At 35.7% G+C, this 56,005-nt stretch carries 71 protein-coding genes, 1 tRNA gene and 3 pseudogenes (1 of these 75 running past the window's edge); 62 read left to right on the top strand and 13 right to left on the bottom strand.

The annotated features are described in order from the left end of the window. Window positions 1-12 precede the first annotated feature (12 nt). Window positions 13-85: transfer RNA gene (locus ASG46_RS14640), tRNA-Val, on the top strand. A gap of 168 nt (window positions 86-253) precedes the next feature. On the opposite strand, the gene ASG46_RS14635 is transcribed toward ASG46_RS14640, so the two are convergent. Further along, the gene (locus ASG46_RS14635) at window positions 254-1,384 is read right to left on the bottom strand and encodes a site-specific integrase (protein ID WP_056705031.1); all 1,131 of its coding nucleotides are present in this window, start codon (window positions 1,382-1,384) and stop codon (window positions 254-256) included. After that, on the bottom strand, window positions 1,371-1,916 hold the full coding sequence (locus ASG46_RS14630; protein WP_056705029.1) for a helix-turn-helix transcriptional regulator: 546 nt from the start codon (window positions 1,914-1,916) through the stop codon (window positions 1,371-1,373). The genes ASG46_RS14635 and ASG46_RS14630 overlap by 14 nt, the downstream gene beginning before the upstream one ends. Window positions 1,917-2,078: 162 nt before the next feature. Here ASG46_RS14630 and ASG46_RS14625 point away from each other — a divergent pair, with 162 nt between their 5' ends. From ASG46_RS14625 to ASG46_RS14440, 38 genes are all read left to right on the top strand, one after another. Then, window positions 2,079-2,285, top strand: coding sequence for a helix-turn-helix domain-containing protein (locus ASG46_RS14625; protein WP_235562245.1), 207 nt, complete (start codon window positions 2,079-2,081; stop codon window positions 2,283-2,285). 268 nt (window positions 2,286-2,553) lie between these two features. Further along, window positions 2,554-3,255, top strand: coding sequence for a Rha family transcriptional regulator (locus tag ASG46_RS14620; protein ID WP_235562244.1), 702 nt, complete (start codon window positions 2,554-2,556; stop codon window positions 3,253-3,255). A gap of 35 nt (window positions 3,256-3,290) precedes the next feature. Further along, complete coding sequence (locus ASG46_RS14615; RefSeq protein WP_056705024.1) at window positions 3,291-3,518, top strand: hypothetical protein; 228 nt, start codon at window positions 3,291-3,293, stop codon at window positions 3,516-3,518. 22 nt (window positions 3,519-3,540) lie between these two features. Next, on the top strand, window positions 3,541-4,701 hold the full coding sequence (locus tag ASG46_RS14610; protein WP_056705023.1) for an AimR family lysis-lysogeny pheromone receptor: 1,161 nt from the start codon (window positions 3,541-3,543) through the stop codon (window positions 4,699-4,701). Window positions 4,702-4,736: 35 nt separating this feature from the next. Further along, window positions 4,737-4,859 (top strand): hypothetical protein, encoded by a 123-nt coding sequence (locus tag ASG46_RS21485; RefSeq protein WP_262982457.1) that lies wholly within the window; start codon window positions 4,737-4,739, stop codon window positions 4,857-4,859. Between the two features lie 163 nt (window positions 4,860-5,022). Next, complete coding sequence (locus tag ASG46_RS21175; protein WP_200939628.1) at window positions 5,023-5,175, top strand: hypothetical protein; 153 nt, start codon at window positions 5,023-5,025, stop codon at window positions 5,173-5,175. A 251-nt stretch (window positions 5,176-5,426) separates the two neighbouring features. Continuing rightward, entirely contained in the window at window positions 5,427-6,113 is a 687-nt protein-coding gene (locus tag ASG46_RS14600; protein ID WP_056705018.1) for a hypothetical protein, read from the top strand. A gap of 214 nt (window positions 6,114-6,327) precedes the next feature. Further along, window positions 6,328-8,961, top strand: coding sequence for a hypothetical protein (locus ASG46_RS14595; protein WP_056705016.1), 2,634 nt, complete (start codon window positions 6,328-6,330; stop codon window positions 8,959-8,961). Between the two features lie 442 nt (window positions 8,962-9,403). Beyond that, complete coding sequence (locus tag ASG46_RS14590; protein ID WP_056705014.1) at window positions 9,404-10,114, top strand: Rha family transcriptional regulator; 711 nt, start codon at window positions 9,404-9,406, stop codon at window positions 10,112-10,114. 147 nt (window positions 10,115-10,261) lie between these two features. After that, complete coding sequence (locus ASG46_RS14585; protein WP_056705012.1) at window positions 10,262-10,636, top strand: hypothetical protein; 375 nt, start codon at window positions 10,262-10,264, stop codon at window positions 10,634-10,636. Further along, a complete protein-coding gene (locus ASG46_RS14580) occupies window positions 10,633-10,896 on the top strand; it encodes a hypothetical protein (protein ID WP_056705010.1) in 264 nt (87 codons plus the stop codon). Before ASG46_RS14585 ends, ASG46_RS14580 begins: the two co-directional genes overlap by 4 nt. Before the next feature lie 28 nt (window positions 10,897-10,924). Next, window positions 10,925-11,377 carry a hypothetical protein gene (locus ASG46_RS14575; RefSeq protein ID WP_056705008.1) on the top strand — a complete coding sequence of 151 codons (453 nt, stop codon included), beginning with the start codon at window positions 10,925-10,927 and terminating at the stop codon, window positions 11,375-11,377. A gap of 45 nt (window positions 11,378-11,422) precedes the next feature. After that, window positions 11,423-11,686, top strand: coding sequence for a hypothetical protein (locus ASG46_RS14570; protein WP_056705006.1), 264 nt, complete (start codon window positions 11,423-11,425; stop codon window positions 11,684-11,686). 2 nt (window positions 11,687-11,688) lie between these two features. After that, window positions 11,689-12,072 carry an HNH endonuclease gene (locus ASG46_RS14565; protein ID WP_056705003.1) on the top strand — a complete coding sequence of 128 codons (384 nt, stop codon included), beginning with the start codon at window positions 11,689-11,691 and terminating at the stop codon, window positions 12,070-12,072. Further along, window positions 12,062-12,466, top strand: coding sequence for a hypothetical protein (locus ASG46_RS14560; RefSeq protein WP_056705002.1), 405 nt, complete (start codon window positions 12,062-12,064; stop codon window positions 12,464-12,466). The genes ASG46_RS14565 and ASG46_RS14560 overlap by 11 nt, the downstream gene beginning before the upstream one ends. 89 nt (window positions 12,467-12,555) lie before the next feature. Continuing rightward, window positions 12,556-13,041, top strand: a complete 486-nt coding sequence (locus tag ASG46_RS14555) for a phage terminase small subunit P27 family (protein ID WP_056705000.1) — start codon at window positions 12,556-12,558, stop codon at window positions 13,039-13,041. A gap of 1 nt (window position 13,042) precedes the next feature. Further along, a complete protein-coding gene (locus tag ASG46_RS14550) occupies window positions 13,043-14,740 on the top strand; it encodes a terminase large subunit (protein WP_056704998.1) in 1,698 nt (565 codons plus the stop codon). 213 nt (window positions 14,741-14,953) lie between these two features. Beyond that, window positions 14,954-16,189, top strand: a complete 1,236-nt coding sequence (locus ASG46_RS14540) for a phage portal protein (protein ID WP_082515500.1) — start codon at window positions 14,954-14,956, stop codon at window positions 16,187-16,189. Then, window positions 16,173-16,892, top strand: coding sequence for a head maturation protease, ClpP-related (locus ASG46_RS14535; protein ID WP_442854137.1), 720 nt, complete (start codon window positions 16,173-16,175; stop codon window positions 16,890-16,892). The genes ASG46_RS14540 and ASG46_RS14535 overlap by 17 nt, the downstream gene beginning before the upstream one ends. A gap of 23 nt (window positions 16,893-16,915) precedes the next feature. Further along, on the top strand, window positions 16,916-18,067 hold the full coding sequence (locus ASG46_RS14530; protein WP_056704992.1) for a phage major capsid protein: 1,152 nt from the start codon (window positions 16,916-16,918) through the stop codon (window positions 18,065-18,067). 14 nt (window positions 18,068-18,081) lie between these two features. Next, entirely contained in the window at window positions 18,082-18,348 is a 267-nt protein-coding gene (locus ASG46_RS14525; RefSeq protein ID WP_056704990.1) for a head-tail connector protein, read from the top strand. Between the two features lie 15 nt (window positions 18,349-18,363). Then, entirely contained in the window at window positions 18,364-18,732 is a 369-nt protein-coding gene (locus ASG46_RS14520) for a phage head closure protein (protein ID WP_056704988.1), read from the top strand. Next, window positions 18,725-19,108 carry an HK97-gp10 family putative phage morphogenesis protein gene (locus ASG46_RS14515; RefSeq protein WP_082515498.1) on the top strand — a complete coding sequence of 128 codons (384 nt, stop codon included), beginning with the start codon at window positions 18,725-18,727 and terminating at the stop codon, window positions 19,106-19,108. Before ASG46_RS14520 ends, ASG46_RS14515 begins: the two co-directional genes overlap by 8 nt. Continuing rightward, window positions 19,105-19,476 (top strand): tail completion protein gp17, encoded by a 372-nt coding sequence (gp17, locus tag ASG46_RS14510; protein WP_056704984.1) that lies wholly within the window; start codon window positions 19,105-19,107, stop codon window positions 19,474-19,476. Before ASG46_RS14515 ends, gp17 begins: the two co-directional genes overlap by 4 nt. 11 nt (window positions 19,477-19,487) lie before the next feature. After that, window positions 19,488-20,093: a major tail protein gene (locus ASG46_RS14505; RefSeq protein ID WP_056704982.1), complete on the top strand. Its 606-nt coding sequence runs from the start codon at window positions 19,488-19,490 to the stop codon at window positions 20,091-20,093. 45 nt (window positions 20,094-20,138) lie between these two features. After that, a complete protein-coding gene (gpG, locus tag ASG46_RS14500) occupies window positions 20,139-20,474 on the top strand; it encodes a phage tail assembly chaperone G (RefSeq protein WP_056704980.1) in 336 nt (111 codons plus the stop codon). Window positions 20,475-20,680: 206 nt separating this feature from the next. After that, window positions 20,681-24,592: a phage tail tape measure protein gene (locus ASG46_RS14495; protein WP_056704978.1), complete on the top strand. Its 3,912-nt coding sequence runs from the start codon at window positions 20,681-20,683 to the stop codon at window positions 24,590-24,592. Further along, complete coding sequence (locus ASG46_RS14490; RefSeq protein WP_056704976.1) at window positions 24,589-25,431, top strand: phage tail domain-containing protein; 843 nt, start codon at window positions 24,589-24,591, stop codon at window positions 25,429-25,431. The genes ASG46_RS14495 and ASG46_RS14490 overlap by 4 nt, the downstream gene beginning before the upstream one ends. A 9-nt stretch (window positions 25,432-25,440) precedes the next feature. Continuing rightward, on the top strand, window positions 25,441-27,177 hold the full coding sequence (locus ASG46_RS14485) for a phage tail spike protein (RefSeq protein ID WP_056704974.1): 1,737 nt from the start codon (window positions 25,441-25,443) through the stop codon (window positions 27,175-27,177). A 12-nt stretch (window positions 27,178-27,189) separates the two neighbouring features. Then, window positions 27,190-29,085 (top strand): right-handed parallel beta-helix repeat-containing protein, encoded by a 1,896-nt coding sequence (locus ASG46_RS14480; protein WP_056704971.1) that lies wholly within the window; start codon window positions 27,190-27,192, stop codon window positions 29,083-29,085. A gap of 12 nt (window positions 29,086-29,097) precedes the next feature. Further along, window positions 29,098-30,477, top strand: a complete 1,380-nt coding sequence (locus tag ASG46_RS14475) for a BppU family phage baseplate upper protein (protein WP_056704969.1) — start codon at window positions 29,098-29,100, stop codon at window positions 30,475-30,477. Between the two features lie 11 nt (window positions 30,478-30,488). Further along, window positions 30,489-30,767, top strand: coding sequence for a hypothetical protein (locus ASG46_RS14470; protein WP_056704967.1), 279 nt, complete (start codon window positions 30,489-30,491; stop codon window positions 30,765-30,767). Next, on the top strand, window positions 30,764-30,904 hold the full coding sequence (locus tag ASG46_RS14465; protein WP_200939627.1) for an XkdX family protein: 141 nt from the start codon (window positions 30,764-30,766) through the stop codon (window positions 30,902-30,904). Before ASG46_RS14470 ends, ASG46_RS14465 begins: the two co-directional genes overlap by 4 nt. A gap of 38 nt (window positions 30,905-30,942) precedes the next feature. Further along, complete coding sequence (locus tag ASG46_RS14460; RefSeq protein ID WP_056704963.1) at window positions 30,943-31,155, top strand: BhlA/UviB family holin-like peptide; 213 nt, start codon at window positions 30,943-30,945, stop codon at window positions 31,153-31,155. A 17-nt stretch (window positions 31,156-31,172) separates the two neighbouring features. Beyond that, on the top strand, window positions 31,173-31,436 hold the full coding sequence (locus tag ASG46_RS14455; protein ID WP_056704961.1) for a phage holin: 264 nt from the start codon (window positions 31,173-31,175) through the stop codon (window positions 31,434-31,436). A 13-nt stretch (window positions 31,437-31,449) separates the two neighbouring features. Continuing rightward, on the top strand, window positions 31,450-32,277 hold the full coding sequence (locus ASG46_RS14450) for a peptidoglycan recognition protein family protein (RefSeq protein ID WP_056704959.1): 828 nt from the start codon (window positions 31,450-31,452) through the stop codon (window positions 32,275-32,277). A 68-nt stretch (window positions 32,278-32,345) separates the two neighbouring features. Beyond that, window positions 32,346-32,489 carry a hypothetical protein gene (locus ASG46_RS21170; RefSeq protein WP_200939626.1) on the top strand — a complete coding sequence of 48 codons (144 nt, stop codon included), beginning with the start codon at window positions 32,346-32,348 and terminating at the stop codon, window positions 32,487-32,489. 283 nt (window positions 32,490-32,772) lie between these two features. After that, window positions 32,773-33,000 carry a helix-turn-helix domain-containing protein gene (locus ASG46_RS14440; protein WP_056704954.1) on the top strand — a complete coding sequence of 76 codons (228 nt, stop codon included), beginning with the start codon at window positions 32,773-32,775 and terminating at the stop codon, window positions 32,998-33,000. 113 nt (window positions 33,001-33,113) lie between these two features. Here the strand turns inward: ASG46_RS14440 and ASG46_RS21165 are convergent, their stop codons facing one another. Both ASG46_RS21165 and ASG46_RS14435 read right to left on the bottom strand, forming a co-directional pair. Next, the gene (locus ASG46_RS21165) at window positions 33,114-33,266 is read right to left on the bottom strand and encodes a hypothetical protein (RefSeq protein WP_189282567.1); all 153 of its coding nucleotides are present in this window, start codon (window positions 33,264-33,266) and stop codon (window positions 33,114-33,116) included. A gap of 42 nt (window positions 33,267-33,308) precedes the next feature. Next, window positions 33,309-33,518 (bottom strand): helix-turn-helix domain-containing protein, encoded by a 210-nt coding sequence (locus tag ASG46_RS14435; RefSeq protein ID WP_056704953.1) that lies wholly within the window; start codon window positions 33,516-33,518, stop codon window positions 33,309-33,311. A 153-nt stretch (window positions 33,519-33,671) separates the two neighbouring features. Here ASG46_RS14435 and ASG46_RS14430 point away from each other — a divergent pair, with 153 nt between their 5' ends. From ASG46_RS14430 to ASG46_RS14415, 4 genes are all read left to right on the top strand, one after another. Continuing rightward, window positions 33,672-34,028, top strand: coding sequence for a hypothetical protein (locus ASG46_RS14430; RefSeq protein WP_056704952.1), 357 nt, complete (start codon window positions 33,672-33,674; stop codon window positions 34,026-34,028). Window positions 34,029-34,030: 2 nt separating this feature from the next. Next, window positions 34,031-34,210, top strand: coding sequence for a hypothetical protein (locus tag ASG46_RS14425; RefSeq protein WP_056704950.1), 180 nt, complete (start codon window positions 34,031-34,033; stop codon window positions 34,208-34,210). An 839-nt stretch (window positions 34,211-35,049) separates the two neighbouring features. Next, complete coding sequence (locus tag ASG46_RS14420; protein ID WP_056704948.1) at window positions 35,050-35,364, top strand: hypothetical protein; 315 nt, start codon at window positions 35,050-35,052, stop codon at window positions 35,362-35,364. Between the two features lie 55 nt (window positions 35,365-35,419). Then, on the top strand, window positions 35,420-35,923 hold the full coding sequence (locus tag ASG46_RS14415) for a DUF3102 domain-containing protein (protein ID WP_082515497.1): 504 nt from the start codon (window positions 35,420-35,422) through the stop codon (window positions 35,921-35,923). A 364-nt stretch (window positions 35,924-36,287) separates the two neighbouring features. On the opposite strand, the gene ASG46_RS21375 is transcribed toward ASG46_RS14415, so the two are convergent. Genes ASG46_RS21375 through ASG46_RS14405 form a run of 3 tightly spaced genes read right to left on the bottom strand, consistent with a single transcriptional unit; the run spans window position 36,288 to window position 37,835 of the window. Then, window positions 36,288-36,935 carry a site-specific integrase gene (locus tag ASG46_RS21375; protein WP_080964951.1) on the bottom strand — a complete coding sequence of 216 codons (648 nt, stop codon included), beginning with the start codon at window positions 36,933-36,935 and terminating at the stop codon, window positions 36,288-36,290. Beyond that, window positions 36,878-37,495 (bottom strand): N-terminal phage integrase SAM-like domain-containing protein, encoded by a 618-nt coding sequence (locus ASG46_RS21370; RefSeq protein ID WP_235562243.1) that lies wholly within the window; start codon window positions 37,493-37,495, stop codon window positions 36,878-36,880. The genes ASG46_RS21375 and ASG46_RS21370 overlap by 58 nt, the downstream gene beginning before the upstream one ends. Before the next feature lie 10 nt (window positions 37,496-37,505). Beyond that, a complete protein-coding gene (locus ASG46_RS14405; protein ID WP_056704946.1) occupies window positions 37,506-37,835 on the bottom strand; it encodes an ImmA/IrrE family metallo-endopeptidase in 330 nt (109 codons plus the stop codon). An 879-nt stretch (window positions 37,836-38,714) separates the two neighbouring features. Here ASG46_RS14405 and ASG46_RS14400 point away from each other — a divergent pair. The 3 genes and pseudogenes from ASG46_RS14400 to ASG46_RS14395 form a co-directional block, all read left to right on the top strand. Beyond that, the gene (locus ASG46_RS14400) at window positions 38,715-39,149 is read left to right on the top strand and encodes a RusA family crossover junction endodeoxyribonuclease (RefSeq protein WP_056704944.1); all 435 of its coding nucleotides are present in this window, start codon (window positions 38,715-38,717) and stop codon (window positions 39,147-39,149) included. 21 nt (window positions 39,150-39,170) lie between these two features. After that, window positions 39,171-39,326 carry a hypothetical protein gene (locus tag ASG46_RS21160; RefSeq protein ID WP_200939625.1) on the top strand — a complete coding sequence of 52 codons (156 nt, stop codon included), beginning with the start codon at window positions 39,171-39,173 and terminating at the stop codon, window positions 39,324-39,326. Window positions 39,327-39,452: 126 nt separating this feature from the next. Further along, a pseudogene (locus ASG46_RS14395) lies at window positions 39,453-39,605 on the top strand (XtrA/YqaO family protein); the annotation flags it as partial. A gap of 136 nt (window positions 39,606-39,741) precedes the next feature. Here ASG46_RS14395 and ASG46_RS14390 read toward each other — a convergent pair. Both ASG46_RS14390 and ASG46_RS14385 read right to left on the bottom strand, forming a co-directional pair. Continuing rightward, the gene (locus ASG46_RS14390) at window positions 39,742-40,470 is read right to left on the bottom strand and encodes an MAE_28990/MAE_18760 family HEPN-like nuclease (RefSeq protein WP_056704943.1); all 729 of its coding nucleotides are present in this window, start codon (window positions 40,468-40,470) and stop codon (window positions 39,742-39,744) included. A 4-nt stretch (window positions 40,471-40,474) separates the two neighbouring features. Further along, window positions 40,475-41,458, bottom strand: coding sequence for a DUF262 domain-containing protein (locus tag ASG46_RS14385; protein ID WP_056704941.1), 984 nt, complete (start codon window positions 41,456-41,458; stop codon window positions 40,475-40,477). Between the two features lie 393 nt (window positions 41,459-41,851). On the opposite strand from ASG46_RS14385, the gene ASG46_RS21480 reads away from it, so the two are divergent. From ASG46_RS21480 to ASG46_RS14360, 6 genes and pseudogenes are all read left to right on the top strand, one after another. Continuing rightward, window positions 41,852-41,974, top strand: a complete 123-nt coding sequence (locus ASG46_RS21480; protein ID WP_268414375.1) for a hypothetical protein — start codon at window positions 41,852-41,854, stop codon at window positions 41,972-41,974. Window positions 41,975-41,990: 16 nt separating this feature from the next. Continuing rightward, window positions 41,991-42,447: pseudogene (locus ASG46_RS21550) on the top strand (sigma-70 family RNA polymerase sigma factor). Between the two features lie 109 nt (window positions 42,448-42,556). Continuing rightward, window positions 42,557-43,075, top strand: a complete 519-nt coding sequence (locus tag ASG46_RS14375) for a hypothetical protein (RefSeq protein WP_056704939.1) — start codon at window positions 42,557-42,559, stop codon at window positions 43,073-43,075. A 73-nt stretch (window positions 43,076-43,148) separates the two neighbouring features. Next, window positions 43,149-43,748, top strand: coding sequence for a hypothetical protein (locus tag ASG46_RS14370; RefSeq protein WP_056704936.1), 600 nt, complete (start codon window positions 43,149-43,151; stop codon window positions 43,746-43,748). 143 nt (window positions 43,749-43,891) lie between these two features. After that, the gene (locus ASG46_RS14365) at window positions 43,892-44,329 is read left to right on the top strand and encodes a terminase small subunit (protein WP_056704935.1); all 438 of its coding nucleotides are present in this window, start codon (window positions 43,892-43,894) and stop codon (window positions 44,327-44,329) included. Next, window positions 44,322-44,858, top strand: a complete 537-nt coding sequence (locus tag ASG46_RS14360; RefSeq protein ID WP_235562241.1) for a phage terminase large subunit — start codon at window positions 44,322-44,324, stop codon at window positions 44,856-44,858. The genes ASG46_RS14365 and ASG46_RS14360 overlap by 8 nt, the downstream gene beginning before the upstream one ends. A gap of 36 nt (window positions 44,859-44,894) precedes the next feature. Here the strand turns inward: ASG46_RS14360 and ASG46_RS14355 are convergent, their stop codons facing one another. Continuing rightward, window positions 44,895-45,218, bottom strand: a complete 324-nt coding sequence (locus ASG46_RS14355) for a hypothetical protein (RefSeq protein WP_056704933.1) — start codon at window positions 45,216-45,218, stop codon at window positions 44,895-44,897. A 21-nt stretch (window positions 45,219-45,239) separates the two neighbouring features. Continuing rightward, window positions 45,240-45,785 carry a hypothetical protein gene (locus tag ASG46_RS14350; RefSeq protein WP_056704930.1) on the bottom strand — a complete coding sequence of 182 codons (546 nt, stop codon included), beginning with the start codon at window positions 45,783-45,785 and terminating at the stop codon, window positions 45,240-45,242. 984 nt (window positions 45,786-46,769) lie between these two features. Here ASG46_RS14350 and ASG46_RS14345 point away from each other — a divergent pair. Continuing rightward, window positions 46,770-46,991, top strand: a complete 222-nt coding sequence (locus tag ASG46_RS14345) for a hypothetical protein (protein WP_056704928.1) — start codon at window positions 46,770-46,772, stop codon at window positions 46,989-46,991. Window positions 46,992-47,127: 136 nt separating this feature from the next. Continuing rightward, the gene (locus tag ASG46_RS14340) at window positions 47,128-47,352 is read left to right on the top strand and encodes a hypothetical protein (protein WP_047945565.1); all 225 of its coding nucleotides are present in this window, start codon (window positions 47,128-47,130) and stop codon (window positions 47,350-47,352) included. Between the two features lie 401 nt (window positions 47,353-47,753). On the opposite strand, the gene ASG46_RS14330 is transcribed toward ASG46_RS14340, so the two are convergent. Together ASG46_RS14330 and ASG46_RS14325 are read right to left on the bottom strand one after the other, a co-directional pair. Continuing rightward, window positions 47,754-48,698: an acetyl-CoA carboxylase carboxyltransferase subunit alpha gene (locus tag ASG46_RS14330; RefSeq protein ID WP_056704923.1), complete on the bottom strand. Its 945-nt coding sequence runs from the start codon at window positions 48,696-48,698 to the stop codon at window positions 47,754-47,756. A 32-nt stretch (window positions 48,699-48,730) separates the two neighbouring features. Beyond that, the gene (locus ASG46_RS14325) at window positions 48,731-49,177 is read right to left on the bottom strand and encodes a MarR family winged helix-turn-helix transcriptional regulator (protein WP_056704920.1); all 447 of its coding nucleotides are present in this window, start codon (window positions 49,175-49,177) and stop codon (window positions 48,731-48,733) included. Between the two features lie 250 nt (window positions 49,178-49,427). Between ASG46_RS14325 and ASG46_RS14320 the strand changes: the two genes are divergently transcribed. From ASG46_RS14320 to ASG46_RS14290, 8 genes and pseudogenes are all read left to right on the top strand, one after another. Next, window positions 49,428-50,258 (top strand): sialate O-acetylesterase, encoded by an 831-nt coding sequence (locus tag ASG46_RS14320; protein ID WP_048001667.1) that lies wholly within the window; start codon window positions 49,428-49,430, stop codon window positions 50,256-50,258. Window positions 50,259-50,489: 231 nt separating this feature from the next. Next, window positions 50,490-50,627 (top strand): annotated as a pseudogene (locus tag ASG46_RS20655) (CatA-like O-acetyltransferase); the annotation flags it as partial. A 226-nt stretch (window positions 50,628-50,853) separates the two neighbouring features. Next, window positions 50,854-51,966 carry a Rap family tetratricopeptide repeat protein gene (locus ASG46_RS14315; RefSeq protein ID WP_056704918.1) on the top strand — a complete coding sequence of 371 codons (1,113 nt, stop codon included), beginning with the start codon at window positions 50,854-50,856 and terminating at the stop codon, window positions 51,964-51,966. 641 nt (window positions 51,967-52,607) lie between these two features. Continuing rightward, entirely contained in the window at window positions 52,608-53,060 is a 453-nt protein-coding gene (locus ASG46_RS14310; protein WP_056704915.1) for a GNAT family N-acetyltransferase, read from the top strand. Continuing rightward, window positions 53,053-53,655, top strand: a complete 603-nt coding sequence (locus tag ASG46_RS14305; RefSeq protein ID WP_056704913.1) for a YczE/YyaS/YitT family protein — start codon at window positions 53,053-53,055, stop codon at window positions 53,653-53,655. Before ASG46_RS14310 ends, ASG46_RS14305 begins: the two co-directional genes overlap by 8 nt. Before the next feature lie 262 nt (window positions 53,656-53,917). Then, a complete protein-coding gene (gene catA / locus ASG46_RS14300) occupies window positions 53,918-54,568 on the top strand; it encodes a type A chloramphenicol O-acetyltransferase (RefSeq protein ID WP_082515495.1) in 651 nt (216 codons plus the stop codon). A 206-nt stretch (window positions 54,569-54,774) separates the two neighbouring features. Then, on the top strand, window positions 54,775-55,893 hold the full coding sequence (locus ASG46_RS14295) for a response regulator aspartate phosphatase (RefSeq protein ID WP_039168816.1): 1,119 nt from the start codon (window positions 54,775-54,777) through the stop codon (window positions 55,891-55,893). Then, window positions 55,883-56,005: the 5' portion of a hypothetical protein gene (locus ASG46_RS14290; RefSeq protein ID WP_046343310.1), read on the top strand. The gene runs 51 nt beyond the window's last position; the window shows 123 of its 174 coding nt (coding positions 1-123); it begins with the start codon at window positions 55,883-55,885; its stop codon lies off the right edge, out of view. The genes ASG46_RS14295 and ASG46_RS14290 overlap by 11 nt, the downstream gene beginning before the upstream one ends.

Genomic DNA, 56,005 nt, shown 5'->3' with positions numbered 1-56,005 from the left:
GATACATAACCCGATTCCGTAGCTCAGCTGGGAGAGCGCTACCTTGACAGGGTAGAGGTCGCTGGTTCGAGCCCAGTCGGAATCATCAAGGGTTTCAGCGTTCCGAACACATTCTTGTGTCACGTTGGAGTCACAAAAAANCCTTGACAGGGTAGAGGTCGCTGGTTCGAGCCCAGTCGGAATCATCAAGGGTTTCAGCGTTCCGAACACATTCTTGTGTCACGTTGGAGTCACAAAAAAGAGGAGTCACATTTTATTGTGATTCCTCTTTTTGTTTGCCTTGTAACATGTCGCTGATAAACGTTGAAGCATCCCTTTGCATGTTTGGCATTAAATGTGAGTAGGTGTTAAGTGTAATCTGTATATCTTTATGGCCTAGTCTTTCTTGAACAACTTTAGGGTGAAACTTAGTTAATAGCAAAGAAGCGTGCGAATGTCTGAGATTGTGGAAGGGGATATCAGGTAATTCTAATTGTTTTAAGTATGCTTTGAACTGTCTCAATAAATTTCTAGGATTAATGGGGTTGCCTGTTTCTGTACACGCGACTAAGTCTTTATTTGTATAAAGTTTTCCGTTTAATTTCTGTTCTTTTCGTACTCTTTCTTTTTGTTTTGTTAAGATGTGGATATCGTGGTCTGACAAATCAATCGACCTTATACTTGATGATGATTTCCCCCCATATTTCAATTGACCGCCTGAATGTTCTAACGTCTGAACAATCCTTAATACTCCATTATTAAAATCAATATCTTTAAATCTGAGTCCCAAAATTTCGCCTTGTCTTAAGCCGAACGAAATAGCAAGCCAAAACGCAATGTAATATCGACTATTTCTAGTGTGATCAAGAAACAAAGACATTTGTTCAGGTGTCCACACCTCTACTTCTTTTCGTTTTACAGACGGCTTGCGAACCTTTTCGACAGGATTTTTATTAATTAGTTCATCTTCAACAGCCGTCCTCATTATGTTGTTAATCATATGGTATATCTTTTTAACAGTTGCAGCTGATAAGCCTGATTTAACTAATCTATTGATGAAAAGCTGAACAGTCTGAGTGGTTACATCTGCCAACTTGATACTCCCGAGTGCAGGGAGTATGTGATTTTTTAAATTATAATGGTACACTTTCAAAGTTTGATTACTCACATCAGGAGTTTTTATATTTAACCATCGATTGACGACCTCAGAAAAAACGATATTTTTTGAATTGTTTAAATCACCAGCATGAAACATTTGAATATCATTTCTAAGTGCCTCTTCTGCGTCTTTCTTTAATTTAAAGCCACCACGTTTTCTTTGTTTTCTTTTTCCATTTTCATCTTTTCCCATGTCGAAAACATAATACCAATTTCCGTTGCGTTTATCTTTTTTAACGCTTGCCATTATTTTTTTCCTCCTGATAATACTGTTTGTACAGCTTTGCCCCTCTTTCCTGTAATTTTCGCATCACTATCTGATTGATTTCTCCCTGGTGATCTTCTATAAATTTTAAATAAGTAGATAAAATGATATCACTTTCGAAGTAATGACTTTGTTTGCGTAATTCTACAGCATCCTCATCTTCTTTATCTAATCCTTCACTGTTTAAAAAAGTTTCTGCCTTTATTTTTAAAAAGGTGTTTTTTGTAGCAGGTATATGGGTGTGTGCACCAGCTTTATACACAGTGCTTTCTTTGAAATTATCCCCATCTGCATTAATTTCTATATACTCTGCAACATCATCTGATATAGGCATTCTAACAGCAAGAATGATTTTTCTGATAGTCTCAAGACTATTTTTTCTTTTGCCGAATTTTCCGTTCTCAATATTTGAGATTGTACCTTGTGAAACACCTGCCCTTTCAGCTAACTCTGCAGAGCTTATGCTCTCAGATGTTCTGTAGGATTTAAATAATGCAGCTATTTTTTCATTCATATCATAAAACCTCCAAATTTCTTATCCTCATTATAACACAATTAAATAACAGGTAATTAAATAAAAAATATTAAATAACTATTGATTTATTAATTATTTAATTATATGATTGGTTCATGCCTACAAAATAGGATGAATCAGAAAACTGAAGGGGGTGAATGTATGACGCAAGAAGAACTAAACACGCTTTTAGAGAAAGTTGCACTTGATGTGCAAGATATTAGACGTATCACAGGAGCAGGAAGAGACACTGCATATGCATTATGCAAAAGTGGAAAGTTTCATGTGGTGAGAGTCGGTAAGAACAGAATTAAAGTACCTACAGAAAGCTTTAAGAGATGGTGGTATGGTGAAGGCCATTATGCTTAATAAACGAATACATACATAAGCAACACCCTATAACATAATCGGAGTGATCCAAATGAACAGTTTCTACATATCTAATAGAAAAATAGACTGGCACTACTCCAACTCGACTTAGAAAAATAAAGCTACAAACGATCCTTGAAAATTAAATAAACTTTTTTACATAACTGTCTTACGAGTGTCTTACGAAAGCCATTTGTTATTAGAATGTTTACTTTTGCCTACATTATAGGTGAGAGCAAAAAATCAAAACAAAACTGGAGGAATTTTATTGGAAAATAAATTAGTATTTGTAAAAGAAAACGAAGTGGTAACGGACAGCGTGACGATTGCGGAGATGTTTGATAAAGAACACAAAAACGTTTTGAGAGATATTGCAACTCAGATGGAATATGCAGGTGAAGAATTCTCACAGCTCAATTTTGAGCCGTCAACTCATGAAGTGCGAGGCAAACAATACCCGAAATACGATCTAACAGAAGAAGCGTTCACATTAATCGCATTCAGCTACAACACAAAAGAAGCTGTTCAGACGAAAATCAGATTCATTCAAGAGTTTAAGCGAATGAAAGAGTATATCCAATCACAGGAACGTCCGAAAGCGATGAGCGATAAAGAAAGCCTGCTTGCAAGTATGAAGCTAACGATTCAATTAAATGAAGATGTTGATGGAATGAAAGAAGACATCAAGCAACTACGTCATGATATTGATAAAAGAATCACTCTTGATTACTCACAACAGCAAGCAATGAGAAATGCAGTTAACAGACGTGTGCATAAGCTGTGGAACGAAGGCATGATTGATAAATCAATTTATGAAAAAACACGAAGAGTTTACTCAGCTCTGTGGAAAAATTTAAAGGATGCATACAGAGTGAATGCCTACTCGAACATTTCACAAAAAGATTTTGATGAAGCTATGAGCTTTGTAGAGGGATGGAGACCGATTTTTAATGGGAAATATTCAGCGTGAAAATTTACACCTAATTGGAAGCGAGGTGATTTATAATGAGAGATATGCAAAACTTCTCATCTTGGCAACTGGCACAAAACATAATGATGCATGAGTTCATAGCGCAAAACGATGATCTATTAGACCGATTTGCATTATGGCTTCAGCACAACAGGCATATCAAAGAATTTGACTTGCTCCCAAAGAGTGAAGTCAACAAGATGATCAAGCTATTTGATCCTGCAGCTGATGTTGAGATAGATAAAGAATTGCAATTCATATAGAGGAAACTAGGGGGATATTGGATTGAGCAAATTAAAAGCATTCATCAAAAGCAAGTGTGAAGACGATTCTTCGCTTGCAGCAAAATTGGCATCTATTGCAGGTTACTCTCAAACATCAGGATTGTACAAATTTCTTAATATCAGTGGAAAAGAAACGAGTGACTTGCAGATGATCATTGATATGATAAAAGAAATTGATCCAGATAGAGAGATTGATTTGATGTGTGACTACATATTCACGCTTGATCCAGGTAAACAATGTGCAAGACAGGCTTTGGAATACTTGTCTGTTAACGCTCAAAGTGAAAAGCTTGATGATTATATCGAATTTGTTTTAAGTAACACTGGGAATGGTAAAACCATAGAGTGGGCAAAGACGTACAAGTTGCAAAGGGATGCAGAAAAAGGTCTAGTGAATTTTGAAAATTTAATCAGATCACTAGGGAACTTAAAACTAAAGACTGAAGAAATGCAGGTCTACAGTATGATCATCCCGATGTATCCAGCATTATGGAACAACTATTTCAATAGACTTGAATCATTATCTGAAAATGTTTTTATTGATAATCTGGAAGATTCGTATGTTAAACAATCATTCCACAGTAGGTTGTTGTTACTTCTAGCCAACTGTGCTTTTAACCAAAATCAGCTTGGTAAGGTTCAACACTACACCGACTATTGCATCCTTAATTCAAATGTTAGAAGAATCACAGCATATTCTTACTTAACTCAAGGCAACTCTTTAATGCTTACTGATTACTCAACAAGCAAGCGTTGCTTTCTCTCAGCTTTAGAACACTCAACTGAAAATAGAGAGAGATCAATTCAAGCATTAAGAAGCTTGTGCTTCCTTGAAAACTTATGGAGTAAAGAAAATAAATGGTTACAGTATGACTCAGATGAAATCACTGATAGACAAGAAGTGGCTCACGCTTACATCCGCAAGGGAGAACTAGAGCTCGCTAAATCGATTTTAGATAGCCTAGAAGCCGAGGAACACGATGACAACCAGTTAGGTATGCATATGTACCTCAAAGGTCTGTTGCATCGCTCAGAGGACTATTTCTATAAGTCTATTAGACACTTCAAATTAAGTGGGGACAAATTCTCTGTTGGCTTTCCATTGCTTGAACTTGAAAAGTTAGGCGCAGATAAACTCATTCTAGAAGTATTGGCAATTTAACAATAAAAACTTGTCACTTGAAGGGAGGTGAAAAAATGAAAAAAGTATTCGCACTTACTATTGTTGTAGCTGCAATTTTCTTCGGAGGTGTAGCTACAGGTACACAAATTGATACGGCTTCTGACTACAGCACAGCAGGATTTGGTCGTGGCGCTTAATTAAATGCTTTACATATTAGAAAGGTGGGGAGATTGAATCCCTGCCTTTTTGATATATGAGCGCTCAGGCGCACATTTGATCTTAAAACAAAAGGAGAATTAATTGACACGTACACTGTTGATTTTGGTCGAAGTTGATAAAATAAGGGTGAGGGAGGATTCAATGAAACCAAACGATAATGAAAAATCATCGGTTGAATCAGATAAAAAGAAACGCATTAGGGAAGCCTCGAAATACATAAATAGGCAATATGATAAGTGTCTTCGTATGTTATCTGAGCAAGGTGAAGGTGCATCATCAAAAGATTTTAAATAAAACTTTAATTTTATTCAGAAATGGAGAAAACGAATGAAACGATCAAAATATTTTTTCTGCTACTCGCATCACGTACATAAGAAACTTTTAGAAGCTGGATGTAATTTTGTATGTAAAGCATTTACACAGCAACAGAGAGTGTTCTGGCTTTATGAGAACGACGAAAAGGTTAGTGGAGTACTAAGTGAAGTGAAACCAAAGAATGCCTAGAATGGCCAATTAAGCAGTAATATATAGACAGGAGAATGCTATTGAATAAAACCTTTAAAATACAAATTGCGAATGATGTTATTAGAAACCCTGACATTTCAAGTGAAGAATTTTCAGTTTATGCTGTTCTGATAAGGCTTTACTTCTCTAAAAAGGAGAAAGTGAATCCGATTCAAGTTAACCATAAACGAATTAGTGAACGTTTGGGAATACCAAAGAACGAGACTTTGAAAAAATACATAAATGGGCTTTATGAGAAAGAATTGATACTTAATAAGGTTGATGGTTTACCAAGAAAAGGCTTAATAAACATAACGCTAAATGAATCCCGACTACCTGTTAAGGGTAGTAATATAACTTTCACTCAAGCCACTGAGAGCATTGTATCATCCGAGTGTGTGTCGCAAATTAAAATGAAGGGTATAAGGCTCTACTTCTATTTAAAAAGCTACATGGACACAAGACACACTCCTTCATTTGCTTATCCAGGTATGGATAGGATTTCCGCAGAAACAGGTGTTGCAAAAAACACCATTAGAAAACATTTATCTCTAATGAAAAACAAAAGGTTTATTGATATTCAACATTCGGATAAGCAAAGTTCTGCAGAGTCTTATTATGGTGAAGATGATCAAGTTATTACCACTGGTTATCAGAACAAGTACTTTTTATATGATCATCACATCGATGAATATGCACGAAAGAATAGCGTTTTATCATGTGGTTGAAACCCAGTGTTCATGCGGAGCGCAAAAAAAGGAAGATGAAGGTTCAAAAAAAGGAAGATAAGGGTTCAAATTATGGTACATAAATTGCGCCCTAGTAATTAGTATTTAATATTAAGTTTATAATACTAAGCTTATAAGATTAAGTATATACGCAGCGCAAAAATTGCGCTTCGTTTTTGTTCAAATTTTATTTATATCATTGGAGGATGATTTATTGACTAAACAAAACAAAGTAAACAACAAGCCTATTTACATTCAGTCTATTGAAGCAAGTCATTTGTATGAACATATGAATAGAGGTAAAAACATTCCTAAAAATTACACAGGTTTGATCCCTTATAGCCTTGAATCTATCAAGCTCAGAAAAGAAGGGCTGCAATTCACAACGCTAAAACATTCAGGTAAGGATGTAAGCGATGATGTAATCAATGTTAAATTTTCTTCAAAGGTACGATCAGTGAAGGCTAAAATCAAAGAGAAGCAAAAAGAGAAAGATAATCCTGGAACAAAGGAGAAACGGAAAGAAAGACTCGATAGAGAAATTGAATTTTTACATACAAAGTTAAACCAAACAGAATGGCAACACGAAGTTAAGGTTAACAGTCTGAGAGAAAAGCTTTACGAAAATGGGTTCGCAATTAGAACCATTGACAAGGAGACAGGCGAAATTGTCTCTGATGTGAAATATGTTGTATATAAAAGATCAAGCAGTAAGAGTCGAACAGGGCAATGCTTGTTCATCAAAGAATCCTTACATAAGAAAATGATTGAGTGGTCTAGGATGTATCTTCCGTTCAAAAAGGATCAACGAGTTGACTTGGCTGGATTACTGGCCTATGAGTCACTTGTGGGAAGCTCATTAGAATCCACTGTACATATTGATCCAAAACATATCCTGCTTGTCGATGATAAGACGAGTGAATTTAAAAAAGTTTGTAATGTAGTTAAAACAGGCAAAAACGATTTCCTTGATAGCGTTGAACAAGAAGAGATTGTATCTAACAGTCTTTTTGATGGGGAGTCATTATTGTCATCAGAGTTTTTCAATGAAGGTACGTCAATGATGCTATTACGTAATCACATGTTTAAATCAGCTGCGTTCAATTGCAACATTCAACAATTCCTAAAAGATCATTGTCCAAAAGGTGTGGAATATGATCAATGGGAGTTAGAGAATATGTTTGGGCAGAAGATGAAAGCATCTGACGTTAAGTTCATTTGCACTCCAACATCACTAAAAGCATTGAAATTTAGCAAAGTTTTAGGTTCTGAGTTGGATTTGTGGGAGCATTGGAAGAACCTTATTGAATCAGAAGGGAATGTTTGGGGAGTCGTTAAGCATGAAAAAGAATCTAAGCGAGGAAAGAATGAATTAGATCAGACTCTACAGCAAACTTCATACCAAATGATTAACTGTTTACCTATACATAAGCAAGGCGTTGAAGACCTTCTTCAATATGAAATTGATTATACATATGGCTTGAAGAATGACACAGAGAAATTCATAGAACATATCGAAAAGAAGAAAAACGACATAAATACAAATGAAATGATGGTTGCTGTTTATAGAAGAAACGAACAGTTCGCTCAAACCTCACTCTTCAAAGACTTTCGAAAAACAGAAATACATAACCATGTTGAATACGTAAAGAGAGGCAAAGTTAGATTGCCAGGTGATTATTGTGTTCTTCTAGGTAATCCAATTGAATACCTTTACCACGCAATTGGTCAGGAACCTCAGCGACAAGTATTAAAAGGTAATGAAGTACATACGTCAATGTTTGAATCAGAAAAAGAAGTGGTTGCTTTCCGAAACCCAAATACATCACCTTCAAATGTTCTTGTGGTAAAGAATAAGATTGTGAAAGAAATTGATACATATTTTAACCTCTCACGTAACATCGTTTGCGTAAACGCAATTGACTTTGAGATACAAGACATTCTGTCTGGCTGTGATTATGATTCAGACACTATGGTTATTTTTGATCATCCTGCTCTTCTTGAAGTCGGAAAACAATGCTTTGGTAAGTATAAAGTGTGCTTGAATCGTGTAGAGGGAGAAAGTCTTCCATATAGATTGAACAATTTGGATATGTGTAAGATTGACAATCAGCTGTCTGAAAGTCAAAAGAATATTGGTCGAGTAACAAATATCGGTCAAAATTGCATGTCTATTTATTGGGATATGATTTCAAAGGGTGAAACAGAAGGGCGAGATTATCTGTTGAAGAGAATTGATGTAATGACCGTACTATCTGGAATTTGCATTGATCTGGCAAAGAAATTTTACAAGATTGATATAAAGAAAGAAATCAGTCATGTTGAAAAAGCCCTTGGTCTACAGAAAAGAGCGAAACCGAAGTTCTGGAAATGTGTTAGCTCTAACACTTCAAATAACACAGAGCAACACGAATGCCCTATGGATATTCTGTTTGATATTATGAGCAACTTGAAAAATGCAGAAAGAACCAATGGAGGTATTAGCGTGTCGGAGTTGCTTGTAAAAGCAAAGGTGAAAGATGGAGACAGAAACCAAAAAGGCAAGATTGAAGATTACATAGAGGAAATGTGCAATAAAATAAACAAAGCGTATAAATACATGGTTGAAAACGATAAAGATTCTGAGGAATATCTGATAATTGATGACGCATTCAGATTTTACAAATTTAAAATGCAGAAGCTTAAAGTTAAGCCACCTACAATGTATTCGATCCTTAGAAAGATTGACAAAAGCAAGGAGAAAAAGAGGTTCATGAAAGTTTTGTTTGATACACAGCAGGACACATTCTTGAATGCATTTAAACAAAAAAACACACTTTTAAACACAAATAGCCCGAAAACCGCATAGAATCAAGGTTTTCAGGGTGGTGTCTAAGTTGAGTAATAGTAAGGGAAGCTACAGTGTAAAGATCGATCCGTTTGTTGCCGCACGAAAACTTTGTAGCCAGTAGTGCTAGTTTCCTTTACTCATTTTTACGGTTGTATCATCTCCTCCAAGTTGATACAACACTTTCATTTAATTCTCCTTTTGTTTTAAGTGTACTGAACAATAGTTCGGTGCGCTGCTTAATTCAAGGACAATTAAACATACTTACGCTATTTTTATTGATGAGTTCATTATAAGTGACTTTTCAACGGAAAGCAAGACTTTTATTGTTTTGGTCTGTGATGCAGCAGACAAGCAACAAAAAAGAGTAACAGGGAATGGGATAGAGGTGAGATGCTCTATCGTTAGACAGTGAAAAGGGTGGGTGAGATTCCACCCTAAAATTAAACAGAGGAGTTTTAGAATGACGAAAGTATTTATTAAAGAAGGCCAAGCAGTTACAGACAGCAAGTTGATTGCGGATGAGTTCGGAAAGAGACATGACAGTGTGATTAGAACAATTGAGAGCTTAGAATGTAGTAAAGATTTTACTGACCACAATTTTGTGGTGAGTGAGTATACGGACTCTACAGGGAGAAAATTGAAAAAATTCGATCTTACATATGATGGGTTTGTTTTTGTGGCGATGGGATTCACTGGCAAGAAAGCAGCTAAACTCAAAGAGGAATATATTAATGAGTTTAATCGTGTTAAAAAAGCACTCGAAGAGAAATCAGAAGATTTTATGGAGATTACTGATAAAGCAAGACAAAAGGATATCACACTTAAAGAGATCAACGAAATCCGTTTTAGCGAAAAGCGAACAATTGGGACATTCGAGAATACTAAACCAGAAGATACCGCAAATGTTTTTAACGACTTTATTGAACATGTTCAACAGTTGCATGCAAAAACAAGAATCGTAAGATGTAAAAGTGCGATAGCTGGGTTAACAAGACTAGAAGATAGAATGATTAAAGAAAACCCAGTGAAACATTTCGGTGATTGTTATAACGTTCAACAATATATTATCAAATTAAAAGATATTTGGCATAATGCTGAAAATAAACACAATGGTGGAGTTAAAAGCGCACAAGTACGAGAGATTAATAGACTTAAAGAGGAAATTGCGTAAAACATATTTAGCTTCAGTTTAAATAAAACTCACTTCTGGATTAGAACAAACTTCGGTAACAACTTCAAATACATAACCCTAAAAAATACTAAGAATATTGGAGAGAGTGTCTATGATGCTCTCTCTCTTTAAATTGGAGGAGAACGAATGGAACAATTAGATAAATTAATCGATGCACAACAAAAAGCTGGAGAAAGACTGGATGAAATGTTTGCGACATTTGAGGATAATTTGTTTATGAGTGAATCAAAGAAGACTGATGCTTATTTTGAAAACCTACATAAAAAACGCAATGATAATAATGGAGAAATTGTATTTGGGAACGTTAGACCAATAGTTGATACACTTTATCGTGGTGATGAAACTTACGGAACAGTGATTAGTGGTTATGAAATTGATTACTATGCAGATGAGGAAGTTCCAGAAGGAGTTATTAAATTCAACAAGGAACTATTGGGCAAGACTTATAATGAGACTGCTGCAAACGTACGGAAGATGTTATATAGAGGAGTCGAGCAATGATTGAAAATCCAGCGTTAATTGAAATTAAATTGCATGAAGAAGATGGAATACCAGTAGTGTTTTATAAAGGAGAAGAAATTACAAACAGAGTGAAAATTCACTTTGAATGGAATACTGATGAAGGTGATGAAAAGCCGTTCAATCTTGAGATTCAAAGGTTACATACAAATGATTTTGGAGCATTTTTTAAAGAAACGATCAAACATGATAAAGGGGTGGTATCAAGAGATTCAGTAAGCTTAATTGAATTAGTTGAATAATGGTATAATCTTCTTGGGAGGGGATTATATGAAAGTATTTATAGCTATTCTGATCCTAATGACACTTGCTGCTTGTTCGAGTGTAAAAGAACAGAATGAATCAAACAAAGAGAATGTTAAGGAAGAAACAACAACATCATCTGAAGAAGGTTCATTCGAAGTAGACACAGATGATAAAGCGTCCGTTGAAGAGAATAAAAACAACCTGGTCGAAAATGCACAAGAAATAACTGCGGACGAATTAAAAGAAGAATCATCTATCGATGACCAAGTTAAGGTGTCAGGTGATATCGTAACTGTAGCTAATGATGGAAGTCCGCTTGATTATCTGATGCTTTCAAATGAAACAGGAACGTTTACTGTGTTCAATCTAACTACAGATACATACAATCCAGGTGATGATATAACTGTTTATGGCAATGTTGACAAAGCGCAAGATGGAAGCAAGATGATAACTGGAATAGTAATTGAAACAAACTGAAGCGTCCTGTTGGATGCTTTTTTTTATTTTTATGGAGGGAAGATAATGAGTAGCGACAAAGGAATCTTATGTGACAAATGCGGAAAACATTTTGTTATCAGTTCGATAAAAGAAAGAAAACTCGACAACGAAACTAATGTGAGTTACTTCAAGTGTGATCATTGTCAAGAGGAGTACAGATACTTCTACAATGATAAGTTTGTTAGAAAGAATGTTATGGAGATCAAACATTACCAGAAAAAGATCAAAGCACTTGAGGATGCAAACATGCTACGTGTCCATGAGTTGAGATTAAAGTTTGAGGAATAGTAATGAAAGGATCTCTAAAACTATGTGCAAAGGTAATGTGTCCTAACCTTACGAGAGATAAGTATTGTGAAGAACATAAAGAGGCTGCCGATGAGTCTCAAATTAATAGAAGATTCTATGATCAACATAAAAGAAATAAAAAATCAAAACAGTTCTACAACTCTACAAAATGGAAGAGTGTTCGTGATAGAAAGAAGCGAGATAAAAACAATCTGTGTGAATTCTGTTTAGAGAATAAGAAACTTAATGTGGCTGATGTATGTGATCATATCGTACCTATTATGGTTGACTGGAGTAAGCGATTAGACTATGACAACCTACAGATGCTATGTCATGAATGCCACAATAAAAAGACCAGAGAGGATGAGTTAAGGTATGGCGTATAGTTTAGAATTACATGAAGAAGGTACTGGGAAAATTGTAGATGTGTGGGTAGATAGCGAGAAGAAGTGGGATGATATAGTTCAAAGAAGTCTTACATACCAACAAGCTAAGGCAATATATCCAGACTTAGAGTTGCAAGATAGAGATACGTATAACGCATTCATCGAGGAAACTTCAGATAATCTTGCAGCTAAATTGAGAACAATCTTAGGTCACATGGAAAACTTAGAGAGAGAAAGAGAGATATATCTTAGAGAGATGAAAGGAACTGCACTCGCTTTACAAACACTAGACAAACACTTCCTTATTAGAATCGATGGAAGATATTCAGTAGATTGCTTTCTTGAAAAGATGAACTCAAGATTAAATACACCCCCCGTACCTAAATCTCTATAAAAGAACATTCTGTAGACCCCACTCCCCCCAACCTACGGTGAATTTCCTTTTTTAAACCTTCCCTTTTGAATCTGTAAGGAGGTGGTAAATTGGCAGGTAGATCAAGCAAGCCGATTTCTGTAATAAAAGCAGAAGGTAAAACACATTTAACAAAGGAAGAGATTGCTGAAAGAGAAGAAAATGAAAGTAAATTAAAACCCAAAAACGACAAAATTAAATGTCCAAATTGGCTCGATAAAGATGCAAAAAAGGAATGGAAAAGAGTCATAAAAGATTTAGTTGAGTTAGAATTAATTACAAATTTAGACACTGTGGCACTGGCTATATACTGTGATGCCTACTCTAATTACCTGAAAGCCTCTAAAGCAATTCAGGAGAGTGGAACAACCGTAGAACATACCAATGCTGCAGGTAACACAAACACAGTTGTAAGTCCTAATGTACAAGTCCAGACTAAATATGCTGATTTGATTAGAAAACAGTCAACAGAGTTGGGATTGACCATAAGTTCACGTTTGAAATTGGTTGTTCCTGAAAAAAAGATAGAAGAAAATAAATTCAGTGAGTTTATGTAAAATGAATAGAGTCACGGAATACGCTACAAAAGTTTTGAATGGAGAAATTGTAGCGGGAGAACTTGTTAAATTAGCTTGTAAGCGGCATATGGACGATTTAGATCGACAAGGGACAGAAGATTTCCCTTATGTATTCGATGAAGATAAAGCCAACAGGGTGCTTAAATTCTTCGAAAAGCTTAAATTCACCAGTGGAGAATCAGACACAAAAGGAAAACTGATCGAATTAAAGTTGTTTCAGTGTTTTATTTTAGGATCTGTTTTCGGTTGGATACATATGGAAAGTGGATATAGAAGGTTTAACAAGAGTTTTAATTTACTTGCAAGGAAAAACTCTAAATCTCTTTTAAATAGCGGCATAGGACTATATATGACTGGTTTTGATGGATATACCGGTGCACAAACTTACATGACTGCAACTATTAGAAGTCAGGCAAGGATATGTTGGAAAGAGACAGCGAATTTCATAAAAGAAGACAAAGATTTGTTGAAAATGTTCAAAATACGTGAACACGCTAGTGAAATTGAATGCAAGATTAATGGAGGGACTATTGTCGCTCTTGGTAAAGACACAGGTACAATAGATGGGTTTAATCCTCACTGTGGCATCATCGATGAGTACCATGCGCACAAAGACAATCAGATGGTTAAGCTTCTTGAGAAGGGGACTGTAAGACAAAAACAAAGTTTAATATCAATTATAAGTACAGCTGGTTATGATTCAACTTCACCTTGCAAAATTGAACAAGATTACTGTGAAAAGATTTTAAAGGGCGTAGTGAAAAACGATAAGTATTTTGTATATATTGCACAATTAGATAAAAAGGACGACCCCTTTGATGCTAAAAACTTTATTAAAGCAAACCCTTTAGCAGCAGAAGATAAGGATTCACTTGAAAAGTTAATCGATTTTTCTAAAGAGGCGAAAGAAAAACAAGGCGATGATTTAAAGGATTACCTGATAAAATCTATGAATGTGTGGATGGATTCAAAACAACAGAGCTCTTACATGCCGATTGAAAAATGGAAAGCAGCAGGTTTAGACAAAGGAGAGTTCCCTGATTTAAAAGGTACTGAATGTTACGTTGGGATTGATTTGGCTACAACTGACGATAACTGCTCTGTATCAACAATTCACCCGTTACCTGACGGAAGATTTGCTGTACAAAGTCACTCGTTTGTCCCTGATGAGATGATGCAATATAAAATTAAAAATGAAAAAGCTCCTTATGACTTATGGGAAAGGGAAGGATGGATAACTAGAATACCTGGAGCGGTTAATGATTATAGAGATGTAGTGAAATGGATAATTGATATGGCGAAAAAAGAAGATTGGAAAGTGAAGCAAGTGCATTATGATGCGTTTGATGCTTCACAAGTGAGAATTCTACTCGAAGAAGAGGGATATACTGTGGTCGAAACTCCTCAAAAGGCAGTAAATCTTTCTCCAGCAACCAAAAACTTCAAACACCTCGTTTTCCAAAATAGAGTGATTCATGATAATAACCCTTTGTTAACATATTCCATGTACAACGCTGTAACTGATGGTGATGAATACGCATATAAGCTTTCAAAGAAGAAATCAAAAGAAAAAATTGATAGTGTTGCTGCTCTTATGAATGCACACACAGGAGCTATGCTGCACGAATATAGCAACAGCTTAGATAAACATATACTGAAAGATGATTTTGGTTTTTAGGAGGTGTATTTTGAAAACTATTTTAGGCAACATCATGAATAAGTTCAACAGTTTTAAAGGAGTCGTGAAACTAACATGGGGCGACTTTTTTCTGTTATCAGGATTACTCCTAATCATTCTAACATCTTATGGGATCAGCCTTAATTTCGGTAATTATTTACTAGGTGGAATCCTTATTTCTTGGGGTGTTCTGCTGTGGAAAGGAGGTGAAAGATCATAATCTTAGATAAGATTTTTAAAAACAGCGCAACAAATTGGAATGGGTTAGGAGCGTTCTCTTCTTTAAGTATTTCAAGTAGTGGTGAAGTCATTACACCAGAAAATTCACTTAACATAGGTGCTATCTTTGCTGCTGTTGATATTAAGGCTCGACACACAGCGAAGTTGCCGTTACAAGTGTTCCGAAAAACCGAGAATGGGAGACAGAGAGCTATAGACCATCCTGTTGTTAAGCTTTTAGAAAAACGACCAAACTCACTCCAAACACCATATGTATTTAAGCACACAATAACAGTCCACAGAAATTTGTGGGGGAATGCTTATGTGAGAATTGTGACTGGAAAAAATGGATATCCGAAAGAGCTGAAGATTCTTGAACCTAATAGAATTAGAGTCATTGAAGATGTTAATGAGGATATATGGTATTTATATCAAGGTAAGAATGGGGATATTAAGAAATTTCACTCAGAAGAAATATTGCACATTCCTTATTTATCTATTGATGGAATAGTTGGCAAGTCTCCAGTAACCATCGCAAGAGAAACTGCTGGGACTATGAAGGCGGCACAGAAATATGTGGGGTCTTTCTATAAAAATGGAACTACTACCAAAGGGATTTTGAAAAGCGAAGAAATACTCTCAGGAGAGGCTAAAGAGAAAGTTAGACAGGCGTGGGAGGAAGCTAACTCTGGTCTAGATAATTTTAACAAAGTTGCCGTTTTAGATGGGAAGTTTGATTATCAACCGTTGTCGATGAACCTAGTTGATGCTGAGTATATTGCAACTCAAAAATTTAATATCGCTGAAATTGCCAGGATATTTAACGTTCCATTACATATGCTTTCTGAACTTGATAAGAGCACGTTTAATAACATTGAACACCAGTCTATGGAGTTTGTTTCTAACACGATACAGCCTGAATTAGTGGCCATTGAAGAGGAATTGAATTATAAGTTATTCACTGACAGCGACTCTGACCATTATGTGAAGTTTAATATTAGAAGTTCGCTAAGAAGCGATGATGAATCACGTTCAAATTATTATAAAACCATGACTGACATTGGGGCTTTGAGCATCAATGATGTACTAAACCTAGAAGATATGAATGGAATAGGTGAATCAGGCAACTCCCATAGAGTTAGTTTAAATTCAGTTTCTATCGATATTGCAGATGACTACCAATTAGGTAAATCAAATGCTTTAAAAGGAGGTGATTCAAATAGCGAATAAATTCTTACAGATTAAAAACCAATCTGAACAATCAGCGGATGTGTATTTCTATGGAGATATAGTTAGTTCTGAATGGGGTAAATGGGAAGATTCTGACACATGTCCTGAAGATGTCAGAGACTTTTTAACACAAGTAGAAGGCGTAAAGAATCTAAATATTTACGTCAATAGCGGAGGTGGCTCTGTATTTGCAGGACTTGCAATTTACAACATGTTGAAAAGAAACAATGCTTTTAAAACAGTTCATGTGGATGGTTTAGCTGGATCAATCGCATCTGTTATTGCTATGGCAGGGGATAAAATAGTGATCCCTTCAAACGCCTTTCTAATGATCCACAAGCCGTGGAGTGGCGTTGTAGGCAATTCTGATGACATGAGAAAAACTGCTGATGACCTTGATCAAATTGAGCAAGGAATTCTTAACGTGTATGCAGAGAATTTAAAAGAGGGGGTAGATATCAACACTATTAAGCAAATGGTCAATGATGAAACTTGGTTGAATGGCTTTGAAGCTTCAAGATACTTCAATGTCGAAGTATCCCAAGAAAATGAAATGGTCGCTTGTACCTCTGATTATTTCAAAAACTACAGTAAAATACCTCAACAATTTACAAAACCCCAAAATCAACCCAAAGAAACAAAGAATGAACAATCCCAACAAAATAAAATCAATCAAATGTTAATTGAGCTATCAATTATTTAAGCTCAAATATAGGAGGAAAAATATTGAATAAAGAACTAAGAGAACTATTGAAGCAAATCAACAACAAAAAGGCTGAGGCTAAGAGCTTGCTAGAGCAGAAAAACTTAGATAAAGCTAAAGAAGTAAGTGATGAAATTGAAAATCTGCGTAAAGAATTTGAGATTCAATCTGCATTACTTGCTGATGACAAAGAAGATTTGGCATTTGAAGATAAATTTAATGATAAAACTACCAAAGCTGATGAGATGGAAGCGTTCAATAAAGTAATCAGAGGTGAAACGCTTACTGCTGCTGAGAATGCAATGCTAACAGGTGATGGGAATAGTGAAAACTACTTAGTGCCAAAAGATGTTCACACTCAAATTACTGAACTTAGACGTGAATATAAATCTGCAAAAGATCTAGTAGGTAATTATCCTACAACAACACTTGAAGGTTCTTTTGTGTATGAAAGCAATGGCAAAATTGTTGAATTAGAGAATTTTACTGATGGTGAAACAATTCCTGATAGCGATAAACCTCAATTCAAAACTGTCTCCTATAGTGTTAAAGATTACGGAGCTCTTCTCCCTGTTTCAAGAAAACTTTTAAAGAATGAAACTGGTGGCTTAGTTACTTATTTAGGAAAGTGGTTTAATAAAAAGGCTATCCAGACTGAAAACACTAAAATCTTTGCTGAATTAAAGAAAGATAAGACTCCAAAAGTTCTCAAAGGCTATTCTGACCTTAAAACTTCTATCAATAAAGATCTTGATCCTACTTTACAAATCGGCATGAGAATCATTACAAACCAAGACGGCTTTGAGCATTTGGATAACGAAAAAGATGGTTTTGGGCGACCTATTCTAGAACCGAATCCAGTAAATAAAACTCAAAAGATGATTAATGGGACAGTGATTGAAGTTTTCTCAAACGCAACACTTCCAACAGAGAAAAAGAAAGCACCAATCTTTTATGGTGCAACAACGGAAGGAGTCACATTCGTAGAACGTGAACAAATGCAATTAGATATGTCAGATCATGCTCTATTCAATAAAAACCAAGTTGCGTTGCGTTTAATCGAATCTTTTGATGTTATTCCTGCTGATAAGGAAGCTTATGTGTATGGTCAAATTGACTTAACTGCTACACCTGAGCCTACACCAATGCCTACTGAACCTGAGCCTACTGAATAAATAGGGGTGATGGAATGTTAGAAGAGGTGAAGCAATATCTCTCTATAGAAGAGGATTGGAGTGGGGATGATAAACTCCTCACTCTTCTTTTAAATGCAGCTGTCAATCATTTCACTAAGCTTGGGATCACAGTAGACACTGATGATGATCTGCATAAGCTTGGTCTATTCCTGTTTGTGTCTCATCACTATGAAAATAGGCTACCAGTTACAGACTCAAGTGTGAAAAGTCTAGATTTCAGCTTAAAAAGTATTCTTACCCAACTGAGCATCGAAAGTTAGGAGGGATTTACTTATTTGAAAAATAAAAGCGCAGGAAAATACAACAAGAGTTTGATTCTTCAGAAGTGGGTTTCCTATCAAGATGACGAATTAAATACAATTGAAGAATACCAAGACATAACAGAGTTGAGAGGCTCTGTGAATGGTATGTTGAGAAATGCTGAAATGACTATTGCGGGGGCTTTAGGAGCTAAGTCTCCAAAGAGAATTGAAGTCAGGTATAGACCATTTATAACTAGAGACATGCGTTTTACATTAAGAAATGGAAAAGGACTAAATGGAGAGCAGTTATATAGGGTCTTTAATATTTTAGATATAAACAATGTTGAGGAAAAAAACAGAACATTGGAAATTCTATGTGAGGAGGTTGAGTTAAATAGCTAATCTCGATATCACAGGATTTGATCAAGTTATTTCTGAACTAATGCGTGTAGCTGATGATGTACAAAAAGTAGAAGACGTTGCATTAAAAACAGGTGGAGAAATAATTGCTGAAGAACAAAGAAAAACTGTCGGTGTGTCTGATAAGCAACAGCCTCATATTAAGGATAATATAGTTGTTTCTAGATCTAAAGAAAACAAAGCGCTTGAAAAGTTTGTAACGATAGGCGGCAATGGGAAGGTGAATTATCGTGTTCGTTTTTTAGAGTACGGAACTTCCAAGATGCGTCCTCATCCATTTATTGAAAAAAGTGCAGACAGCGCTGGTGATGCAGCTATGCAAGCTGTAGAAAGAATTTTAACAGGGGTGATTAAATGAGCTTAGATGCAGCTTCAGAAATCGCCTCCAAGTTAAAGTCGGACAAAGAATTAAATATTTTAGTTGAAGGTGGAATTCATAGAGGAATTGCGTCTGATTCGACCAAGTATCCGAGAATTATATTCCTTGAACTTAAAAACGCAGAAGATAACTTTTATGACAATGAATCACAAGGTTCAGAAGTACGTTATCAATTCAGTGTATTCTGTAATTCATCCACTGTTTCAAAAGAAAAGCTCATTGTTAAAGCATTAAATAAATGTATTAAAGAATTGGGGTATGTCAGATATGACTCTCAAGACTTGCCAGAAATTGAAGAGAAAATCTATCACAAAGCCTTGCGATATCGCAAGAGCTTTTTTAATTAGGAGGAAATTTATTGGGTAAAACAATTCACGGATTAGATATGTTTCATGTCGCAATCCTAACTGAGGACACATATGAAAGTCTGAAATACGAAAAACCAGAAAGGCTGCCAGGTGCAGTAAACGTATCAATTGATCCTAAATCTGAATCAGATTCATTTTATGCTGACAATGGCACTTATGATGTTACAAACAGTTTAGGTGATATTGATGTTGAAATTGAAGTAGCGGATTTACCGTTAAAGCTTCAAGAGAAAATTTATAATCAAAAGAGAGAAAATGGAGTTCAATTTTCAAGCAAAAATGATCAGACGGCTTACATTGCTTTGGGCTTTAGAGCGAAACAATCAAACTCAGAAAATTACAGATATACTTGGTTACTAAAAGGGCTTCCATCTCTTGTTGGATCTGAACATAAAACTGATGAAGCATCGGCAGAACGTTCTGTTCCTAAAATCTCTATTAAATTTATGCCTGTTGATTATGGCCAAAACAGATGGAAGGCTACCGCTGAGGATGGAGACAGTGAATTTACTAACGGGAAGAACTGGTTCAACGATGTTGTATTTGAGGGAAGTGTTTTCACATTAGCTTCGAAAACAACAACTGACAAATCTTAAGGAGTGCTTTATTGCGCTCCTTTTTTATATGAGGAGGAATAATATTTGAAACCATTAACAATTGAACTAAAGATCAATAACAAGAAAAAGAAGTTTACAACAAAACCATTTATTTCTGGCGAGCACTATAGACTAGCCGCCCAAACAGCAGAGGAACTAGAAACTACAGGATTTGAGGTGTACAACCTAGATCAGTACTGTTCTTTTGTTGCCGAAATCTTTGACAATCAATTTGATGTAGAGCAATTTGAAAAAGGCATTGATGCTAGAAATTTAAGAAATGTTGTATATGCAACTTGCGTTTATGTTGTGGGTGCAATAGATGAAGCATTGTCTCTTTTGAGTTCAAACAATGAAGTTAGTGAGGAAATGGGAAAGTAACATTAGTCGATTCAGTTTTAGATTTATATAACACACTAGCTGAACTCGGCTATTCTCAAAATGAAATAGATAGTATGGATTTACTCTACCATATAAAACGGCAAGCGAGATTAGTTGCAAATTCTAAAAGTGATGCACCTGGTAAAAAAGATGAAAAACTATATATCGATCAAATACCGTTATTTATTTAAGATTGGAGGTGGAAGATGAGTAATAGGCGTATTGGTGTTGAGTTATACGCAAACAGCACCAGATTTAGAAAAGATATGGCAGATGCCACAAACATAATGAAGCAATCTAAATCCGAGTTTGAAAAGAATAGAACAGCTGTTGGGACTTGGGGTAACTCAATTAAAGAATCCGAAGCGAAAATAAAGCATTTAAACAATGTTTTAGAAGCTAACAAGATGAGGGTAAAGGCTTTACAACAAGCACATGAGCAAGCTTCTAAGGCTAAAGGGAAAGATGCTCAGGAAACAAAAAAGATCGCTGAGACAACTAGGAACTTGTCTATAAGATTAAATAATGCACAAGCTGCTATGAACAGAACTCAAAACTCCATAACTCAAACAACCCAAAGGTTAAGACAGTTTGAAGATCAGGCTAGAAGAAGCGCTTCAAGAATTAATCAGCTTGGAGATAGAATGGAGAACGCTGGTAACAAGATGAGGAATATAGGTTCATCTGTTGCTATTACAACAGGTATCGCTTTTGCTGGAGTTGCCGCACCACTTAAAAATGCAATTGATACAGCCATGACATTTGAAAAGCAAATGAGTGGTGTTAAAGCGATCTCAGGAGCAACAGCAAAGGAATTTGCTCAGTTAAGACAGCAGTCGATGGAACTTGGGGCAACAACTGTATTTACAGCAACGCAAGCAGCTGAAGCCCAACAATTCTTAGCTATGGCTGGTTTCAAAACAAAAGATATTATGGCCGCCATGCCAGGTATGCTTGATTTAGCTGCTGCAGGACAACTTGAGCTTGGCGCTGCAGCTGACATTTCTTCAAACATGATGCAAGCATTTTCTTTAGAGGCCAGCAAGGCAGGACATGCGTCAGATGTAATTGCGTATGCTGCCGCCAACGCTAACACCAATGTTGAACAAATGGGTGAGGCAATGAAGTTCTTAGCTCCAAACGCCAACTCATTAGGTTGGGGAATGGAAGAATCAGCAGCTGCGGTGATGGCATTTGGTGATGCTGGGTTACAAGGATCAATTGCTGGTCAAGCCTTTGGAACATCTCTTATTCGTCTTGCAACTCCAGCGAAAAAAGCTCAAAAAGAAATCGATAAATTGGGTTTCTCATTCTTTGATGCGGCGGGCAACATGAAATCAATGCCTGAAGTAGTGAAAGAATTTGAAATCGGTATGAAAGGTATGACGAAGGAACAAAAGGCAGCTGCATTAAAAACAATTGTTGGTGCAGAGTCTTACAAGCATTGGGCTATCCTGTTAGAACGAGGATCAAAAGCGTTAGCTAAAAATACCGCTGAACTAAAAAAATCCGATGGCGCTGCTAAGAAAATGGCCACAACGATGTTAGATAACGCCAAAGGAAGCATCGTTGAATTTGATTCCGCATTAGAAGGTGCAAAAATCAACATTGCTAACGGTATACTTCCTAGCATCGGAAAGCTTGCGGATAAAGGAACTAAGCTTATTTCAATGTTCAATAATTTAGATAGCGGTACACAAGCAATTGTAGGCAAAACTGCTTTGTTAACAGCTGGGGTTCTAGGTGTGACAGCTGCTACAGCAACTTTAGTAGCTGGAATTGGAGCGTTGATGGCATTTGCGGGGCCTATAGGTTTAGCTATTATTGGTACAACTGCGCTCTTGGGAGTTCTAGGTGTTGGAATTTATGCTTCTGTAGAAGCTCATAAAAACCTTGAGAAACAGCAAGAGAAAGCTAGAGAATCCATGCTTCTGTATGGTGAAGGTGTATCTGAAGGAACTAAAAAAGCAGCAAAAGCTTATGTCGATCTAAGAGAAAAAGCAGAATTACAACTTTTTGAATTAACTCGAACTTCTGGTGCTGAAGCTAAGAAAATGTCTTCACAACTCGTAGAGACTTACTCACAAATGAGGAACGAGTTAGTCAAAGAACTTGAGCAACTTAAAACAGATGCTTTAGTTGTTTTAAAGGGTTTGTATGAAGATACTGATGGAAACGTAAAGAAACAAGGCGAAAAAATCACTGATAAGATGATTGGTGAAATTGATAAAGACGTTTTAGAAGCAAAGAACAAATATAAAGCCCTCAAAAAACTCCAAGAGGAAACAAATCTCGATACCTCTAAAATGAACGCCTCTCAGTTAAAGCAATACAATAATATCCTCAGCTATTTCGAACAGTCTACAAGCAAATTTGCAGCCAATCAAAAAGAAGCCATTGCTATGCAAAAAGCTGTTACAGCCCAACAAGGGAAATTGTCCTTCAAACAAGCGCAAGAATACAACAACAACATAAAGAAAATCTATGAAGAGGGACAGAAAGCAGCTAAACAAGATTTTAATTACCGCAACGAAGTAATTAATAAGCTTCATGCACAAGGGTATATTGAATCGAAAGATAGAACGAGCTTACTGAAGAAGAGTACAGCTGATTATAAATCGGCATTAGCAGAGAACACCTCTGTTTACGAAGAAAATTCAAGAGCATTATTCTCAAAAATGTCTGATCAAGGTAAGCTACTTGATTTAGAAACGGGGAAAGCTTTTGAGAAGCAAAGAGAATTCGCTTCAAACTCAATGGGTTTAGCAACAGAGATTGAGGAAAATGAAACCCGATATCAAGAGAGATGGGCGAATAAACAAATAGAGTTTTTACAAAGCCTCGGCCAATCTAAAGATAAGGCTCTTAAAGCTACTCAACAGGCGTTAGAAGACTTCTATCAAGGGTCAGGAATGACAGCTGCTGACGCTAAGGAACAAGCCGCAGAATTGATTTATTCTGTAGAGCAGGAATTAAACAAACCTACCAATGCAAAGGAAGCTGGGAAAAAACAAGGGCAAGAGTTTGTTGATGGTTTAGGATCCATTGAACCGTTTAGCGCACAAAAAGGAACAATTCTTCAACAAGCAGTAAACAATCAGCTTAATAGTAACAACGGTATTCCTAGACAAGCTGGTATTAACAAAGGTAATTCATTTAATGCTGGTTTAGGATCAACAAGGCCAGGTACAGCTTCAACAAGCTCTATTTTACAACAGACAGTTTTAAACGAACTTGGTAAAAACAACGGGCAAGCAAGGAACGCTGGTGTAGGAAAAGGATCAGCGCATAATGCTGGTTTAAGTTCTACAAAAGGCACTAACCAATCTACAGCAAGTTCTTTGAGTTCTAGTGTTACAAATCTACTATCTAAAACAACTGATGGTGGCGGTGGAACGAAAGCAGGAGTTCAATTTGCTACAGGTTTAAAAGGTCAATCAGGCAATGCTAGTACATCTGGTAGGACTGTTGCAAACAGTGGTAAGAAAGGTTTATCTAGCGTAAAAACAAAAAACACTGGAGCTGATTTTTCTAAGGGTTTTGCAAATGGCATCAGAAGCATGGGGGGAGATGGTGGAACGATATGGAAAGCTGCTTGGGCAATTGGTAAAGTAGCAATTCGATCCCTTAAAAGCTCAATAGACTCGAAATCTCCTGCCAAGAAAACAATTGCGGAAGGTGTTAACTTTGGTGATGGTTTAGTCATTGGAATGTCTAAGACAGCGGGTAAAGTTAAAGCTAGTGCTGCTTCAATGGGGAAAACCGCACACGGTTCATTAAAAGATGAATTGCAAGGAATGTCCATGAATATTCAAGGTGCAAAACAACAAATGTTAAATTTTAAATCTGAGTTAGTTGTAAAAAACGAAGTGGATACTCCTCAATTAAATAGAAAGATAAATGAGCTTATCACAGCTTTAAGCAGTGCTGGTGCTTTAGGTGTTGATACAGTTGGACAAGGACAACAGATAATTATTCAACCTGCGCCTATTACACTAGAGGGCAAAACAATTGGTCAATTAGCTTTAAAACATATAGACACTTCAAAATTAGAGAAACAGAGTGGTGCTAGGTTAGAAGATAAGGCATTTAAAGGTGGTGTAAGAGTAGGGGTATGAAAGACATATTAAATATTGATTTTAACGATGGTGAAGGAAGTCTCGGATTAAGTGAGAGGCTTCCTTATTTTAAAGCATTAAAATTCACTCCTGAATCAGCATCAATTGAACGAGAGACCACTTCATTTTCTAGAACGAATGGTGTCGTTCAAACGCAGCATCCAAGAGACATTACTTACAAAGAGCGAAAAATAACTGTTCAAATTAAGGTTGATTCAGGTATCGATGAAAACTTTTACCAACATAGACACGAAATTTATAGATTGCTAACTAGACCTAAGCCATACTACATATCTTCCTCTCTATTGCCCAATCGAAGATTTCTTGTAACCTGTGATGATTCTTATGAAATACCTAAAGTTGATAGACGTACTGCAACGAGCTTTAATGTTGTATTTACAGCGATTAATGGTTTAGCAGAATCAATTCATACTTCATCTACAATTCTGAATTTGAATGGTGAGAACTGGAACATAGGAATGAACATGGAAACGATTGATGATAAAAAATACTCATTTACCAACCAAAACTTTTTTAGAGTCTTTAACATGGGTGATGCTTACATCAATACTGTTAATCATGACTATAAGGTTTCATTCAAAGGGGCAGGGAAGAATATCTCGTTGATCAATCATACCACTGGAGAAATTGTCACTATAAGTGATGAATTGAAAAAAAATCAAGAGGTTAAGAATGTGCGACAGTATCTAGTTGTAGGCAATCAAAGGCTTAAAACATCTGGAAGGATGCCTGGATTGGATATTGGTTGGAATGAGTTTGAAGTAAGGAATTGTAAAAGTTTCAATATTAATTTCAACACAAGATTTTATTATAAATAGGGGGCTAAAATGGCAGCGAAAGATTTTATAAAGGATCTGTCTTCAGGCGCTCAAAAGGTATATAAAAAGTATAATGTATTGTCCAGTCTAGTTATTGCTCAAGGTTGCTTAGAGAGTGGGTTTGGTGAAAGTGGACTAGCTAAGTCTGCAAAGAATTTATTTGGTGTTAAGGGAACTTATAATGGCAAATATGTTTTGATGTGGACTTATGAACAAGATAAGCGTGGTAATGTAACCCGAATTCAAGCAAAGTTTAGAAAATACCCATCATATACTCAAAGCTTAGAAGATTTAGGAAGTTTATACACTCGTTTATCAAGGTACAAAGCAGTTGTTGGTGAGAAAAACTATAAGAAGGCTTGTCAGGCTGTCAAAGATGCTGGATATGCGACAGATATCAACTACCCTTCTAAATTGATCAATATTATTGAGACGTATAATCTGACTCAATACGATGATATAGCTAACGTGCCAGATGATCCCGATGTTCCTGATAATCCTGATACTGATCTACCCTTCCCGAGTAAAGAGGATTTGGGATCGGAATCTGAAAAAAATGAGAACCTACCTAAAGACACTTATTTTAATCAAATTTTTGTTGCTTCTAAAGACGGAAAAGACTTAATTGAGATCATTGGGACATCCATTGATATGACTGATAATGCAGAAGGGAAGAAAGATATTACCTTCAATCTCATAAGGACTACCGATAACCAAGCTGAATTTAATTTACTTGTTCCTGATAATGTTATATATCTCGATGAGAAAGTACACAAGCATCAAAAATATTTCATAACCGATGTTGACCTGAAACAAGATGAAAATGGCACTGTAACAAAATCTATTAAAGCAAGTCACGTTTTTGTATTACTTATTAACAAAAGAAATGACGATGTAAAGCCAATTACTAAAAAAATGAAAATAAAAGAAGCTTTAGATATTGCTTTAAAGGATACAAAGTTTACATACGTTTTGAAAGATAGTGAAAGCAAGTTTCCTGAAATTGAACAAGAGAATTTTGGTGATAAGAACTCTTCTGAATTACTGTCTCAAATTATAGAAGACTATGAAGCAGAGTTAGATGTTGATAACTACAAAATAATTGTTTATAAGAAAATGGGCAAAACAATTGACCATACATTGGATTCCAGAGTAAATATGAAAGGCATCAACGTTTCTTTCTCAACAAAAAATAGTACAACTAGAGCTTGGGGATATGGCGCTATGAAAGAGAATAAAACAGCATCAACTGATGATAAAGACAAAGAGAAGCCAAAGGAACCTGAGTATTTATTTGAACCTATCTTATATATTCACCCTGATGAAGATAAATATTTGTTAGACGGTGAGTATCGTTGGGGAGAGCCCTTGAAAGATGAAACAATTAAGAAGCCATCAACTATGCTTTCTAAATTGAAGAAACATGTAAATCCATTCCCAGAAATCACAGTTGAAATTGATTATGTGAATGTTTTCGATGAAGAACTATTAGATATTCAAGAAGAGTTTTGGAAAGGTGACACGCTACATATCATAGCTGATACTGGCTACGGTATAACCTATGAATCTGATGTTAGGCTCATAGAAATTCAATATAACCCCTTAAACCCCTATTCAAGCCCCAAACTAATATTCTCCAACACAAGAAGAAGCATTGTTGATTATCAATTAAATGCAACCAAAAAAATCCTTGAGACAAAAAAATATTTTGATGATGTTCGGTTAGCTGACTTTACATCTCAATAAAGGAGTGAAGGAATGACGGTAAGACTAAAAAAAGAATACCCAACGATTTTAAACTCTGTTTATCAAGCAGCGTTAAAGGGTGATATGGCCACTATTGAGAGAGCCTTAAATGATTTAGAGAGGATTATTAGTGATCACAAAAGCAGCTCCAAAGCTCACAGCTCAAAAAATATAAATCACGAAGGATTTGAATTAGCTGCTTTAGTGAATAGATTAAGAGCTAAAATGTCAAATTTAGCAACTGAACAAGACGGCAACAATATTAAAGAGTTGATTGTATCCAGAGTAGCCTTAGATGCAAAGATACTGGCCACGTTAGATGAAAGATTGGACTATGATTTTCAATTAACTCACAACAAAATTGATGACGCAAGAATGACTGTACCATTTAAAGAGATATTGAGAAAGCACAATGGAAATTTCACTAAGGCTATGAAAGAAGCATTGCAGCTGGGATTGCTTTATCCAATTTGGATTGCTATTCCACCAGGCAATTATACGATTTCTGAAAAGCTGACTATCTATAAAGATACACGCATTACATTTTCAGATGGGGTTTACCTAGCTAGAGAAGATGGATTTGTAGGATCAATGTTTGTAAATGGACAGAGTGGAGATATGTTTACTGGATACAATGGACATGGGAATATTAAAATTGATGGTTACGGTGAATTAGATAGTGCTGGAGACAGAGTGAAAGAACAATGCTCAGTCTTTGGTTTCGGTCATGCTAGAGGTATTAAAGTGTCTGGGATTACAGTAAGCAATGTATGTGGAGGTCATGCTTTTGATTTAGCAGGAGTAGAAGAAAGTGATTTCGATGATATTAAATTCGAAGGGTATGTGGACTATAAAGGAGACAGATGGTTTTCAGCTGCAATCCAGGTTGATTTAATGAGATCATCCGAAAACTTTGGATCATTTGGAGCATACGACAACACAGTTACACGAAAAATCAATGTAGAGAATTGTAAGTTTAGAAAATCTAAAAAACTTGGTGGTTATGCAAGGGCAATTGACTCTCACACAAGCACTGACGGTTATCTATATTCTCACATTAACTTTAAAAATAACACCGTTGAGGATACCACAGAATGGGCTGTGTCGGGGAACAAATGGCAAGACATAGCAATAGAAGGGAATACATTTAACAACTGCTATGGAGGCGTAAGAACACTTCTACCAGCTATCAATTCTAAATACACCCAAGACGCTAATGGCAATCCTACTAACCGTATTAACAAAGTAAAAAGACAAAAAATTAATAACAATACTTTCACAAACATCACAGAAAAACACGCAATTCAAGTGTATGGAAGAAAAAGCTATCAAACAATTGATGATGTTCAAATCATCGGAAATACAATTGATGGAGTTAAATTAAAGCACGGTATTCAAGTGTCAGACGTTAATGATTTCATTATTAAAGATAACACTGTAAAGAATACAGGACATCATGGAATTCTTGTTACAAGAAGTAGCTATGGTACTGTGGAAAATAACACAGTTAAAGATGTTAAGGGTAACGGTATACGCTTAGAAGAAGGATCATGTGATTATGTAACATCAAAAGATAATACCATCGTGAATACTGGTTATTCTGGTATTTCTGTTTCTGGAAATTCTAAAGGTTTTGTATCTAACAACGATACAGTTATTAATGCTGGTACTCGTTCTGTTTCTGGATCGGATAATGAATATGATGGACTTATCCTGATGACTGGGGTAAGTGATTCGAAGATTACAGAAATTCGAGTCTCAGGTAAGAAAATGAGACATGGTATTAATTTTACTAATACAACATCCAACATTACACACTATGGAAATAACGTTAAAGGATCAGGTTACTCAGATAGCTATAAAGATTCAAGCAGCAATCCGATTACCACACCTGCTAACATTTCTTAAAGGAGGGAACACATGCCTGTTTACAAAAAAGCACCAATCGAATTCACTGTAAACCCTTATAATCAAGGAGTGACTGGTACTAAAATAAGGTTTTCTACAATGGATAAAGGCACTGCTAAACTAGACTTTCAGATTTTCAAAGATGGAGAGACATTGCCTTTGTCTGCTTTAAAAGGGAAACTAACAATGGTCTTCGCTAACGGCTCAAAAAGAATGAGGGAAGTTACAATCCTTGATAAAGTGGATGGTAAGGCGGAATACATTCTTGATGATTATGAGATTAAGCAGTATGGGACAGTGAAAGCTGTCCTTGTTTTATTTTACAGTAATGGTCAAACAATGTCAGTTCATGAATTTACATTCAATATCGAACAAAGTTTAGTAGATCAAGACATTGTACCCCTAGCAGAATACTATATTGATGATTTTGAGACACTTAAATATGCAATAGAGAAAATGTCGTCTGAAGCAAAACAAACTTTAGAGGAGTTAAAAGCAAAGTTTGAAGAATTAGATAAGATCGAGACTAAAGAAGGCGCACAAGCTAAGGTAGATGAACACGCTAAGGATACAAATCTACATGTCACTGAAGCAAAACAAAAGTCATGGGATGCAAAAGAAACAACAACTGGTTCACAGGCTAAAGTAGATGCAGCACTAATAGCAGCCAAGAAATACACAGATGAAAAAGCTGAAACACCTGGAGGAGCGCAATCGAAAGCAGATGCAGCTTTGCAAAAGTCAAAAGACTTTGTTTCAGGATTTCAGAAAATGAAAATTACTGAAGATACTGGACTTCCATTGATTTCTCTAAAAGATACTTCTGGGAGTATTTTAGAATCAATAATAAATAACGGATTAGGCCAAGGGACGTTTTACGCAATAGCTAGTTCGCGAGACTTGCCTAATACTAGATCGTTTAGAGGTATGTACCATATGACTGATACTGCTAACAGTAAAGCAACTTATGGGTGGGTGTATGCTACAGATTTTTTAAATAATGTATTTACTAACTATTTAAACAACGGCGTGTGGTCAGGGTGGAAACGGATTCTAACTGATGATGAGTTAGGTAGTGCGTGGAATTTAGTAACGCTATTCAATGGAACAACTAAACACTTTTCTGCAAACCCGTTAAAGTATTCTATTCGACAGAATGTTTTATATATAAGAGGATCATTCGAAGGTACACCAGCAAATGACACTAATATTGCTCGATTTGCTCAAAAACCTTCTGCAATTACCACCTTTACTGGTGCGACAATAGGTTCATATGGTTTAGCGAGAATGACTTTTGCAGAGGACGGATCACTCAGATTCGACGGAATAAATGCAAATGATAACACGAAAGTGACACGAATTGAAATAAACGAAACCATACCGCTTTGGTAAAGGAGAAAAACATGCAAATTTTTTACTATGATGATCAATTTATGTATCTGTACGAAGATGTGATTGATGATGCGATTGAAATCCCTGATAACGCTACTGACGTACAACCGGTCGGATTCTATCTACCTAAATATGATCCTAAGAAAAAGTCTTGGAGTGAATCAGCATCCAAAGAATACATTGATAGTTTACAGCCAAAACCACAACCTTCAGCATTAGAAATTATGGAAGAGCAAATTGCTGAACTTTATTACTTACTGGCAATGGGAAGTGGTGGTGATCCATCATGATTGATTGGTACAGCAGAATCAAAAGTTTTTATGAAAGAGGTACATGGACTAAGGAAATGGTGTACAACACTGTAGCCGCAGGAAGAATTACTCCTGAACAATATGAAGATATCACAGGTGAGCCATACGAGGTATAGGCTTATTTTTTATGCCTATGAGAAAGAGGTGATTATAAATGGAAATGGATTTGGCGCAATATCTAATGACACAAGGGCCATTTGCGGTGTTGTTTTGTTGGGTGTTGTTTTATGTACTAAACACAACCAAAGAGCGAGAAAACAAACTTAATGAACAGATAGATGCTCAAAACAATGTACTAGCAAAATTTAGTGAGAAGTATGACGTAGTAATAGAAAAATTGGATCGTATTGAAAGAAACCAAAAATAAGAAAGAGGTATTATTACATGAAAAACTTTGATAAAGGAACAGTAATTCGAACAGTGCTTCTGTTAATTGCACTTATCAATCAATCGTTGATTATGTTTGGTATGCCTGTTTTGCCAATTGAGGAAGATCAAGTCACTTCATTGGCTGAAACTTTATACCTTGCTGGTTCAATGGTCTTTACATTGGTAACAACACTTACAGCATGGTTTAAAAACAACTATGTAACTTCTAAAGGGCATTTGCAAAAAGAAACACTCAAACAAAAAGGACTAACAAAATAGAGGAGTAGATAATATGGCAATTACAATTAAAAAGAACTTAGTAGCATCATCTAAACACAGATTAAAAGCACCTTACTCAATGAATGCAAAATACATTACAGTACATAACACTTATAATGATGCTCCTGCAGCTAATGAGGTTAATTATATGGTCGGTAACAACCAGCCTGTATCATTCCACTATGCTGTAGATGGTGACGGTGTTGTACAAGGTGTTCCAGTTGATCGTTCAGCTAGACACACAGGAGATGGAGAAGCAGTAAACTCAGGAAATAGAACATCAATCGGTGTAGAAATCTGCTATTCAAAATCAGGTGGAGACAAATATAAAAAGGCTGAAGCAATGGCCATTAAATTTATCGCACAACTTTTAAAAGAACGTGGTTGGGGCGTTGATAGAATCCGTAAGCATCAAGATTGGTCTGGAAAGTATTGTCCACACCGCATTCTTGCAGAAGGTCGATGGGATTCATTTAAAGCATCAATTGAAAAAGAGTTGAAATCAATCACAGGTAAGACTTCTTCAGCATCAAAACCACCTAAAACTACCTCAACAAAAACATCTTCTAAACCATCCTCTAAAGCTAAGTACACGCTTCCTAAAGGCATCTTTAAGGTAAGTACACCTATGATGAAAGGAACGGCTGTAAAGCAAATTCAAGAAGCGTTAGCTGCATTATATTTCTACCCAGAAAAAGGTGCTAAAAACAATGGTATTGATGGGTACTATGGAGCAAAAACAGCTGATGCGGTAAGACGATTCCAGTCTATGCATGGCTTAGTACCTGACGGAATTTATGGTGATAAAACTAGAGCAAAACTTGCATCATTATTGAAGTAAATTTAACAAAACTGTTTACAACGGTAAATAGATATGCTATAATTAAAGTATAGAAAGGAGGTGCTAACGTGGACGAGGTGAGAAATTGGATTCTTTCTATCGCAGGAATTGCAACCATTGTCAAACATATATACGATATATGGACAAAGGAAAGCGAAAAGCATAGAAAGAATAAGAAAAAGCGCTCCCGCCGAGCAAGCAAGAAGCGCTAAGTACTATAGAGAAAAGGGGAGAAATCCCCTTGCTCTCTATAATAGTATACTGCAAATTAGTGTATCAGTATACCACAAGTACACACGTCCACAATAATATGAGAAAATACTTTAAACACTATAGCACAGCTGATTTTGCGGTTATGTTGATCTTGATTGCTGGTATTGTTGTAATTGACACAACAAGCCAGGGTATTTCAGGAAAAATTGCAAATACTGTATTACTAGCAGCCGTTGTAATCACCTTGTTAAAAGGATTAATAATGATGTGGAGAGAGAAAAGATGAACGAACATGAAAAAGTTAAGTTTATTCAAGAAGAAGTCTTAACATCTTCAGAAGCTTGTGAGGCACTTGATGTTACTCGGCAACGTCTGAGTGCCCTCATTAATTCTGGAAAGCTCAAACCTGTTAAAAAGGTTGGTACAGTCGCTTTGTTCTTACTGCAACATGTACAGGATCTTAAAAAAGAATTAGAAGAAGGGCGAAAGAAATACCGTCCTTATGATTAAACTTAATAAGTATTCGTTTTTTCTTCCAAGATTCGTTATACTACTACGGCTCCTATTAATTTAGGAGCTTTTTTTACGTTATAAAAAAACCACCTACACATAAATGTAAGTGGTCATTTAAACAATTTCCCCAATAGTCTTCCTGTTGCCTTTCCTGCGGCTCTTCTAGCTATTCTCTTGCCTACTGTACCCTTTTGAACAGCATTCACATCACCAAGTATCTTAGCTGATTTATAAAGCGCAGAACGGATTTTATTGATCTTCATGTACATTACCCCTTTGTTTGATGTACTGTTAATACTTTTGCTTTAAGACTCTTCCTTTACAAATTCAACAACTTCTTGAATGGGACAATCTAGGTATTCACAGATTTTCAATATAACAGCTAAAGAGACAACTTCACCTCTAGTCATTTTTGCAAGTGTGGAGCCTGAAATCCCTAAATCTTTTTTTAAATCTTCTCTGTTTTTATCTCGTTTAATTAGAGTGATTTCCATTGGTTTAAAACTGATTCTCATTATAACTCTCCTCAGTCGTATTCTACACTTATTATATCACAAGTCGAACCTTAAAAGCGAAAAATCGAATAAAAAGAATAAAAAGTGTTGACGAGTAAAATTATATAGCGTATATTAAGTATAACAAGTCGAACTTCAAATAAGGAGAGTTATATGAAATGTGTCAATGTTGTGCAAACTGAATTCAACACACAAGAAATAAACAATCTTTACTCAGCAATCATCGTTAAAGAAGGTTATGCAGTAGGGGAGTGTGATGGCCAGATTGTTTTAGCTGAAATCACTCAACGAACTGATGGTAACTACGATGAGGGAACGATCTGGTATATAGGAAGAAACGTTCCATACGCAGACTTAGAAACGCTTGCTGAGGTCGTTACACATTTATTGAAACAGATAACACTGTGGGAAGTCTTAACCGATTTGAAGATATTAGAACCGAAGAATCAAGAAACGGAATTTGATTGCATTATCCTTGATCCAACTAAACCAATTACAAAGGGGAAATGAACATGTTAAACAATGTTAATCCAAACTGGAAGCTATCTGTAGGTCAAAGAGTACAAACGTTATACGGACTAGGAACAATTGAAGAAGTACATAGCAATGATCAATATGGAGTCGCTGATGATGAGTACAACATGCTTGATATTTATGGTCGTGAAGAGTTAGCTGTAGTGGGTTTAAATTAATGGGGAAGCTATTTAGAAAATCATGAGCACATTAGGGCTATTCCTACTGCTCATGATCGTCATTTCTAGCTGATTAGAAAAGTGTTGGCGCACTATCTAATCTGATGGGTTGGTACAAATCCCATGATACCAGCCCATTCTAACTTATTTTTAATCTATATTCAATAGGGTCTGGTTCATAGTGAACCAAACCTCATTTAAACATAGGTCGTACCCAAAACGTATACGACCTTCATGAGGTCGTCTATTTTGTGAGGTAAGTAAAGTTTACCTCATCTAACTGAATAGAATCAGTCTATACTCCTGGATCAAGGTGTTGTCTTTAGTGATGCCTATTTTAAGGGTAAGACTGTCGTGGAATGCGCTAACACACGTTAAACTTGAAAGGGTAGTGACTCAGCCGATGCGATAAATGAGGATAGGATACCACTGTGCTTCCCTATTTGCACATGTATCTGAAAGGCGAAAGCTGCCATTAAGTGCTGTACGAAGGATGGGTGTATCGTTTCTGACGATGCAGGACAAGCCACAAGTAGGAGAACCCAAATCTGGGGGCTGATGAAACTGTTAGGGACACTTGACACAGTAGGCTTGTTTGGGGAATAACCAACGGCAAATAGGGTGACACATACGGATACCATAAGCTTGATACACTATCAAGATGATCAGTCGCCTGTCTGAGTTTGTTTATTTTTTTACAAGCAAATTCAGGCAGACAACTTGTCCAGCCGTTGTCCATTGCTTTCAACCTATCAAGCCAAAAAGCAAACGACAAGTCAAGACTAATTGTGAAAATAAATGCGACGACGTCGTCGTATATCAAACAGGAGGAAAACAAAATGGATTACTTAGGTTTACTGTTACTATTTGTGGCATTAGCATACCTCACTACATCTTATACAGCATATAGAGAAATTCGAGAGAAGAACGTAAAAGTGAGGTTTACTATTAACAATGTTTTTTACTTTTTAATGATCCCAATTAGAGTTAGCAGCATCAACTTGAAAATGGCATATCGCTTTTATAGAGGAGGACGAAGAAAAGAAGCAAGGTTGCTTTTCACTTTGGCTACCTACAAAATATCATCAGGGATAGCAATCTACTTAGAGATCATGGCTCACTCATCTATAGTAGGAGAAAATGAAATGATTTAACGAACCCATATTTGGGGCGGTTGATTAGAGCACCTGTCAGTATGATAGGAACACTATGCCGGTCACCACTATCATTTTAAATGATGATATTAAGCAAGTAGCTGGACAGGCCATATTTGAGATTGGCAGACGGTTGAAACACGTGAAAGAGAATGACTTGGTTCATGGTGAGTGGATGAAGTGGTTAGAATCAGTAGAAATTGATACATTCCAGGCAAGCAGGTTTATAAAAGTGTTTGATAATCTGAGTGAGTCAAATTTGCGCCCGGGCGCAAATTTAGGTTTAAAAGCACTATATGAAATCGCAAGTTTCCCAGAAGGAAGCAGAAATGTTCCTCACCAAATCCCATCCACAGGCGTAACAAAAACTGTAGATGAGATGACTGTACGTGAGCTGCGTGAAGTGAAGAAGGCTTTAAAAGAAGCTGAACAAGATAAAAAGCGACTGGAACGGGAGTTAGATGAAGCTAGGAACATAGATCATGATGAATTGATTGAGGATTTGAGTCACAGTGGTGTCACAAGAAATGTTTTTACTAATAAGAATCACTCAGTATAAGGTAGGAAACAAAATCGAATGAACCTTTATGTACCAAGGGTTAGGACGATTATTTAGAATGTGTTAGAATTAGTCAGAAAACGTGTCTCGTCCTTGACAGGGTAGAGGTCGCTGGTTCGAGCCCAGTCGGAATCATCNGGTTAGGACGATTATTTAGAATGTGTTAGAATTAGTCAGAAAACGTGTCTCGTCCTTGACAGGGTAGAGGTCGCTGGTTCGAGCCCAGTCGGAATCATCGTTTAAACCCTTGCCTAGCAAGGGTTTTTTGTTTTTATCTTTCCACATAAAACAAAGATTTCGACTTGTGGGGCCATTCTTTCAAAAAAAGTTATGAAATTGATCAAATGGTCTATTAATATTTAAATTAATTTCCGGTTTCGCTACGAGCTGTTTTAAACACATCGAATTTATCAGCTGTATCTTTATCAACTTTTTCTGTTACATGACTATATGTGTCAGAAAGAACTTTAAGGCTTTCATGACCAGTTCTTTTTTGGATGGCTTTCATTTGAGCACCAGCTTCAATAAGAAGAGTAACCATTGTATGCCTTAGATCATGAAGCCTTATTTCTTTTATCTCAGCTTTTTTTCTAAACTTATCCCATCGAGCGGTTGGAGTTGTATAGTAAAATGGTTTTCCGATGCCGTTGTGGAATAAAAATTCAAATGTACCGCCTTCCCATTCTTCACCAACTTTCATTTTTTCTTTCCTCCACCACAAATAATATTTCTGTAAATCTTCCATATACCATTCAGGCATTGAAACGAAACGACTTTTTTTGTTTTTAGTGGCTTTTATATACGCTTCTCCATTTTTAGTCTTGGACAAACTGCGGCTTATATTCAATCCTCCTTTATCCCAATCAACGTCTTTCCATTCTAAAGCCAGACCCTCACCTCTTCTTGTACCGGCAATTAACGTTGTTAAAAAATACATTCTCCACCAAATAGGCTCTAATTCATATAGTTTAGAAATGCACAAAGCAGCTTCTTCTGAATCAAAAAATCCCATCTCTTTTTTTCGATTTTTGGTGGTTTTAGTCCTTTCATAGGGTTCTCAGGAAGGATCGACCACTCATGAACAGCAGTATTGAAAATTCTATCAAGAATAGAATAGATATCTTTTTGCGTAGCAGAACCTAAACCGCCTTTTTTTCCATCTTTTCTAGCACCGTCAAGGGTAAGAGAATGCATTAAATCATCAATTTTTTTGCTATTAATTTTACCAAGTTCCTTATCACCTAGAGCAGGAAGGATATGATTTTTCATGTGTTGCTTTACTACATCTAGCTTAGTAATTTCATAAATTTTGGTTGCCTTTTTCTCAAGCCACTCATCAACGAATTTTGAAAAAACCATTTTCTCAGGTGTAATATAGGCACCCGCTTGAACCTCAATTTCAAATTTTAGTAACTCTTGTTCTAGAAATTTTTCAAGTTTCTTGGGTTTTTTCAACAATGATTCATCTGTTATTTTTATTGGCTTTCTCACTTTATTGCGTTTACCGTTTACATACTCACCCTCAGTGGTCAAACGGAAAGTGTATTTACTTCTTTGTTCAATAGTTCCCATTCTTAACACCTCAATGATATTTGATTTTGTTGTAGTATAGGCCTAGCCTACGTTTAGCAAATTCGCAAGTCACTTTGAAAATATCTGCGACAAGTAGTGCTGCTTTGTTTTGATCAGCGGGTAGGTTTAAATTTTTCAGCATGAATGTCGGAATGCAGAAATGGTATGAAAAATAGTTCGCCTTGTATTCTTGGTATTGTTTCCATTGATGTGGCATCACTGCATTGTTCCCACCTTCAATCAAAATGTACCAAAGTTCATGCGCTAGTTCGCATCTTTGTTGAAATGGATCTGATCTACTATCAATGCTTATAACATAGACACCGCATATCTCAGTCATACAGGTTCGTTTTTCATGTTGCACGATGAAAATGTTCATTTTTCGGCATAATTCAATTATTTCTAAGTCTGATGGCGATGTAATCTGTTTACCTCTTAAAACCTCCCGATCCAGTCTTCTAAATGGCTTTGAGTATAAGTGTTTAACATGTGAAGCATCCCCTCCAAATTTACTGCATTAACACTGGATAAAAGTATGGTTTAGAATAAATTAATTGAGGCTAACGACTTATTTTCAAGTGAAAAAGAACATTCATTCTGTTTTTTGTTCTGAAAAATAGCCCAGTTTGAAGGATCTTAGAAAAAATTTCGATAAGTTATCAGAGAAGATGGACCTTTTAAAAAACATAGACGTGCTTTTTATTGATGATCTATTCAAATCAAGAACAAATGAAAATGACGAGCTGAAGACATGGCCGTTTCTGCAAATGCAAGAAATCATTAATTATCGTTATCAACATCAAAAACCGATCATGCTTTCATCTGAATTTTGAGGACTTCATACAAATGGATGAAGCATTCGGCACACGATTTTTCTCAATGTGTAAGAACTTTGCTGTAACGATTGAGAAAAATATAAAGCTAAATCATCGGTTAGAAGGAGCGTTTTAAATGTGTGAACCATGTAACGGATCGAAAGTCGTCATAAACGAAAATACTTTCATGGCGGGCTTCTTCCCTTGTCCTGATTGTAACACCACAGAAAGTAAGCAAAGCCTAAAGCCAGTCATCGAAATGTTAGACAGAATGTTAGTCGAAGCAAGGGCGTTGGAAGGAAAGACAGCATGAAGACGATGGCAGCGCTAATCACTATCACTTTCACAGCTAGATTCAGAGAAAGGAAGCTCCTGCAATGGCTGCGGGATGACGGGAGGTTGACATGATAATAGCATTTACAGTTTATGGCGAGCCAGTAGCGCAAGGGAGACCAAGAGCGTCTACAAGGAATACTGGAAAAAGAAAAATCGTTATGCATGATCCGCAGAAATCAAAAGATTTTAAGCATTACGTGGCTTTAGTTGCTTCACAACATAAACCAAATCAACTCATAACGGGACCTGTCTCAAAGGATATCAGAGTATTCAGACCAATGACAAAGAAAATTTCAGATTCTAAGAAGCAAAAAGCATGTGCTGAAAAAGGAATTCTAAGGCCCACAACAAAGCCGGATGTTGATAACTATTCAAAAGGCATTAAAGACGCATTAAACAATCTAATTTACAAGGATGATAGTCAAGTAGTGGAATTGAAAGTCTGTAAGTTCTACAGCGAAAATCCACGAGTCGAAATTATTATTACTGAATTGGCGAACTGAAAAGGAAGGCGGGTAGAAAATATGAGCGGAAAGTCTAACAATCCGTATACAGCGGGGCCGGATGTCACTTGGAAGATGACCAAAGAAGAGCTAGAGGCGTATCTAGCAAAACATCCTATCGTTTACCGAGAAGAACTAAAACCGTCACCAACGTTCCAGATGGATAAAGGGGCATAAAAAAACACCGAAGCCGCTGCTCCAGTGCTAATTAAATCTCACACTTTAATTATAACACATGGAAGCGGGGCGGAGCGGATGAAACCAAAAGAAATAAAGGATTTTGAAACAACCATTCATTAGAATTTAGAACCTGGGAAGGTCCGCATCATCGTGATTGACGGCAACGAAGGTACAGCCCATATCACAGACGCACCTGAACACGGAAAAACAATCATTCAAACTGCTAAAGGTTATTTTGCGAGAGTTGACCATGAGATAGGGTTCAAGGTGAGATGATATTAGAATATTAGTTTCGAAGTTTAAGTTAAAAGATTTAGTGATTGTTTTTAGGAAAAGTAATGTAGACACTGAAGTATATTCAGTGTCTTTTTGAATTTTATTTTAAGTGCATCTATTTATAAAGGGAAAAATATTACACTTCTTTTGAGAATGCTACTTGTTGGTATGACTTGCAAGCCTCTTTAAAAAGAAATATTTTTTTATTTAACACTACACATAGTTCCTTTGAAAAGTCATTTAAAGTGTTTAAATAACTATCTATCTGTTTATGAGTCATGTTGGGACTCTTATCTTGATGTACTATATTATTTCTTTGATTTGTCATGTTATTGATAATTACATCCATATTAATTTCTTCTTTATCATCTAAGAGAGAGTCTTCTTCATTATAATAAATAGTAACTTTATCAAAAATATCTAGTTCAATATTCTTGAAAAGTTTTTGTACCTCTTTAGATCCATGTTTACCGTAGTTAAATTTATTAGGAATTTTAAGAGGAGATACACTATTCTCCTCATTGGACCATAATATAGATAATTCTTTAAATACTTCGATTTTTTCTGGATCCTTATTCGGATGTTCGATATAATCCATAAGTTTTTTAAGTAATACCGCTGAGTGCGTTATTTTAAGTTTATTTGAGAGTACAAGGTTTGTTATATTCATATCGTTTATGGTATCAATATATTCAGTAACTATATCTTCAAGAAACACTTCAAATTTAGCGGTAAGAAGCAATAATGCGCTCTTTATTAATGTTGCGTAGCTATTTTCATATTTTTCCAGTTTTTCAGCTAGTTTTGTAAGTATTTCAACTTCTTTAAGTGCTTCAGTAAAGTTTTGAAAGCTTTGCATATTCATTAGTTTACCCCACTGTTGACATAGTACTTTCCATTTTAGAAATCCAAGAACTTAATCTATATTCTAAAGCTTTTGTATCTGATGTCCCTTGAGTTACGGATTTGTTGAAATCTTGATCAGTTAGTATCTCTTTGTAATTTAATAATATTTCTGCTTTCTTTGCTTGAATTCTTTCAAATGTATAATTTTGAAAACTAATCATTATCACATCCATAATGGCTTTGTTGATTTTTGTTTCATATCCATCTTCGTTCAATTTTCTAAATGCTTTGTCTCCAAAAACTTCATACACAGAATCAATCACACTATTAAACTTATTTTCAAGTTGGTGTAATTTCACTTCAGAGATATCCTGATTTTTCTCAAAATAACTGTTTAAGTATGTCTTTGTAGCACCTTTGTAGCCTTCCATATTATTATTTAATTCATTATATCCTTCAGAAAAAGCTAAATATCTTAATATCATTTCTTGATCAGTCATTCTTTTATGAGGCTTCTTCAACCCTAAGATTTGCATAAACTTAGGGGTATGTGTTAATTTTTTCAAAAGCTGATTTAAACGCCCTCTATACAAGCAATTTCTTAGTTCTTGTTCGTTTAACTTTACTGCTCCAGAATTTAGTCTCATAAAAATATCGTATTTAATTTCTGGATGAGAGTCATTAAATATTAATATTGTTCTCAGATTACCATTTTTCAAAACTCGACTAGCTTTAGAAGGAAGTTCATCATATTTTAGATTATTAAGTTCACTTAAAACTTTTAAGCCCTTTAATTTAAATTGATTGTTAATAAATCGGTTCAAAGCTGTAAGTCTTTGTAAACCGTCTACGATGTTCCATACGCTATCTTTTTCTTCAGAAGCATAAATAACAGGAATGGGGATGTTAAGTAGTATAGATTCAACAAGCAAAGAACATTTATTTGTATCCCAGATGAAGTTTCTTTGGTATTCAGGAGTTAATAGGATTTCTTTATCTTTAACCATCCTTACTAAATCACTAACACTTTTATCATAAGCTTGTACTCTTAATTTCTTATTTCAGACGGTATTTCATTTATTTGATCTTCAGATTCATCTTCGAATTCTAAGGAAGTATCATCGAATTCTTCGACTTTTTCATCTTCAAGATAATACAAATCATTCATTATATTTCCTCACTTTTGTTTTTTTGTTATATCTTTCTAATAATAAGTCAAAAATAAACATTAGGAAAGTAGTAATGAGAAAAAAATCAAAAATGTTATTCTTCTTAGAATTTATTATATAATCAAATTAAACAATATATTGAGTCCAAGACGGAGAGCCTGAGGACACTGATCAACACCTTTTAGGGGTGCTGATTGGTGTCCTTTTTTTATTTCTCAGAAAGGAGCAGCCATGAAGAAGGAAAAGCCTAAAAAGAACACGCAGAAGCTCACTGATAGAGATTTAAGAAAGCTAATGGGGCAAAACATGCAAAGACTGAGAAGAGTCAAAGGCGGGGCGTACAAGCGTAAATAACGGGAGGGGAAACAATATGAACAAAAAAGAGATTGAAGGACTCATTCACAATTATCACTGGATGGCGAAAGAGGTTCAACGGCTTCAACGTGTTTTATATGGCACTGACATACCTATGCGTAGCTGGGGCGTTGCTCAATACGGCATCGAGGCAACATTGCCAAAGGGGAGCAAAGGAAAGAGCCAAGCTGAATTACGTGACATGGATATGAGGGAAGAAAGATTGTTTAAGAGACTTCGAAAGTTTGAAGAACGTGTATATGCAATAGAGGCAGTCAGCAAGCAAAATCGAAGGTGAAAAGCACAGGGTGGTCTATGACTGCATGATGGAAGGTATGAGTTATCGAGCCATTGGACTTCACTTGGGCCTGTCTCGTGAAAAGGTACGGCAGATGAAAGATAATATCATCGACCAAATATGCCAATATTGCCACTTTGTGCATATCTTGAAAGACGAAAAATCCGTAGTGTAAAATGGAAGGCAGGACGGGGAGGCACAATTTTCCCGCGTCACCAATTCTTATTTTAAATAAAACTATGATAATCTTAAGTTACAAAATAAGAATTGGATGTGAATTACAAATGAAACTAGAATCTCAAAATATAAGTGAGGCTATCATTCGTAACTGGGGCCTTCCAGAAGCTTTATTAAGTCATAATGAAGATATTGAATTTAGATTCTCTGATGAAGGAATGAAAGAAAGTATTAGGACGGGTTATCACATTAATGACATGTCTTGTAAATTTTGTATATATAATGTAAGAGAGGATAAGCCTTTATTCAGTATGGATTTTCACGAAAAATTTTCTATTACGGAACGTTTTACTAAGACTTATGATGCTCAAAAAAACAGACCATTAATGCTACAACTAATACATGTACATGACGGCTCTTTAAGGAAAGGAGGAATAGCAACATTTTATATTGAAAAATTGATTGAGTATGCTAAATCAATTAAGAGTGATCATATTATTGTTAATAAAGTGAATGCAGAATCTCCAGATTTCAGAAGTGATCAAAATAATGCTTTGAAGCAGGATGAGTTAAAGAAATTCTATAAAAAGTTTGATACTCCTGAAATGCCAATAATACTAAATTGATTTTCGTTCGACAAATTTTGCGAATAGTTCCATGTGCTCGCTTTCTGCCGATATAAAGGCGGGGGTGATAAAGGTGAATTTTGAATCTAAATATTTAGTAAGATGGGGACTCCCTGGATGGGTGTTTATGATATTTATAACCCTGCTGTATTTAATAAACAAACCAGAGTATATACCCCAAATTCTAAAGTATAAAGGTTTCTCGCTAGTAGGTTTTACTGCACTAGCAGCAGCACTAGGATTAATTTTAGGGCATATCATTCATCAGATTAGTTTGTTTTTCTGGTTTGTAATTCCAGAATACAGAAAAAGAAAATGGTTAGTTTACTTTGATAAAGAATTTAAAATAGATAAGCGAATCATTGAAGAAGAACTTGGGAAAGGAATTAAAAACATATACAGTTATCGTTTAGGGCAACTACATGCGAGAAGAGGCTTACTTACAAGTTTAATGCTGTCATTTGTGACTATAGCAGTCCTCTGTTGGACAGATTTAACCTTACTCAGCGGAAAAACGATAATACTTGAAATTGGTAACGGTGTTCTAATAATGATTATGCTGATAAATTATCACTATTTTGATAGAAACCTAGAATATTTTATGGACAGAGTAAATGAGTTTAAAAAACAAAGTAATTCAAGTGATAACTCTGAACAATCTAATAATGAATAAAATGGCGCCTCTATTATTAAGGTGCTTTTTTTGTTCCTGTAAACTGCTTCCGGTGAAGAATCTCTATAAAAAATATCGGCTTAAAGGTAGAGTGCGGCGGCAGTTTAGAGTGAATAAATTAAAAGGGGGTAAGTTGATATGCAATGAAACTGACAGAAAAACAGAAGCGCTTTGCTGACTACTACATCGAACTAGGAAATGCTACAGAAGCCGCTAGGAAAGCAGGATACAGCTCTAAGTCCGCTAAATCAATCGGTCAAGAGAACCTGACTAAACCTGACATTAAATCCTATATAAAAGAGCGGTTGGATGAAAAGGATGCTGAAAGGATAGCTTCACAGGACGAGATTCTTGAGTTTCTAACTGCTGTCATGCGTGGAGAGAAAACAGAGCAAATACCTGTTGGCTTAGGCGAAGGCGCACAGCAATTAGAAGATAAAGACCCTTATCTAAAGGATCGTGTAAAAGCAGCTGAGCTGTTAGGGAAGCGTCATTCTATGTGGACAGATAAAGTTGATATGGTGGGAAATGTTGGCGTTCGTATTGTTGATGATATAGGTGATATCGATGACCATGATTAAAATATCGGAAGTGCTGGCACCGGCATTTCATGAGTTTTGGAGATGCAGGAGAGCAAAAGAGCATCTTCATTACGTTATGAAGGGAGGCCGTGCTTCTGGCAAATCGTTTAGCGTGGGTGTTGGAGTAGTAACAGACATCATTGAATACCCTGTTTCCGCTCTCGTGCTGCGTAAAGTACAGAACACGCTTGTTAAATCTGTTTTCGCACAAATAAAGCAAGCAACGGTAACGCTGGGTGTCTCTCATCTATTCAAGTTTGTTCCTTCTAGGTTAGAAATCACATACAAGCCGAGAGGGAACAAGATATATTTTGCAGGGGCTGACGATCCTGAAAAGCTCAAATCAATCAAAGACGCTGACTTTCCAATAGGTGTTATGTGGATTGAAGAGCTTGCAGAATTTAAGTCAGATGAAGAAGTAAGCACTATTATGAACTCGGTTCTACGTGAAGAACTAACACACAAAACAAAGCCGGACAACCCACGTAAACGAGCACAAGTATTTCTAAAGAGAGGTGCCTATATGTAATTGATGGCAATAAAAAAGACCTTCAAACCAAGGCCATTAATTGAATTTCTTTTTTAATCCCTCCATCATATCTGCATCATAAAAAGATTGTAAAAGCTCATCCACATTGATTTTTTTATCCTTCTTGCTTAGAAATTGATTGATGATCTCTTCATATTCTTCTCTAGTGTTTCCTTCAATATCTGAAAGGTTTAATTCTTCACCGAAGTGTCTAATGAACGCTGTCCTTGTTATATCATATGCCTTTTTGTTTTCTTCTTCACAGGTGCAAAATGCTCCTGAGAGAGTGATGAGGAATTGAACGTCTTCATCGTCTAAACCATTGGCTTTTTGGAACTGAATGAATTGATTTTGTGACATATATAGTCACCATCCTTTTATCTAAAGTATAAGTAAATCAGCAGTGAGAACGATGTATTCAACAACAAGTCCGATTGTATCAGCTACACCTGAGTCTATATGTTTTTTAAGCTCTGCAGAAACAACCTTTCGAGCCCTACCAGCTGCATTTTTTGGAGTATCAATAATTTTTTCTAATTCTTTAATGATCTTGTTTGCATTTTTGACAGTACCATTTACAGCTTCCTTTCCAAAACGTTGCTGTAAAACCCATTTTGCCCAGTCGTTATTCACTAAGCCTTTAATTACTTTGATTGCTGCCTTAATAGCCGCACCCTTAGGGCCATTTGTAGTAGCAAGTGGATCATTGTTAGCATTCTCAATAGCTTTAAATGCTTGAAGCAAGGCCTCTTGTTTTTCTAATGGTACATCTCTTAAAGCAAGTTGTTTTTGTAGCTCAGTAGGATTGAAAGTTACTGCCAAATTTTCTTTCTGTTCAATCTTTTCTGCTGCATATGTAGCTGTTGTGGGAATGAAAACTGCTGCTGATATGAGAACTAGCAACATCTTAACAAAAAACTTTTTCATTGGAATACTTCCTTTCTAATCATTTTTCAATAGTGAGGATATCACAGAAAGGAAAAAATTTTACATAAATTAGAATAAATGGGCTTTAAATCACATGCTGTTTGTCTTTGTTTAATTAGATGTGTTACTAATTTCTTGCATCTTGAAAAGGGCATATTTACGCATGAAAAAACCATCTACACATCAATGTAAGTGGCTACTTGTCTATCTAATTTTTTATTTATTTGATTGAATTCATTCTTTACATCATCAATGAATTCAATAATATTGTATTCAATTTCTTTTTAGATGTAAGGTTAATAGAATCATGAGCACATTAGGGCTATTCCTACTGCTCATGATCGTCATTTCTAGCTGATTAGAAAAGTGTTGGCGCACTATCTAATCTGATGGGTTGGTACGCGCCCATGATACCAGCCCATTCTAACTTAATTTAGTTTGTATTCAATAGGTCGTGCATTTTACGAGGCAAGTAAAGTTTACCTCACCTAACTAAATAGGATCAGTCTATACTCCTGGATCAAGGTGTTGTCTTTAGTGATGCCATTTTTAAGGATAAGACTGTCGTGGAATGTGCTAACACTTTAAACTTAAAAGGGTAGTGACTCAGCCGATGTGATAAATGAGGATAGGATACCACTGTGCTTCACTATTTGCACATGTATCTGAAAGGCGAAAGCTGCCATTAAGTGCTGTACGAAGGATGGGTGTATCGTTTCTGACGATGCAGGACAAGCCACAAGTATCAAAACTCAAACTTGAGGGTTGAGAAACTGTTCGGGACACTTGACACAGTAGTGCAGTATTACAAAGGGAGTAGTTTTAACCTACAGTGGGGATTTCATAAATACCTACCGTCATTTAAAATGACATCAGCTTATGTCAAAACGCATATTTGCGTTCAGTCGTTTAAAACTATGATATTCTTTCCATTCAATCTAAATCCCCTGTATAATTAAGGAAAATTAATAAGGAGGATTAAAAGTGAAGGTTCTTAGATTTGAATATGAGAATAATAGATTTGAATTACACACAATGTTTATAGACGATATTTCAAACATGAAAGATAATGATATTCAAAGAGATATGTTGTTTAAGAGTAAAAATATAGTTAAAGCTGCTTTGGGCTTTGAAGGATATTTGAAAGTAGAAAGCTTTTCGACTTATGAAGAAACCAACTCTGTATATTGCTCATATACGTTTTGAAAGGATAACAAGATAAGAAGCGATTAGAACGTGAGTTAGATGAAGCTAAGAATATGGATCACGATGAATTGATTGAAGATTAATTATTAACTCATGTTATCATAGAAGAAAATGGATTATGGGGGATTGTCAATAAATGCTCAAATCAAAATTAATTGTTTGGACTTTTATCATTGCGACTGGATTCTATATGCTCATAAGTATATGGAACATTGCTGTATTTCCAGATAAGACATGGACAGATTACGCAGGACAGATTTTGATTGTAGTTTTTGGAAGTATGGTGAATGGTTTAATCGCTGCATTCTTTATGTACGCAGCAGCTATGTTAGTGAAATATATTAATGGTGATAAAGCTTAAAACAGGTGTATAAAAAGGTAACATTTTTTTCGGTTTTTAAAAAATACTAAGGAACACCAGAGGATATTGGTGATACTCACAGTATGCCATATATCTACCTTGACAGGATAGAGGTCGCTGGTTTGAGCCCAGTCGGAATCATCGTTGAAACCCTTGCCTAGCAAGGGTTTTTTGATTGTCGGTAACAAATGTTTGTTCTGTTTCTTTTGATTGGGGGCGAATTGGGGACGAATTTTATCCACCAGATTGTTTCTCAGTATTTTTAGAATCAAAAAATCCCTTTTCCATACCGATCACACACTTTTAATAGTATCAGCATATCCAGTTTAAGAGGTTACTTACAAAATATTTAGAACTTTTTAGTAAGAATCCTCAGAAATGTAATACGGTTTTAAGTATTTTCATTTATAATTCTCTATTTGTCTATACTTTTCATATCGCTGTTGTATAAGCTCTTCCGAGGATAATCGTATCAATTTTTTAAGAGATGATTCGATTGCAGATTCAATCAATTTTGCTTGTGATTTTAAATCATTTTGTGCTCCACCCTTAATTTCAGGAATGATTTCATCAATAATTCCTAAATGCTTTAAATCTTTTGCTGAAATTTTCATATGTTTAGCAGCTTCTGGAGCATACTTAGCATCCTTCCATAGGATAGATGCTGCTCCTTCTGGCGAAATGACCGAGTACCATGAATACTCTAACATATGGATATGGTTACCGACACTAATGCCAAGAGCTCCACCACTTGATGCCTCTCCAATTACAATACAAACAATTGGCACTTTAAGTGTAGCCATTTCCAATAGATTTCGAGCTATCGCTTCAGAAATTCCACGTTCTTCAGACCCTTTGCCTGGATAGGCGCCAATTGTATCAATAAATGTAATAATAGGGCGATTAAATTTATCAGCTTGTTTCATCAGTCTTAGCGCTTTTCTATATCCTTCTGGATGTGACATTCCAAAATTTCTTTCTATATTTTCCTTTGTACTTCTCCCTCTTTGATGACCAATAACCGTAACGGGCATCCCTTTAAATTTTGCAATACCACCTATCATTGCTTGATCATCACCATATAATCGATCACCATGAAGTTCGAAAAAGTTTGTAAACAATAAAGGTATATAATCCAATGTCGTGGGCCGGTTACGTAGCCTTGCAATTTGAACTCGTTGAAAAGGTGTAAGATTAGAATAAATTTCATCTTGCATTTTATTTAAACGTTTTTCTAATTCTTGAATTTCTGATGATAAATCTACATTATGTTCTTTCATCATTTTCTTTAATTCATCAAATTTCTCTTTTAGTTCAATAATAGGACGTTCAAAATCCAAACTCATTTTATCCTCCAAAGGGTATGATTTACCTCACTCTAATCAAAAGACTTAGAAATAGAATCAATAAATAATTCAAAACCATCCACAACTATTTTTTGTTCTGATTCTGATAAATTATTGAGGATACGTTGATAAAATGTAAGGGATTGTTCTCTTAAGCGATTAACAGTAATGTGACCTTCTTCTGTGAGGTGCAGAAAAAGTTCTCTTCTGTTTTTTTCATTTACTTCACGATAAACAAGTCCCTTTTTTACTAACTTATCTACCAATCTACTTACAGTTGAAGTCTCTAATCTAAGTTTATTGGATAGTTGCCAAACAGTTAATTTTTCTATCTCTAGTTCCTCTAACGCCATCATTTGAGAGGTTGGTAGAGGTTTTTCAAATGGTCCATTGGGCAAATTTTGAGATTCAAAAACCCCAGTTATTATAATCATTTTCTTAATATCTGATCTTAGTTTTAAGGCATCTTCTCTTTTCAAAAAAGGTCACCCTCCTAAAATTCATGTAGTATACATCAATTGTATTATACATAAATATGTTTTTTTCACAAGTTTAACGTCAGCCCATATGACAACATGGACAAGAGATTTCTTCTTGTTAAAATGGTTTAAGTGGATTGATCATAGTCGATCCACCTGATTGATAGATGCATCAGGATCTTACCCTAAGTAATTACTGTTTACTGTTCTTTCAACAAAATATGAAAAATGAAGAGAGGGGGAGAAAAATATGAAGTCATTTTTACTAATTGGACAATCAAATATGGCGGGGCGAGGCTTCAAGCATGAAGTGCCACCAATTTATAATGAAAGAATCATGATGTTGCGAAATGGTAGATGGCAAATGATGACTGAACCCATCCATTTTGATAGACCGGTAGCTGGCGTAGGACTAGCGGCTTCTTTTGCGGAGGCTTGGTGTAAAGAGCATGAGAGAGAGAAGATTGGTCTTATCCCATGTGCCGAAGGTGGCAGTTCCATTGATGAGTGGTCACGAGATGGGGCATTATTTCGTCATGCAATAAATGAAGCTAAATTTGCAAGGGAAGATAGCGAATTGGCCGGAATATTATGGCATCAAGGAGAAAGTGACAGCCAAGATGGGAAATACAAAGAATACGATGAAAAAATACGAAGATTATTTCATGAACTGAGAACTGAATTATCTGTACCTAACATTCCGCTTGTGATAGGTGGTTTGGGCGATTTCTTAGGAAAGACAGCATTTGGCGCAGGATGTGTGGAACATCAACTGATCAATGAGATACTACAAAAATATGCAAATCATCATGAAAATTGTTATTATGTTACTGCGAAAAGCCTTATACCTAATCCGGACGGAATTCACATCAATGCGATGTCCCAAAGAATATTTGGTATAAGATACTATGAAGCATTTCGAAAAACAGAACATATACATGAACCATTACCAAATGAACATGAGCTAGTGAATGACTGTCATAATAGAATGAATACCTCAGCGGAGAATACATATATAGCACTAGAAAAATTCACGTTGGGCAAGATGACTTATGAAGAGTTGCTGGAGGCTTTAACGTAGGCAAAGCTCATAGTAGTCTTTGAATAAACAGAAACATGATATATCTTGTGAAAGGATGATTGTGGTGGTAAAAACAGATAAAGCTTCCTCCTGAATACAAGCAATTACATTCAGGAGGAGATAAAAAATGTTTAAACAAATAGATGAAAATNTGAAAGGATGATTGTGGTGGTAAAAACAGATAAAGCTTCCTCCTGAATACAAGCAATTACATTCAGGAGGAGATAAAAAATGTTTAAACAAATAGATGAAAATTATCCGAGAAAAGAGCACTTTCATCATTATATGACGGTAACCCGATGCACATATAGTCTGGTGATCGATCTAGACATCACGAAATTGTATGCAATATTAAAAGAAAAAAGGCTAGATTCAATGCAAATTACCTGAAGACAAAAGGTATTCTCATGGAAATCTAGAAGATGAAGGCAGACTGAAATGAGTTTGCCTTTTTGTTTTGTGAGGATAAAGACATGTGCCAAAGGTTTATTGATGTACAATGGTTCTTTTTGCGGTTTCTTTTCGGTGCCTTGTAAATTTCTGTATGTCATAATAAATGTAATATAAGGAAATATTGTAGAAGGGGAGTAAGGGGATGGAGAAAGTTCTTTCTTCACATGTTGGTGTGAAAATAAATGAATGGTATAAAATGATTCGTCAATTTAGTGTGCCGGATGCAGAGATTTTGAAAGCTGAGGTTGAATGGGAAATAGATAGGATGGAAGAAGATCAGGATCTTCTTATCTATTATCAATTAATGTGTTTTCGACATCAACTTATGCTTGATTATATAAAACCTTCATTCGATCAATCTATTTCCGCTCTAGTCGATAAAATAGAGAATGCTAACCATCAACTGTCTGGAATGTTGCAATACTATAATGCCTTTTTTAGAGGTATGCATGAATTCAGTCAGAAAGAGTATGTACAGGCCATTCAATATTATAAGATTGCTGAGAGACAGCTGGCGCTTGTTGTAGATGAAATTGAACAGGCAGAATTCCATTTTAAAGTAGCAGAAGCATATTACATCATGAAACAAACCCATGTTTCTATGCACCATATTATAAAAGCGCTAGAGATTTATGATCGTTATGATCTTTATAAGGTGAGAAAAATTCAAAGTCTATTTGTGATCGCAGGAAATTATGATGATTTTAAACGATATGAGAAGTCGCTCCCCCACTTACATAAAGCACTAAATCTTGCTGAAGAAATAAATGATCAAAGATTAATTGCTAAAACTTATTTGAATCTTGGAAATACGTATGACAGGCAACAGGATTATATTAAAGCTGCGTCCTTCTATAAAAAAGGACTAGATAAGATGAGCGAAAACAATGAAGATATTAAACCAAGATTATTTTTTAGTTTAAGTTGGACCTTGTTTAAAAGTGATAACACAAGAGAAGCACTTGATTATATCGCTAAAGGAATAAAAAGTGCAACAGCAGAAAACAATCTGTTTTATAAAACATTGCTCAATTCATTAAAGACAATTTATGTCGATGAAGGTATTGAAAATGTACGAAAAATGTTTAAAGGATTAGAAGAAAAGAAGTTGTATCCTTATATTGAAGAGTTTGCTTTAAGCCTTGCAAATCTCTATGAGAAAAGAAATGATTCGGAGAGGGTAGCAGATTATTATAGAACCGCCATAGAAGCTCAAACCGAAATCCAAAAAGGGGAGTGTTTATATGAATATTAAAATGAAGATATTGATTAGCGCCGCTTTATTGGTAGGTGCTGCTTGTCTGGGTTCTCTTAATTACTCAAAAGAATCAACTGATCGAAATACCACTGTATTTCCTCAAAAAACTGATCGAAACACGACGATGATCGATCCAAACTCAATATTTGAAAACGTATAGGCAAAATGAAAACAGGCCCTCCACGGTCTGTTTTTTTATTGGGACAGATTGGGGACGAACCTTTTCAGTTTTCTTCAGAAATGCACATTTTTTATCAGAAAGGCTCATCATAGAACCTTATTAAATCAGTCTTTTTCGGGGAAGGACAAAGTAAAACCCCTGACTTTTATGGCTAGGGGCTTTTTTCTGAGAACTTTCTTCAAATGTTAATCACTAAAAAACAAAGGCACCAAAAGTGAGAAGTGTAACGCCAAGAGATACCAAACTGATAAGTGGCGCAATAGTTCGCATTAATTCCGCTTCGACATTCACTACTAAAACCAGCTTTCTCAATTTCTTTCTCTTGCAAAATGCCCACTATCTTAAAAAACTTGCATTTTTGTTGTAATTGCAATAAAAATATTTTATTCTTACTAGTATAAGACCATATAAATGCTTCACCTGGTTCAGACTAATATCAGAAAAGGATTGATAAACAATGCATATAAAAAAAATAACAACTGAAAATGACTTACAAGTTGCTCTTAATATTAGAAAGTCGGTCTTTATTGATGAACAGCAAGTACCTGAGTCTGAAGAATTTGATCAATTTGACACTCTTCAGGAACAATGTCAGCATGTCTTGGTATACCATGAGAATGAACCTGTCGGCACAGGTCGGGTGCGTATTGTGGATGGTACAGGTAAATTGGAACGAATTTGCATCCTAAAACCTTATCGTCAGTACGGTTTAGGCAAAGTGATTATCAGAGAACTGGAAAAAATCATGCAAGAAAAAGGAATTACAAAGATAAAGCTGCATGGACAAACACAAGCAGAAGGTTTTTATAAAAAACTTGGTTTTCAAACTGCTTCAGATGAATTTATGGAAGACGGGATTCTGCACGTTTTAATGATAAAAGAATTATCTTTAAGTAGAGATCATGTCTAATAAAAAAAAGTATGTTTCTTACGGTTTAGGTGTACTCGTATTAAGTTTAGGAATTTCATTAACAATACAATCAGGACTAGGTGCTTCCCCATTTGATGCCCTTTTAGTTGGCCTTTCCAAAGAATTTGGTCTTACCGTAGGGAGCTGGGAGGTCTTGATTTCTATCATCATCTTAATTTGCAATTCTATATTAGTGAGAAAAAAACCTGTTTTTTTAGGTTTGATTACAGCGTTCGTGACTGGAATCGGTATTGATCTGTGGTTACTCCTCATCAAATATGTCATTGATACAAGTATGTGGTTTAGCAAACTGACTTGCTTTGGAGCTGGTTTGATATTCATTGGTCTTGGAACAGCCGTATATCTTCAAACAAAATTCGCATCAACACCAATTGATCATTTAACACTCATTCTTCGAGATATTTCAAAAAGAACGATCGCATTTTCGAGAACAATATTATATGCATTTTTCTTCATATTAGCTTTTATATGCAAAGGACCTATCGGTGTTGGAACCATATTAACTATTTGTTTCGGAGGCATCATTCTTCACTTTTTCATGCCTATTGTTAACCGTCGGTTATTATCAAATTGATGATTTGGCTGGGTACGATAAATCAATTAAAAAGCTTCTATAGTAAAGGTAGAAGTGAATAGAGGATAGCGCTGATAATTACAAATTCTATATTGGCAGGGGAGAAATATATATATCACTAGAACAGTTCACGTTAGGGAAGATTACTTACGAAGAGTTGCTGGAGGCTTTATCATAAACAAAGCTCATGGTAGACTTTGAATGGACAGAAACATGACATAACTCTTGAAAGGATGATTGTGGTGGTAAAAACAGAAAACAAATAGATGAAAATTATCCGAGAAAAGAGCACTTTCATCATTATATGACGGTAACCCGATGCACATATAGTCTGGTGATCGATCTAGACATCACAAAATTGTATGCAATATTAAAAGAAAAAAGGCTAAAAGTATATCCTGTGCAAATTTATTTGTTAGCAAGAGCTGTGCAAAATATACCGGAATTTCGGATGGATCAAGTGGACGATGCACTTGGTTACTGGGAGATTCTCCATCCTAGTTATACAATTTTAAATAAAGAAACACAGACGTTTTCAAGTATTTGGACGCCTTATGACGAAAACTTTGCTCGGTTTTATAAAAGCTGTGTAGCGGACATGGACACTTACAGCAAAAGTAACAACCTATTTCCGAAACCTCATATGCCAGAAAACATGTTCAATATTTCAAGTCTGCCGTGGATTGATTTTACTTCTTTTAACCTTAATGTATCTACAGATGAAGCTTATTTACTGCCTATATTTACCTTAGGTAAATTTAAGGTGGAAGAAGGAAAAATCATCTTGCCAGTCGCCATTCAAGTACATCATGCTGTTTGTGACGGTTATCATGCCGGTCAATATGTGGAATATTTGAGGTGGCTTATTGAACATTGTGAAGAGTGGTTAAATGATTCAATGCAAATTACCTGAAGACAAAAGGTATGCTCATGGAAATCTAGAAGATGAAGGCAGACTGAAATGAGTCTGTCTTTTTGTTTTGTGATGAGAATGAAAATGTTCCAAAGGTTTACTAAGGCTATATTTGTTCTTTTTGCGGTTTCTTTTCGGTGCTTTGTAAATTCTTGTATGTGATAATAAATGTCATATAAGGGAGTTCAGTGGAAGGGGGATAAGGGATGGAGAAAGTTCTTTCTTCACATGTAGGTGTGAAAATCAATGAATGGTATAAAATGATTCGACAATTCAGTGTACCAGATGCAGAGATATTGAAAGCTGAGGTCGAACGAGAAATTGAACGAATGGAAGAGGATCAAGATCTGCTCATTTATTATCAATTGATGTGTTTTCGCCATCAGCTTATGCTCGATTATATTAAACCTTCAGAAAAACGATCTCCTTCTGTTTCTGAATTGGTTGATAAAATTGAGAATTCTAATCATCAACTTTCCGGTATGTTGCAATATTACAATGCTTTTTTTAGAGGAATGCATGAATTTAGTAAGAAAGAATATGTACAGGCTATTCAATATTACAAGATCGCTGAAAGGCAGCTTGCACTGGTTGTCGATGATATTGAGCAAGCGGAGTTTCACTTCAAGGTGGCTGAGGCCTACTATATTATGAAGCAAACGCATGTGTCTATGCATCACATCATAAAGGCGCTAGATATTTATAAAGAACATGAGCAGTATAAAGTTCGCCAAATTCAAAGTCTAATTGTCATTGCAGGAAATTATGATGATTTCATGAGATATGAAAAGTCGTTGCAACATTTAAAGACTGCTTATTCAATTGCTGTGGGCGCAAACGATCAACGTTTAGTAGCAAAAACATTATTAAATATTGGTAATACATATGATAGGCAATCAAAGTATACAGAGGCAATAAAGCATTATAAAGAAGTGTTAGATGTCATTTCTTCGGAAAATAGTGACATAAAGCCAATCACTCTATTTAGTTTATGTTGGTCGCTGTACAAGTCTAATCAAAGTGATGAAGCGGATCTGCTCGTTGAAGATGGACTTATATATTCCTCAAAGGTAAATGATTCGCTAAGTGTCTTGTTATTTAAAGCATTAAAAGCTATTTATATGGATACTAATGAACAAGCTTTGAAAGAAGTGTTTGATATTTTTGAAGAAAAGAAACTACATGTCTATGTGGAAGCATTTGCTCAAAGTGTCGGGTTATTTTATGAAAAAAAAGGGGACTTTGAAAAAGCTGCCGAATATTACAGAAAGGCTCTTAAGGCTCAAAATGATATTCAAAAAGGAGAGTGTCTGTATGATTATTAAAAAATTACTAATCATTGTATCCATTGTATTGTTAAGTGTTTCAACAGCAGAAACTTTAAAAATCATTGAAACGAAATCGATTCGGAATACAACAATGGAGGAACAAAAATCA

It is taken from the genome of Bacillus sp. Leaf49 (genome assembly GCF_001426125.1).
GTDB lineage: Bacteria > Bacillota > Bacilli > Bacillales > Bacillaceae > Bacillus > Bacillus altitudinis.
This window is presented reverse-complemented; position numbering and strand designations above follow the sequence as displayed.

What these genes read in the sequence shown, in the direction of transcription:
- ASG46_RS14635 (WP_056705031.1), bottom strand. Translation starts at nt 1,384, where the DNA reads ATGGCAAGCGTTAAAAAAGATAAACGCAACGGAAATTGGTATTATGTT.
- ASG46_RS14630 (WP_056705029.1), bottom strand. Translation starts at nt 1,916, where the DNA reads ATGAATGAAAAAATAGCTGCATTATTTAAATCCTACAGAACATCTGAG.
- ASG46_RS14625 (WP_235562245.1), top strand. Translation starts at nt 2,079, where the DNA reads ATGACGCAAGAAGAACTAAACACGCTTTTAGAGAAAGTTGCACTTGAT.
- ASG46_RS14615 (WP_056705024.1), top strand. Translation starts at nt 3,291, where the DNA reads ATGAGAGATATGCAAAACTTCTCATCTTGGCAACTGGCACAAAACATA.
- ASG46_RS21485 (WP_262982457.1), top strand. Translation starts at nt 4,737, where the DNA reads ATGAAAAAAGTATTCGCACTTACTATTGTTGTAGCTGCAATTTTCTTC.
- ASG46_RS21175 (WP_200939628.1), top strand. Translation starts at nt 5,023, where the DNA reads ATGAAACCAAACGATAATGAAAAATCATCGGTTGAATCAGATAAAAAG.
- ASG46_RS14590 (WP_056705014.1), top strand. Translation starts at nt 9,404, where the DNA reads ATGACGAAAGTATTTATTAAAGAAGGCCAAGCAGTTACAGACAGCAAG.
- ASG46_RS14585 (WP_056705012.1), top strand. Translation starts at nt 10,262, where the DNA reads ATGGAACAATTAGATAAATTAATCGATGCACAACAAAAAGCTGGAGAA.
- ASG46_RS14580 (WP_056705010.1), top strand. Translation starts at nt 10,633, where the DNA reads ATGATTGAAAATCCAGCGTTAATTGAAATTAAATTGCATGAAGAAGAT.
- ASG46_RS14575 (WP_056705008.1), top strand. Translation starts at nt 10,925, where the DNA reads ATGAAAGTATTTATAGCTATTCTGATCCTAATGACACTTGCTGCTTGT.
- ASG46_RS14570 (WP_056705006.1), top strand. Translation starts at nt 11,423, where the DNA reads ATGAGTAGCGACAAAGGAATCTTATGTGACAAATGCGGAAAACATTTT.
- ASG46_RS14565 (WP_056705003.1), top strand. Translation starts at nt 11,689, where the DNA reads ATGAAAGGATCTCTAAAACTATGTGCAAAGGTAATGTGTCCTAACCTT.
- ASG46_RS14560 (WP_056705002.1), top strand. Translation starts at nt 12,062, where the DNA reads ATGGCGTATAGTTTAGAATTACATGAAGAAGGTACTGGGAAAATTGTA.
- ASG46_RS14550 (WP_056704998.1), top strand. Translation starts at nt 13,043, where the DNA reads ATGAATAGAGTCACGGAATACGCTACAAAAGTTTTGAATGGAGAAATT.
- ASG46_RS14525 (WP_056704990.1), top strand. Translation starts at nt 18,082, where the DNA reads ATGTTAGAAGAGGTGAAGCAATATCTCTCTATAGAAGAGGATTGGAGT.
- gp17 (WP_056704984.1), top strand. Translation starts at nt 19,105, where the DNA reads ATGAGCTTAGATGCAGCTTCAGAAATCGCCTCCAAGTTAAAGTCGGAC.
- ASG46_RS14495 (WP_056704978.1), top strand. Translation starts at nt 20,681, where the DNA reads ATGAGTAATAGGCGTATTGGTGTTGAGTTATACGCAAACAGCACCAGA.
- ASG46_RS14490 (WP_056704976.1), top strand. Translation starts at nt 24,589, where the DNA reads ATGAAAGACATATTAAATATTGATTTTAACGATGGTGAAGGAAGTCTC.
- ASG46_RS14485 (WP_056704974.1), top strand. Translation starts at nt 25,441, where the DNA reads ATGGCAGCGAAAGATTTTATAAAGGATCTGTCTTCAGGCGCTCAAAAG.
- ASG46_RS14480 (WP_056704971.1), top strand. Translation starts at nt 27,190, where the DNA reads ATGACGGTAAGACTAAAAAAAGAATACCCAACGATTTTAAACTCTGTT.
- ASG46_RS14475 (WP_056704969.1), top strand. Translation starts at nt 29,098, where the DNA reads ATGCCTGTTTACAAAAAAGCACCAATCGAATTCACTGTAAACCCTTAT.
- ASG46_RS14470 (WP_056704967.1), top strand. Translation starts at nt 30,489, where the DNA reads ATGCAAATTTTTTACTATGATGATCAATTTATGTATCTGTACGAAGAT.
- ASG46_RS14465 (WP_200939627.1), top strand. Translation starts at nt 30,764, where the DNA reads ATGATTGATTGGTACAGCAGAATCAAAAGTTTTTATGAAAGAGGTACA.
- ASG46_RS14460 (WP_056704963.1), top strand. Translation starts at nt 30,943, where the DNA reads ATGGAAATGGATTTGGCGCAATATCTAATGACACAAGGGCCATTTGCG.
- ASG46_RS14455 (WP_056704961.1), top strand. Translation starts at nt 31,173, where the DNA reads ATGAAAAACTTTGATAAAGGAACAGTAATTCGAACAGTGCTTCTGTTA.
- ASG46_RS14450 (WP_056704959.1), top strand. Translation starts at nt 31,450, where the DNA reads ATGGCAATTACAATTAAAAAGAACTTAGTAGCATCATCTAAACACAGA.
- ASG46_RS14440 (WP_056704954.1), top strand. Translation starts at nt 32,773, where the DNA reads ATGAACGAACATGAAAAAGTTAAGTTTATTCAAGAAGAAGTCTTAACA.
- ASG46_RS21165 (WP_189282567.1), bottom strand. Translation starts at nt 33,266, where the DNA reads ATGAAGATCAATAAAATCCGTTCTGCGCTTTATAAATCAGCTAAGATA.
- ASG46_RS14435 (WP_056704953.1), bottom strand. Translation starts at nt 33,518, where the DNA reads ATGAGAATCAGTTTTAAACCAATGGAAATCACTCTAATTAAACGAGAT.
- ASG46_RS14430 (WP_056704952.1), top strand. Translation starts at nt 33,672, where the DNA reads ATGAAATGTGTCAATGTTGTGCAAACTGAATTCAACACACAAGAAATA.
- ASG46_RS14425 (WP_056704950.1), top strand. Translation starts at nt 34,031, where the DNA reads ATGTTAAACAATGTTAATCCAAACTGGAAGCTATCTGTAGGTCAAAGA.
- ASG46_RS14420 (WP_056704948.1), top strand. Translation starts at nt 35,050, where the DNA reads ATGGATTACTTAGGTTTACTGTTACTATTTGTGGCATTAGCATACCTC.
- ASG46_RS14415 (WP_082515497.1), top strand. Translation starts at nt 35,420, where the DNA reads ATGCCGGTCACCACTATCATTTTAAATGATGATATTAAGCAAGTAGCT.
- ASG46_RS21375 (WP_080964951.1), bottom strand. Translation starts at nt 36,935, where the DNA reads ATGGGATTTTTTGATTCAGAAGAAGCTGCTTTGTGCATTTCTAAACTA.
- ASG46_RS21370 (WP_235562243.1), bottom strand. Translation starts at nt 37,495, where the DNA reads ATGGGAACTATTGAACAAAGAAGTAAATACACTTTCCGTTTGACCACT.
- ASG46_RS14405 (WP_056704946.1), bottom strand. Translation starts at nt 37,835, where the DNA reads ATGACTGAGATATGCGGTGTCTATGTTATAAGCATTGATAGTAGATCA.
- ASG46_RS14400 (WP_056704944.1), top strand. Translation starts at nt 38,715, where the DNA reads ATGATAATAGCATTTACAGTTTATGGCGAGCCAGTAGCGCAAGGGAGA.
- ASG46_RS21160 (WP_200939625.1), top strand. Translation starts at nt 39,171, where the DNA reads ATGAGCGGAAAGTCTAACAATCCGTATACAGCGGGGCCGGATGTCACT.
- ASG46_RS14390 (WP_056704943.1), bottom strand. Translation starts at nt 40,470, where the DNA reads ATGAATATGCAAAGCTTTCAAAACTTTACTGAAGCACTTAAAGAAGTT.
- ASG46_RS14385 (WP_056704941.1), bottom strand. Translation starts at nt 41,458, where the DNA reads ATGGTTAAAGATAAAGAAATCCTATTAACTCCTGAATACCAAAGAAAC.
- ASG46_RS21480 (WP_268414375.1), top strand. Translation starts at nt 41,852, where the DNA reads ATGAAGAAGGAAAAGCCTAAAAAGAACACGCAGAAGCTCACTGATAGA.
- ASG46_RS14375 (WP_056704939.1), top strand. Translation starts at nt 42,557, where the DNA reads ATGAAACTAGAATCTCAAAATATAAGTGAGGCTATCATTCGTAACTGG.
- ASG46_RS14365 (WP_056704935.1), top strand. Translation starts at nt 43,892, where the DNA reads ATGAAACTGACAGAAAAACAGAAGCGCTTTGCTGACTACTACATCGAA.
- ASG46_RS14360 (WP_235562241.1), top strand. Translation starts at nt 44,322, where the DNA reads ATGATTAAAATATCGGAAGTGCTGGCACCGGCATTTCATGAGTTTTGG.
- ASG46_RS14355 (WP_056704933.1), bottom strand. Translation starts at nt 45,218, where the DNA reads ATGTCACAAAATCAATTCATTCAGTTCCAAAAAGCCAATGGTTTAGAC.
- ASG46_RS14350 (WP_056704930.1), bottom strand. Translation starts at nt 45,785, where the DNA reads ATGAAAAAGTTTTTTGTTAAGATGTTGCTAGTTCTCATATCAGCAGCA.
- ASG46_RS14340 (WP_047945565.1), top strand. Translation starts at nt 47,128, where the DNA reads ATGCTCAAATCAAAATTAATTGTTTGGACTTTTATCATTGCGACTGGA.
- ASG46_RS14330 (WP_056704923.1), bottom strand. Translation starts at nt 48,698, where the DNA reads ATGAGTTTGGATTTTGAACGTCCTATTATTGAACTAAAAGAGAAATTT.
- ASG46_RS14320 (WP_048001667.1), top strand. Translation starts at nt 49,428, where the DNA reads ATGAAGTCATTTTTACTAATTGGACAATCAAATATGGCGGGGCGAGGC.
- ASG46_RS14315 (WP_056704918.1), top strand. Translation starts at nt 50,854, where the DNA reads ATGGAGAAAGTTCTTTCTTCACATGTTGGTGTGAAAATAAATGAATGG.
- ASG46_RS14310 (WP_056704915.1), top strand. Translation starts at nt 52,608, where the DNA reads ATGCATATAAAAAAAATAACAACTGAAAATGACTTACAAGTTGCTCTT.
- ASG46_RS14305 (WP_056704913.1), top strand. Translation starts at nt 53,053, where the DNA reads ATGTCTAATAAAAAAAAGTATGTTTCTTACGGTTTAGGTGTACTCGTA.
- ASG46_RS14295 (WP_039168816.1), top strand. Translation starts at nt 54,775, where the DNA reads ATGGAGAAAGTTCTTTCTTCACATGTAGGTGTGAAAATCAATGAATGG.